We start from the raw sequence: 57,671 nt of genomic DNA on the forward strand, positions 1-57,671 counted from the left end.
AGCGTTCGGGGTCGAGCAGGATCAGGCGCGCGGTGCCCGGTTTCTGTTCGCGACGCGCGGCTGCGGCAAAGGCATCGCGGATCCAGGCGATCGTGCGGCGCACGGTGCGCAGGTCGACGTGCTCGCCCTCCAAGCGCAGATAGCGGTCCCAACTGGCGCGCTCGTCGACTCCCTGGGCAAGCGCCCGCATGAAGGCGAAGTGACCGCGGTGCAGCTTGCGCGGGGGGGGCGTCTTTTTCATGTGGAGGTCGGGGCGCCGGATGCCTGGCCGGCCTGCCAGAACTTCCACCAGCGCCGCGGCACGCTCACGGGTGGCGGCAACTGCTGCGCCCGGCTGATGCGAATGCGCTGGCGCAACTCGACTTCCAGCGCATGCGCCACGCCATAGGCCTGCTTCGCACCGCGCGAGGCGAGTGCGCGCCATTCCACAGCCAGGCGCTCGAGTTCTTCGTCGTCCAATCCGGCCAGTTCCTCGGAGTTCGGGACGGGGTGGCGGCTCATTGCGTCGGACCTTCTTCTTTGATGCCGGCCGGCGGGACGGTCGACGTCGATGCGGATCGCTTCGTCCGTGACCACACGGATCCCCACTTCCAGATCATCTTGTTCGCTGTTGCCTTCATTGCGGTACGTCCCCCTCGATGCTATCGGTCGGACAAGTGCAAGCATCCAGAAATCATCACGCTTCCCTCTTTTTTGATGCGCCGAGGGTGCGAGCTTGGCGCACACCCTTCGGCCACCGGATCGCATAATCATCAATTCTAATTCCAGATGCCGTGAGCGGTAAATTCTCGAAACTGGCATCGAGAAAAGCCTTAAGTCTTTGATTTGGTTCTGATTTCTCAAGCCTGATCAAAACACCGCCCAGCCAATAGCGACGGCCCGTGGAGCGAAGCTGAGTCATTGCTTTGGCTTCCGGCGGCAAGTGGGCGCTCCCATTCAGGATTTGGGCGTCAATCGACGGCCCGCCCGCAACAGCCACCATTAGGCCGCCTTCGCAGCGCTGGACGCGCCGCGCAAGATTTTCATGTCGCCAAGACGAGAGAGCACGTGTGCACCAGAGCCAACCAACGCATGGGACTTTCGAACACGCGCGGCCCCAAGTAAGAGCCAGCGCAGTTCGAGCGGCAGAACACCCCCCACTCTTCCTTGGACCCCATCTGGTCGGTCTTGCTGGGAAGGAGCGAGCGCCGGAGATGATTTCCCTGGAGTTTTGTGAGCACGGCTGCGCCGGAGCGCAGATGTTGCGGGACTACGCTATCCGTGTGGCACTCGCTTGCGCCAGGGGCTGGCATTCCAAACCCGAACGCGATCGGTACTTTGCTGCGTCCAGTCTGTGTACTTCAACACGGAGCAGGCCCCGGTTGAGGCAGCGGACTCAATTGCACGATCCAAGCGATGTGGGCGTATACATTGAAATGTGCAGAGGATTTTCTGCGCTCGCGGCGCCCCGCGAGCAGGCCCGGGATGGAAGGGAGCCCGAACCTGCCCGTGCCGGGCCAGCCGATCGACGCCAAGGCCACTGCGAGTGTGACTTGGGCATGGAGCAAACAGGCCGTGGCCGGAGTCAGGTTCGGGGCATGGAAACCTGGTCGCCAGTTGCCCTGCCCTACCCCAGCCGTTCCAGGAGCAATTCCCAATGGCACTCACATGACGTTGGGACCTGCCCGGGCTAGCCGAGCAGCTTGACCTTCTGCAGGGTCTCGGCCACGGACTTCAGCAGGACGTCCGCTGGAAGGTCCGACATGGGGCCCGGCAGCAAGGTCAGCGTGACGGTTCCGTCAGGTGCCCGCAGACACGAGCCCACCGTCTTGCCCTCGATCAGGAGGGCGAGCTTCTCCGGCTTTGCGGCCGCCTCCAGCCCCAGCAGGCGCGCCACCACAGCCGCCGGTGCGAGCTTCTGGCCACGCACCTTCTCGGCACGCTTCAGGACGCTGCGTCGATCCTTGTCGAGGGCCGCGTTCAGTTGCTCCGCATGCCGGTGCTGCACTTCCAGCGGGCTGCGGAAACACTCGAGCACGGCCGACGGCAACTGTGCCACCGTCAGCGCCTTGCGGATCCAGGTGTGACTCACACCGAGTTTTTCGGCCAGTTGGCGCTGGGTCGGAAACAGCTGCTCCTCGAGCGCGCGCTGGTACATCACGCCCTGCTCATACGGCGAGAGATCGGCCCGCTCGCGGTTTTCGCGGTCCATGGCCGCGAACAGTTCAGCGTCGCCGAGTTCGTCGAGCCAGATCGCCGCCAGAACCGGAATACCCAGCTCCAGGCAGGCCCGGTGGCGTCGATGACCGAAGACCAGTTCGTACTGTCCGGGCTCATCCGCCACCGGGCGCACCAGGATCGGTTGCACATTGCCGCCGGCCTGCTCGACGTCAGCCTTGAGCCCGGCAAACTCCGCGTTCTCGAACGAGGCCGGATGGCGGTTGGCCCAGCGGGAGGCCCGGATGGTCGCGGGGTCCAGCTTGCGCGTAGGCGTCGAGCCGTCGTGCTGATGAAGCCGCTCGCGCAGGGCTGTCAGTTCACCTTCCACGGCTTGCATCTGGCCACGGAACGCCAGCATCTGTCCGGGACCGGTGCGGGGGGCGAAGTGACTGGTCTGCGCCGGTGGAAACCTGGTTTCCACGGCGGCCGCAGCGCCGGGTAGCGTCGTCAGAACCGGCGCTGTCGAATTGGAAACTGGAGCCGCTGCGGGCGCGGGCTCCGGAATCGACAGGCCGGCCGTCAAAGCTTCGAGACGTTTACGGGTACTAGCCATTGGAACCTCCAGTGCGGTGGAAACCAGGTTTCCACACAGATGCTGCGCGGCGGGGAATCGGCGGGACGGGACCGAGGAAAGCACCTGCAGCCGGGTGCCCGGAAACCTGGTTTCCAGGCGGTGTGCCGCAGCCGGTGCGTGGAAACCAGGTTTCCACACAGGTGCTGCGCGGTGCGGAATCGGCCGAACGAGGGTAAAGGAAGCGCCCGCGGCCGGGTGTCTGGAAACCTGGTTTCCAGGCGGCATGCCGCAGCCGGTGCGTGGAAACCAGGTTTCCACGCAGGTGCTGCGCGGTGCGGAATCGGCCGGGCCGGGGCAAAGGAAGCGCCCGCGGCCGGGTGTCTGGAAACCTGGTTTCCAGGCGGTGTGCCGCAGCCGGTGCGTGGAAACCAGGTTTCCACGCAGGTGCTGCGCGGTGCGGAATCGGCCGGGCGAGGGCAAAGGAAGTGCCCGCGGCCGGGTGTCTGGAAACCTGGTTTACAGACGGTGTGCCGCAGCCGGTATGTGGAAACCAGGTTTCCACGCAGATGCTGCACGGTGCGCAATCGGTCGGGCGAGGGCAAAGGAAGTACTCGCAGCCAGATGTCTGGAAACCAGGTTTCCAGACAGCGTGCCCCGAGCCGGCGTGTGGAAACCTGGTTTCCACGCGGATCTCGTGGTGCGCGATCGGCGGGACGAGGTCGAGGGAAGCGCCCGCAGTCGCATCTCTGGAAACCTGGTTTCCAGACAGCAGACCCGGAGCCGGTGTGTGGAAACCTGGTTTCCACACACCCGAGCCTGCCAACCGTCGATGGCAGGCACAACGCTCGTCATCGGGGCGTTCGGCTTCGCACGGCCTGAACCTGCGTGCCGCGTTCGGTCTCGACTGGCATGCCAATGGATCGGTGGAAACCTGGTTTCCACACGGCGTCCGCGCCCTCTTCGATTCGTGCGTCAAAGCTCTCATTGCACCTGTGCCTTGTCCGACCAGCTGCTCACCACGGACTGCTCGACCAGATCCACGAAAGAGTCGTAGGCGTCGGCCGCACGCTTGTAGGTCTTGGCGGCGCCTTCGTACTTCTGCACGTCGTAGACGGTGGCGAACTCGGCCGCCTTGTTGCTGGTCACGCTGGTCTTCGGGATCTCCACCGGCAGCGTGTACTCGCCATAGGTGGCCTGGATCCATTGCCTGACCGCCGGCGTGGCCGGATCGCTCGGGTCGACCCGGCTGAGCAGCACGTGCAGGAAGTCGAATGCCTTGCCGGCCAGATCGCCGCCTTGTGCATCGAGGTTGCCGCCCAGGTCGGCCAGCAACGACCAGAACTGCGCGGACGATGCGAAGTCCAGGCCGGAGGGCGGCACCGGCACGATGATCCCGTTGGCCGCCCACAGCGCATTGATGGTCACGTAGGACAGCGACGGCGGGGTGTCGATGACGATCACGTCGTAGAGGTCGCGCACGCTCTCCAGTCCGGCATTGAGCACATCCCAGAAGCGCGCACCCGGCTCCTGCATCTGGCGCGCCGGCAGCGCGAACTCGGCCGAGAAGAGGAAGGGGGCCGCAGCCACCAGATCCAGTCCGTCCCAGTAGGTCGAGCGGATCGCATAGCGGATGTCGGACTGGCTGCCGTCGCACAGGGGAGCGATGGTCATGTCCTCGCTGATCTCCGCTTCGGGCAGCAGACCGTGCAAGGTCGTGAGCGAGCCCTGCGGATCGGTGTCGATGGCCAGCACCCGGTGGCCACGCAGACTCAACCCCTGCGCCAGCACCATGGCCGTCGTCGTCTTGGCGACGCCGCCCTTGAAGTTGCCCACGGCGATGGTGAACGCCTTTTTGCCGGCAGGGCGCATCTTGTCGGCGCGGTAGGTGCGCGTCCACGCGCGCAGTTCGCTCAGCTCGAAGTTGCGCTTGCCGCCAGCCGGCGTCAGCCGCCCGCTCGGCAGATCCTCCTTGGTGATGCGGTAGGCCACATGCGCCTTGTCGACGCCGCACAGAGCCGCCAGATGCGCGGTAGAGTAGATCGGTGAAACCTTGCGAGCTTCCGGCGCCAGCAGCCGGCTGCGGATCTGCTCGACCATGGAACCGGCACGCACGGCCAGGGCCGCGATGCGTGGCATGTCGATACGCGCACGGGAAGGGGAAGGAATGGAGGGGGAGAGCGTGGAAACCTGGTTTCCAGCGCTGGCGGGAGCGGGCAATGCCATGGAGAAGGGCCTTTATTCGACAGAATTTGGCCATTCTATGGGAATCCGTCGAATGAACAAGATACGCAAAGAGCCACGCCTGTTCGGGGGTGCGAACTGTGAGAAAGATTGGGGACCAAGGTGAGATCCATTGGGATTGCAGCCCTCCGCAGACGTCCAGGCAGCTGGGATTTCAGCCGATCTGGCGGAGCAGGGGTCTCAAAAGCCCTGTCGAAGCGGCGTTCAGCAAGGGGCTTCCGTCCAAAACGTCCAGGCAGTGCGCGGCAACCCTTGTCCACTCACATCAAATCCCAACCATGCACACGTCAAGCCGCCTCGAATCCCATCCAATCTCACATTCAATCCCAAAGACTCTCACGCCAAATCCCAGCCGCACTCACACAACCCGCTCCAAGTCCTTGTCAGGGTTCGAGAAATCCCATCCCCAAATCTTCAATCTCTCCAAGTGTTTCATTTTCAATGTCTCAAGGCACTCTCCGCCAATCTGTAAATTGACCGATTCACAAATCGTGGGCATGATGTGAAACCGTTGATCCCCTGAAAGAAGTCCATGGAAGAGGGCGAAGTTCCGCGACAGCCGCCCAAGCCCTTGCCAGCCCTGGACGAGCAGAGCGTCGCCAAGGCCAACGAGGCCATCGCGATCCGCCCCAAACGTGGACGCCTCACGCTGCTGTCGCGGCGCATCTACAACGCGTTGCTCTATCACTCGCAGCGTCAGGGTGTTGACGAGCCTGTCTACAAGCTGGCCCTCAGCGAGCTGATCGGCGACGCACGCTTCAACTCCAACAACACCGAACTGCTCAAGTCCCACCTGCGCGATATGCAGGCGACCACCATCGAATGGTCCACCAGCGGCACCGGTCTGAAGCGCTGGGTGTCGTCGCAGCTGCTCGGCACCGTCACCATCGAGGAGCAGGGCAGGGGGCGGCCCTGCACCATCACCTGGCGCTATCCCGAAGAAATCCGCGAACGGCTCGTCAAGCCGCATCAGTACACGCGCGTGTTGCTTGAGATCAGCGGCCAGATGCGCAGCTACCCGGCGGCCGTGCTCTACGAGATCGGCGCTCGCTATCTCACGTCGCCCAGCCGGCTGTCGATGCGCGAGGACGTCCTGTGGTGGGCGGCTGTCCTGACCGGGCGCAGCGACATCACAGAGGTCGACTATCGCTTCCTCAAGCGCGACGTGATCAGCAAGGCGCTGGCCGAGATAGAGGCGCTGTGCGAGGATTTCAGCCTCGAGCTCATCGAACACAAGCGCGGCCGGCGCATCGAGGAAATCCAGTTTCGGGTAGTGCCCAAGCTGCAGCAGCGCCTGGGTGTGCCCGACGACCCGAGTCGCAACGTCTTCGACCTGGAACTCGTCGGCAAGCTGATCGCGCTCGGCCTCAAGCAGGACGAGGCCCAGGACCTGTATGCAACGACTGACGAAGGACAGCTGCGCGGCACGCTCGAACATGTGGAACAGCGGCTTCGCAGCCAGACGCTGCCGGCGCTCAAGTCACCCGCAGCGTATTTCAAGGACGCCCTGAAAAAGGGCTATGCCGGCGTGAAAGGGGCGAGTGAACCACCCGCAACGACGGCCCTGCCTGCGCCGCCCCAAGGACGGCCCAAGGCCGCACTTGGGGGCGAGGACCGCATGCACCGCATCCGGGAGTTGTGGGAGAACGATCGCATGCAAAAGGCCAAAGCGCTCTATCTGGAAATGCCCGAAGCCATGCAGGCCGAGGTGCGCTCGCGCTTCGAGGCCGATCGGCTCGCGCAGATCGCCGCGCCCATCGCCCGGGCGTGGCGTCGCGACGGACCCGCCAGCCGCATTGCGGCCACGACCTTCCACCGCTGGCTGGCGCAGGTCACATGGCCGGAGGAGCCTTCCGATCGGGTGCTGCTTGACTTTGCTTTGGCTCAGGGCGTGGCCGGCATGTGATCGACTGACCTCATTCATGGACAGTGAGCACACACTGCCTGAACTGACGGATACGGAACATGCAACCGACGTGGCAGGACCGGCCGACCATCAGGCACGTCCAAACACCCTCGCCTGAGCCCTTCCTGAGCCGGCCTATTCCAAGGACTGATGGATCTGATATGGGATTTATCCCATAATACCCCATGTCCACGGGCTTCTTCTACCACCCGGACGCAGACGCGGAGTTCAATGCGATTCGACCGCTCGGCCCGTACTTCCGCAAATGCCTGGCGGTCTCGGCACGGCGCGGCAACTGGATCGCGGATGGGACAAGGCCGTTGCTGAGTTCCGAGTTGCTCAAGCGCGGGCGTTCACTGTCGACGCTGTACCTCGTCGACTACTGGGTGCTTGATATTCCACCCCGTCTTTTCGACTGGATCACGGTGGTGTACGACCAGGTAGGTGCAGACGTGATCGTCGTCGCGATCGACGCCTGTCGCGGCGGTGTTCGGATCCATCCGTTGCCAACCCTTCCCGATGCCTCGGACCGAGGCTATGCGCTCTCCCGCTGAGAGCATTTGAAAGGAGTCCAGATGAGAGAACTGACCAAATCGGAACGCGAACTGCTCGATGAGCCGGAAGTGCGCAAGGCATATGACGATGCGGCAGTCCATCTGTCGTTCGGGGCGGCGCTCAGGCAGATGCGTCTCGAAGCAGGAATGACACAGGTCGAACTTCATGCCGCCACCGGCGTGGATCAGGCTGACATCAGCCGATCCGAGCGTGAGGCAGTGCCGAGTCTGGCAATGCTGCAGAAGGTTGCCGAGGCCACGGGATTCGATGTCGTGGTCGAACTGCGCAAGCGCGGCGCCCCTGACGAGACGTACATCATTGCGGAGTTCGACCACACGGCCGAGCCGAGATGAACTGGACGTCGTTGGAGGTTTGGTCCGATATCGTGGGCTTCGCAAGTGCAATCTTGCTGCTGATACCCGCCTGGCATTCGGACTGGATTTCCGGGCTCGTCGATGATCTCGAGCACGCGGGCCAGGCCGACAAGAATGCGAGGGCAATCGCCAACGACATCGCGAAGGACGCCGCTCGCTGGCGGCGCATCGATCGCCGCTTGTTGCAGCTCGCGGTGCTCCTGCTGCTCGCCTCCTTTACGCTCAAATTGCTTCACCACCAGCTGCAAAACCGAGTACCGCAAACGACCAGTAAAGCTGCCGCCGCGGGGTGTCCGTGTCCTGGCGATGGTGTACGTTCACGCGCTCTGGGGCGGCATTGCTCGCGCGGCCAAGTCATCGCGTGAATGCATTCGATTGCGGCCCTTCCTTGATCCACTTTCCCACCGAGCGCGCCGACACGCTCCCGCGCACAGATGCGCAGGGCGCGATGGCGGCGCGCTCTGCGCGCGATACGAACGGGTCAAGCGACAGCGGAATACGGCCCACCCACATGCGGAAGTGCGCAGAAAAGCCGATCCCAACTCGACCGGTCTCTCGCGGCATTCCACCTCGCCAAGACCGGTGGTGAACCACATTCAAAGCGGCCCGCAATCATGCCTACCATCCACAGGATGGGCGTGCGGAAAGAGAAGAGGGCGGTGAGCAGGCGTTGACCGAATTTGCTCGGTTGCACGGGCCCTGCGCAATGCGCCCGCGCTACGCTATTGCGATCTTGCCGGAAGCCGCCTGCACTGGAATGTGAGCACGCTCTTGCTTGATGCGGTTGGCGCCATTCACGAACACAAGTTTGGGCTTGTAGCCGGCCACCTGGTCCTCCGGCACCAGGCCGAAGGCCGCGATGATGAGCAGGTCACCTACCGACGCTCGGCGTGCGGCCGATCCGTTGACCGAGATGATGCCGGTGCCCCGCTCGCCGCGGATCGCGTAGGTGACAAAACGCTCGCCGTTGTTGATGTTCCAGATGTGGACCTGCTCGTTCTCGGCCAGGTTAGCTGCATCGAGCAGGTCTTCGTCGATGGCGCAGGAGCCTTCGTAGTGCAGTTCGCAGTCGGTGACGGCAACGCGGTGGATCTTGGATTTAAGCAGGGTGCGGAACATGGGAGCGAACTCTTTCTCTCAGCGCAAGGGGAATCGGTCGGGTTTCCATCGATGAACAGCGTCAGGATGACGGGCGCCGTACGCGCGACGAGCGAAGGATAGACGAGTCGCCGATGGCGCCTTCGCCCCGCAAGCTTCGACCCCCTAGGCCGCGAGCATTACGAAAGACGGGGCTGGGGTTCCTCCACCGTACCGTCTTGAGCACTGTGGCCGCAGTTTCCTGACGGTGCAGCTCTGGGTGACGGTATCGATCAAGGCACCGCGTCGTCGGCTGAGCGACCGGCTGATCGCTCGTCTCGGACAGTGCCAGGCTGCATAAGTCCCGAAGACCTTGTCAGCCTCCCTGGCCGAGGCTCTGTGCAATGGTCATATCCCGGACCGATCCGAGGCGGCTCAGACCGCAAGTTCAGCAGGCGTCTTCCCGCTTTCCAGCGCCGCCTTGAACCAAGCCGGACGCGGTCCGCGCCCGCCCCAAACATTGCCATTGCCGTCCCTGTATTTGGGAATGGAGGCCGTGGAGCGGGTCTTGGCCTTGGAGATCTTTGCGCGGCCCCCGGGACCGGCTGCCTTGGTGCTCGCGTTGTGCCCGGCAACGCCCAGGTCCTCCGCTGTGAAGCCGTAGACCGCGATTGCCTCCTTGATGCGCGCGAGCACGCCGGCAGCTTCTTTCTTGCGCAGCGACTCGGCTTGTGCCTGCAATTGTGCAATCTGCTGCTGAACCTGAAGATAAGTCTTTGCCATTGTTGAATTGCCCCGGAAGAAGAGAAAGAAATCGGGATTGTGAGCCAATGCAGAGTTGCGCCTGTCCGAGACTCGCAGGTTCTCAACCGTAAGCAGATTGATCGACACTTCTGGCGTACTCGATGAGCCGCGTGAAAGGCTTTGTGGCAGAGCTACAGCGCAATAGAACGAGCGTGCGCCGACCACGATGTGCGATGTACAGGGGCAGAAGAAAAAGCTGGTCAGGTTGACGCCGGACCCCCGCAGTGCAGGGATTGCTGAGCACGGCAAGGAAAGCCGAAATCGCAGAGCCAGTGCTTTTTCGGAAATGAAGCCGCCACGCTTTTTTCTCTGTCCTGTCACGCGCAAATGTTCCGAAAGCCGGCGACTCGAGGGCCGACAGCCAGGATTCGGCCTGAGCCCATCTCATCACTCAACGCCTCTGAAGTGCTTGTAGATCGCGTGTCCAATGAGGCCGACGCCGATCAGAACCGCCGGGAGCCCGCCTGTCCAGGACTCATAGGAAGTTGGGAGGAGCATCTTGAATACGTCGTCGACCCAGCAGGTCGTGCGGCACATGCGTTGCCCAGTCCCTATCAGAGTCAATCCGATGAGAACCCCGGCGATGCCGATTCCGAGCTCGACCTTCAATTTCACTCCTTGGCGAATGGTGTGCCGTAAGCACCGAATCCTGCAATCGCTGTCCCTGTATGTGTCCACCAATCCTGGTAGATCTGACTTTGGATCAAAGCTGTGCAGGTTAAAGACAGGACCGGGCATTGTCTGGGTTCATCGGCAAGGCGGATGAAGCCGCCGCGGGCTGCCTGAAGTCGAGCGGTGAGGCCGAATAACGCTCACGGATTTCGGGAGCGCTATCAAAACGACGGCCTCGTAGTCTCACCACTTAACCCGAATGCCCAGCGAGCCGTTGATCGAGCTCTTGACCTTGGCGTCGCCGCCCGAGGCCCACAGCTTGCCGACTTCGCCGTAAAGGCTGGTCGTCTGGCCCAGGGCCAGCGTGAATCCGCCCGCCAGTTCGGTGCTCGTGCCGCCGGTCGGCGCGGAGATGTCGGTCGTGGTCGCCCCGTTCACGAAGCGCGCGATGTCCGCGCCGCTCGATGTCCTGTAGACGTTGAAGCGGCCGTACGGCTGAAGCGTGCCGATGCCCGTGTCGATCTGGCCCTTGACCCGCACGCCCGCACGGGCGATCCAGCCGCTGTCGGCCTGCGGCTGAGCGATGGCGCCAGCGATGGCGGAGTTGTTCAGGTCCATGTGCTGGTGGATTAGCTGCAGCTGCGGCTCTACGCTCCAGCCGCTGCCGCCCAACGCAAAGGCCTGCCCTACTTCGATGGAGCCCAGCAGGCTGTTGCCCTTGCCGCCCACGCCCGGGCTCACCAAGGGCTCGACCGTGTAGCGATGGCGGCCCGACTGCACCACCGCATCGGCGTAGAAGCCGCTGTCGCTGGTGTAGGTGCCGTACACGCCCACGTACTGGCTGCGCAGGTCATTGCGGCCCACGGCCAGGTTCTGGATGCCACTGGCGAAGCCTCTCACGCTGGCATCGCCGTCGAGCTGGCCGACGTAGATGCCTGCGCGCCAGTTCGGCATCGCCAGCAGGTCAGTGCCAGCCTGGAAGCCGGTGAGGCGGCCTTTGCTGGATGGCGATACCGCCCCGCCCTGCCGGATGTCGATGTCGGTGGAGAGCATGCGGGCCCAGGCGCGGCGATCGGAGCCGGCCGATGCTGCGCCGTCCACCCTGATGTCATCGTCGCCGATGCGCTGGTGCAGGTTGCCGATCATGATCAGATTCATCTGACGCAGTTGGCTGGGCAGAGCGGACAGCAGCGGGACTTCAGCGCGATAGGCGGGCACCTGTACGGCGCTTGTGCCTGTACTGCCCGTTGATCCGCCCGTGCCAGTTGGTGCCGTCACGGTGGTGGTCGATCGCAGATACCAGTTCTCGCCGGCACCGCTGGCGTCGGCGGCATACAAGCGGTACTCGTAGGCGCCCGCGTCGATGTGGCCGCCAGTTAGCGCGAAGGCGTTCCTGGTGGTCTGGGCCGTGGTGGTCGCGCCATTGAGCGCCGAGATCACTTCGATGCCGTTGCCCGTCGTCAGTGCGCCCAGTCCGCCAGCGTTGTTGATCTGCAGGTTGGTACTGCCGCTGACCGTGCCGCCATTGATGACGATCCGATCGGTTTGCGAGCCGGAATCTCCGAGCGACGTATTGAGCCGCACCGTGCCGCCCTGGCCGACCCAGTTGCCGTTGACGGTCAGGGTCTTGGGGACGAAGGCCGTGCCGGGGGCCTGGAAGTCGATGCGCCCGGCAAGCGTCAGGCCACTCAGCACGGAATCGCCGGTCATCGTCCACCGACTGGTGCCGTCGATGGCCAGGGTCACCGGATCGATGGCGCCGGTCAGGCTCGAGCTGTTCAGCAAGCTCATGCTGACGGCGCTGCCAGCGTCCGTCACGATGTCCCCGCTCAGCGTACTGCGATTGGCAGTCAGCGCAAACGTGCTGCCGTTCGAGACATTCAGCAGCTTGCTGCCCGAGACCGCGGAGGCCGTGCTGTTGGTCAGCGCAAGCGAGGAACTGCCGGTGGCCGCGTTGACCTGGACCAGATCGCCCGAGGTATTGCGGATGGCAAAGCCATCGAAGTTCGCTTTCTGATCTGCGCCGGCCAGAAAGCCAATGGCGACGCCAGCGGATGTGACCGTGCCGCCGCCCGTGGCCGCGATGGTGGAATTGCTGCCGGCCAGCAGCGCGCCGTAGCCGGTCGCGTGGGTGGCGTTGATCCGAAGGGGACCGGTCGACGTGATCGCGCCACCCAGGTCAGCCAACAGACCGGCTGCGTAGGACTCCAGATTGCCGCTCGGGAAGTTTGCTTGCGTGGCGCCGCCCACGTTGATGAGCATCGTGCCCGCCAGGCTCACCTGAGAGCCGGGATCTCTCGATGAGATGCCTTGTCCATTGACCCCGGTCACGTTGATCGTCGTGTTCGACGATGCATTCGCAGTCGCAACACCGCCAGTGACCGCCCGGATCCCGGATCCGTTGATGCTGCTGATGTTGAAGGTGGCCTGCCCGTTGTAGGTGATGCGGCCCGCTGTGGTGACTTTGAGCGCGGAAGCCTGTACGCCGCTGGTCGTGAGATCCAGCGCGCCATTCAATGTGACCGTGGCCGAATCGGCCGCCGCAACGGCATCTGATCTGTTGTCCCCCGCGGTATGGATGGTCACAGCGCCATTGGCGATCACGGCCGAACCGGTGAGGGCGCGGATCCCTGGGGCAAATGCGGTGCCGCTGCGCATCGTGATGTCGACGGGGCCATTCAGAGTAACGAGGGTGCCAGTGCCTTCCGTCAACACGCCATGGTTGCCCGACCCGTTGGGCAAATCGATCGACAGCTGCCCGTCGACGGTGATCGCGCCGCCATTCAATGCATGGAGCCCGCGGTTTCCAGTGCTCGTGCCAGTCCGGGTGATCGTGGCATCACCTTGCAGATTGATCTGCGAGCCCGCATCGGAGGCGTACGCGCCCGCCACGCCGGTCAGAGAAAGGGGCATCGTCACGGCGGCGGTGGCGTTGATCACGCCGCCCGTCAACGAAGTCAGGGCCCCTCTGCCCCCGGTCACGCCGGTGCCGGTGTAGCTGCCTGCAGCGGCGCAAGTCGACCCCGCGTTGGCCTGTAATCGCGCGCCTGCAGCGGCGGGGCAAGCCGCCAAGGCGGCCTCCGATGCGAGGCCGGCGGCGATGGCCAGGAGGACGCTGTGCCCATAGAGGCCGTAGGTTGCAACCGGGCCGATACTGCGCGTCGCACAGGGGGTCGAATCGCCGTGTGGCTTTGCTGTTCGCTGTGCGGAGTGGCGAGATTTCATCGAGTGTTCCTTCGGAAACCCCTGGCCGACTGGTCTGCGGCATGGGCTGAGTTTGTTAACTCGCCATGAGCGCGCGATTCGGCCAATCTACGCTTCCCCAAAGTCCTGCGGGGACGACCGTCTGTTGCTGCGAGCATTCAGCAGCAAGTATTAGTTAACTTTTGTTAACTTAGTAGCGCAATAGTTCTCGTATTTGGGGATTTTTGGTCTGTGCGTTCGAACCGCTCGTTGAGGAGCAGTCCCGCGATCGGGCACTCGACTCGCTTGAGCTGCCGCGACGGCTGTGGCTGCCTTTTCGAAAGGTGACCGAACATGCGACCAGTCTCTAGCAGGGTCTCGATGGTGCAGGCGTGTTCGATGGAGGTGTTGCGATTCACATGAAAAATCATGCGTCTGCGTGACTCCTTCGACCTATTTCGATCTGAGAATCACAGGCATGTTCTGTCCATCGGTTGGTGAAGTGCGCCGAGGACCTTCGCGTTGATGGAGCAAGCCGTTTTTCAGCAGGAAGGCATCGCGACGGCCATCCAGCGCGGCCGTGCAGCTCGAACGGCTGGCGCACGAGGTGCCGCGCTTGCATCGCGACGTCGGCGGCGCACCCCGAGCCCCTGACGGACGGGCCACGGTTGAGGCGATTGGCAGTCGGATGGACGGACCTGGCCATCCGACTGCCGACCGCCGCGCAACATGTCTTCCTTGTGGAATCGCCTCCAATCTTTGCACGATCCTGCACAAGTCATCGTCAAATCGCGACAGATCACCTGGATGGACCTAAGCTAACAATGATGCTCACGCCCACCTCGCACACCTCGAAGAACAACAGCCTGTCGGCTGAGGCGGTGCGCGTGACCGTGATGAGGGCAGAGCTCGCTGCGTGCATCGACCGACTTGCCGACGGCGAGGGGGCATTTACGACTGCGATCCCGCGTCTGATTGTCGGAAAAGTGTCGCGCATCCTGCATCCCGTGCATACGGTGTATGAGCCCGCCTTGTGCGTGATTGCTCAAGGCAGCAAACGGGTCTTGCTGGGCGATGAGGTCTACGTGTATGACCCGAGCCAGTACCTCGTTTTTGCGCAGAACCTTCCGGTTGCAGGTCAGGTCGTCGATGCTTCGCCGGAGTCCCCCCACCTGGCGATGCGGCTGAATCTCGACGTGAAGGAGATCACCGCGCTGGCGCTTGAATTCGGCTTCGCCGACAGGCCAGCGGAGCGTAGGGCCGAGCGCGGCATCTACACCGGGGAGCTCACGACGACGCTGCTCGAGCCGCTGCTGCGCCTCCTGGCTCTTCTAGAGATCCCGGAAGACGTGCCTGCACTGGCACCCCTTGTGATCCGCGAGATCGTGTACCGGTTGCTGAAGTCTCCGGACGGCTGGCGCTTGGCGCAACTGGCTGTGGTCGAAAGTCACAGCCAGCGTGTCACGCAGGTCATCGAATTGCTGCGCAAGCGGTACACGGAAACGCTACGCATGGAGGAGCTCGCGCGCCAGGTGCACTGGAGCGTGTCGGCCCTGCATCACCACTTCAAAGCCATCACGGCGATGAGCCCTTTGCAATACCAGAAGCAACTGCGCCTGCAGGAGGCGCGCCGCATGATGCTCGGTGAGAGCATCGATGCTGCGGCAGCAGGGCATCGTGTCGGATACGACAGCCAGTCGCAGTTCACCAGGGAGTACAGCCGCTTTTTTGGAGCTCCCCCGGCGCGTGACATCAAGCGATTGCGCGAGCAGCAGGCACGCGGCATGAGCGGCTAGCGAAAACGCCTGAACGTCTGCTGTCCGTGTACTGCAGGCGCCGTCTTTACACCGAGTCGAACCCCTAATGCCCTCTCGGCCACCAGAGGAAAGGCTCGTCCTTACGCCGAGGCGTGCACGCAAGGCGGACTTTTTGCAATGGAGCATTGATCATGGAAAAACGCAAACTTGGCAAGAACGGCTTGGAGGTCTCGGCGCTCGGCTACGGCTGCATGGGCATGAGCTTCGGCTACGGCCCGACGTCCTTGAGCCGAGCCGACCAGGTTGCCGTTATCCGCGCGGCGCACGATCGGGGTGTCACCCTTTTCGATACAGCCGAAGCCTATGGGCCCTACACCAACGAGGACCTTGTCGGTGAGGCGATCGCACCGTTTCGCAAGGACATTGTCTTGGCGACCAAGTTCGGCTTCGACATCCAGAACAACGAGATTGTCGGATTGAACAGTCGGCCGGAACAGATCCGCAAGGTTGCTGAAAACTCACTCAAGCGCTTGCGTACCGATGTCATCGATCTTTTCTACCAGCATCGCGTCGATCCGAGCGTGCCGATCGAGGATGTCGCCGGTGCGGTGAAGGACCTCGTGGCCGATGGCAAGGTCAGGCACTTCGGCTTGTCCGAGGCAGGGCCGGCAACGCTGCGCCGCGCGCACGCGGTGCAGCCGGTCAGTGTGCTGCAGACCGAATATTCATTGTGGAGCCGCGATCCCGAGACCAATGGTGTGCTGCAGGCCGTTGAGGAGTTGGGCATCGGCTTCGTGCCCTGGAGCCCTCTGGGTCAAGGCTATCTGACCGGAAAACTGGCAGACGACACCCAATTCGATCCGGCCGATCTGCGAAGCACTTTCCCGCGCTTCACACCGGATGGGCTTGCATCCAATCGCACTTTCCTGGCGCTGGTGACCAAGGTGGCCGACCGCAAACACGCCACCCTGGCGCAGATTGCGTTGGCATGGCTTCTAGCGAAGAAGCCATGGATTGTTCCCATCCCAGGTACGCGCAGCATCGCGCGCCTTGAAGAGAACCTGGCAGCCGCGGCGCTCCGATTGACAGCTGAAGACGTGCGCGAACTCGACGACGCGTTGGTCAAGGCACCTGTGAAGCAACCGCGCCTGTCCGAGGCGCACATGAGCTTCATCGATCGCTGATCAACGACGACAGCGCACACAGCTGAAAGGTGCCAGCCAATGACTAGGGTTCTGATTCTGGGCGCCAACGGGCAGATTGCCCGCGTGGCGACCGACCTCTTCCTTGCGCGAACTGATGTCCAGCTCACGCTCTTCGCTCGGCAGATCAGACGACTGCAACAGTTTTCAGGCAACCCGCGCGTACAGGTCGTCGGAGGCGATGTGCTCGACCTTAAAGGTCTCGAGGTCGTGATGCCAGGCCACGATGTCGTTTACGCCAATCTTGCCGGCCCGTTGGAGCAACTCGCCAGGGCGATCGTGAAGACCATGGTCAAGGCCCGCATCAAGCGACTTATCTTCATCAGCTCGATGGGAATCTACGACGAGGTGCCTGGTGAGCGGTACGGCAGTATTCTCGATCCCTATCGCAAAGCAGCGGCCGTCATCGAAGCCTCCGACTTGGACTACACGGTCCTGCGTCCTGCCTGGTTGAGCGATCGCGACGAGATCGCATACGGAACCACTCAAAAGGGTGAGCCCTTTCAGGCCGCTGGTGAATCAGTATCTCGCAAAAGCGTCGCCGACCTGGTGGCGCTGCTGGCCATTACTCCCAGCTTGGAAATTCGCCAGAGCCTGGGTGTTCACAGGGACGGGACTCATGTGCGCTGAGCAGGATCGAGAAGCCTCCTCTCATCGAGGCATCCTGGTAGCGATCGTCTTGGCCAGCTATTCGATGATCGTGATAGACAACTCGATCGTCATCACCGGCCTGCCGTCTATCCGGGACGGACTGGGGTTCTCGGCGACAGGGCTGTCGTGGGTGCAAAACGCCTACGCGTTGGCCTTCGGCGGGCTCATGCTGCTGGGCGCGCGCGCTGGCGATCTGTTGGGCCGCCGCTATGTATTGGTTGCTGGGCTTGCCATTTTCACGGTCGCATCGTTGGCCATCGGACTTGCGGGTACGCCGGCCTGGTTGATCGGTGCGCGCGCTGTCCAGGGAGTCGGCGCAGCGATTCTCGCGCCCTCGACGCTCGCCTTGCTCTCGACGAGTTTCTCCGAGGGACCTGAGCGCAACCGCGTGCTGGGGTGGTATGGCGCGGTCGGAGGGATTACCGCAAGCGTCGGTCTGGTCGTCGGAGGTGTCGTGGCCGATCTGATCTCCTGGCGAGCCGGCTTTTTCATCAACGTTCCTATCGGAATGCTGCTCATCTGGGGAACGATGCGCTACATCGTCGAAACGCCCCGGCGAGCCGGCCGCTTCGATGTGGCGGGCGCGGTGCTCTCGACGCTGGGCGTCGTCGCGGTGGTCTATGGCTTGATTCATGCCGCTGAGGAAAGCTGGCTACATCGGGGAACGGCCCTGCCACTGTGCACCGGTGTTGTGCTGCTTGCACTGTTTCTCAAGATCGAGAGTCGCGCCGCACAACCCATCCTGCCGCTGCGCCTGTTGGCAAGTCGGGAGCGCTCCGGCGCCAATGCTGCTCGAGTATTGTTTATCGGTGCAGCGATGGGCTTCTTCTTCTATGTCACGCAGTACCTGCAAGGGGTCCTAGGCATGCGCGCCATCTGGGCCGGCATCGCCTTCTTCCCATCAATGCTTGTCAACTTCTTGGGCGCGTTGGCGGCGCCACGGCTGGCCAGGCGCTTCGGCAACAACGCGGTGCTGGCTGTCGTCATGACGATTTCGCTCACAGGCATGGTCTGGCTCGGTCAGATACACGCCGGCTCACCGTTTCTTCTCGGGGTGGCATTGCCTATGATGCTGGTCGGCGCCGGGATGGGCGCTTCAATGGCCCTACTGACCATTTCAGGGGTTACCGGAGTTGCGCCCGAAGACGCCGGCTCTGCCTCGGGGCTCGTTGGGGTGGCGCACCAACTCGGAGGCGCGTTGGGTCTTGCGGTGCTGGTCGTGGTGTTTGCGACGGTGAGCGTTCCCCCTGATGCTGCGACGAATGTCGAGCTTGCTCACCGAATAGGCATGGCGATCTCTGCCGGCGCTGTTCTGCTGGCAATCGCGCTGCTTCTTGTGCTTGTGTTCGTGGTTCGAAGATCGGCCCTTGTTGAGGCGGGCAAAGGCTCGGCTGCTCGGCTCAAATGAAGGGGAAGGGGAGGGCCTCGAGACGACAACTTTGAACATCAAGGGCGATCGCGAGGAGGCTGTGTGGCTCGCGCTGTGCACCTTGCATTCCTTTGGCGAGGGAGATCATGGAAATTTTTGAGTGGATCATCCTGCTGCTGCTTGCGGCTGCGGCCTTTGCCGAATTGGCCCGAAGGATCGGGGTACCGTATCCCACGCTGCTGGCCGTTGGCGGTGTGTGCCTCGCGTTCTTGCCCGCCGGCCCCAGGTGGACGCTTGATCCGCAACTGGCCCTGGCCCTATTCGTCGCGCCAGTGCTGCTCGACGCGGCTTACGACACGTCGCTTCGAGACCTTCGCGCGAACTGGCGCCCCGTTACCAGCCTCGTCATTGCGGCCGTGGGCACCACGGTGATCGGTGTTGCCATTGTGTGCCGTTGGCTCGTACCCGACATGCCTTGGGCGGTCGCGGTGGCGCTCGGCGCGATCGTAGCGCCGCCGGATGCGGCAGCGGCGACAGCCGTCATGCGGCAGGTCGGATTGCCTCACAGGGTGCTAAGTATCCTTGAGGGTGAGAGTCTTTTGAATGACGCCAGCGCCCTGTTCGTCTACCGCCTGGCGTTGATGACGATGATCGTAGGGCCTCTGGGTTTCAACGACTATCTGCCTGTATTTCTTCTCACCGTTTTCGGCAGCATTGCCGCTGGAATCGGGCTGGCCTTTGTGCTGAAGCCGGTGATGAGCGCACCAAAGCATGTTCCCACGTCACTCATTCTTCAGTTCTCCTGCACTTTCGGCGTCTGGATACTGGCCGAGAAGGTCGGTCTGTCGGGCATTCTGACGATGGTGGCCTTTGCGATGACCATGGCCCGTGGCGGTGGTCCCAGCATACCCGCCCGTATGCGCGTGCCGATATTCGCAGTCTGGGAGACCGTCGTATTCGTCTTGAACGCTCTGGCGTTCGTTCTGATCGGCATGCAGTTGCGCCCCATCTGGGAGCGCCTGAGCGATGGAGCGGCTCGCGTCGATGCTGTCTTTGTTGCCACCGTGGTGCTTGGAGTCGTCATCGCGACCCGCTTCCTGTGGGTGATGGGCTACAGCGCGCTGGTGATGTATCAAGGTAGGAAGCTCGAGCATTCGCAACGGCCGAAGAGATCATTGGGCGGTGGTCTCGTTGTCTCCTGGGCCGGTATGCGCGGCATCGTCACCCTCGCAGCTGCATTCGCGGTCCCAGAGACGCTGCCCAATGGGTCTCCATTTCCATACCGTGACCTCATCCTCCTATGCGCGTTTGCCGTCGTTTTCGGAACACTTGTGCTCCAGGGGCTGACGATGAAGCCCCTCATCCGCCTGTTGAAACTGAAAGACGACGAAGACCCGGTCTCCGCAGAGATTCGAAGCGGTCGCACAGTGATCTATCAGGCGCTTCTTGAGTCGATCAAGGATGACGATTCTTTGCACGCGCTGTTGCTGAAGAAAGAGTATCAAGCGGCCGTCGAACTCAACGGAGATGATTCGGTGCCGCTAGGCGAAGTTCCAGGCGGCCCGCTGAGGCGACATGCCATTGCGGCCGCACGCCGGAAAGCCATCGAACTGCTCAATCAAGAGATCATCGGGGACCAGGCGTTCAGGACGTTGGTGCAAGAACTCGACTTGGCTGAACTCTCCGCCGGTGGCAGCGGACCGGTATAGGTCTGCTTCAAAGCTCAAATGGCCGATGCGCTGCGACATCTCGACACGTGGAAACGCCGGTTCGCGGACGTCGGCTGTCATGCTGCCAGCCTAACCTTCTCTTTCTTGGTAGTTCCGAAGACCCACCAGGTGCTGGTATCGAGCAGCCATCGGAACGCGGCTCTCGGAATGTGAACCACGCGTGTGGGACGCATGGTGACAGCGCGAAGTTCAGTCTTGATGACTGACCCCTCGCCAAGCCAGCCTCCGGTCGGCACCCCCGTGAACATGACAACCTTGCCGCTGCGGAACGCATTGGTGATCTTGAGCAGTCCGTCGGCCACGCCAATCCAAGAATGAACGGGGTCCCCAGCACGAACTACGAAGTCGTTCCTCTGATGAATCGAGTCGCACGCATCGCAAGCAATTCGCTCGCGAACCGACTCCGCAAGCATTCGCGTTCCCGGCATCTCGTCGAGCAATGCCCTCAGCGTCTTATCTGCTTTTCTCATGCCTCAAGTTGGCATTCAATGGGCTGAAAAAATAGGGACTCGCTTCAAACAGCGCTCGGGTTTGTGCCGCCTCACATTGTCTCGTTGCGTAAAAACTGCCAAGCGAAGCCGGCGAAGAATACGCGGCGGAGAGAGTCGCAGTCAAACAGGGGGCAAGTGCATGCGCAATAAAAAGACGTTTGTGTACCGAGCAACCGGCTTCACGATGGTCCTGCTTTCACTCACCGGATGCGGTGGTGGCAGCAACGGCGGTGGCGGGTTCATTCCAGTGCCCGTTGCACAGCCGGCTGGCGCTGCGCCGCCGGCGCCCGCACCGTCAGTGATGGCACAACAAGCTTGCGAAACCCTTCGGGGCAAGACTGTCGGCGGAGCCACCGTAGTGAGTGCGTCGGTGGTGCCGGCCAGCAGCGAGGTTCCTGTCTATTGCAAGGTCAGTGCACGCATTGATTCCAAGCTCAATTTCGAGTTAAGCCTCCCGGATGCTTGGAACAACAAGCCGCAATACGTCGGCGGCGGAGGCTGCAACGGATCGGTCGTCCCGTTGGTCACGGGAGACCTGTCGAGTCTGCTTGCCATCAAGGGCGGCTATGCCGTTGTCGCGAGCGACTCCGGACATCAGGCCTTCGTTCTCGATGCCTCGTGGGCACTGAACGACCCGACTGCCGCGCCTGGAGATTTGGTAGGCGTTGAGGGATTCGGTTACCTGATCAGGCCGAAGCATCGGCAGGGCGAGCAGATCATCGGCTGGTGTGGTGGCGAGCGCCTTGTCCTTTTCGGGCGTCAGCGCCGGCAAGCGGTGCCCGGACAATCGAGGCGATAACGATGCCGGAACCGCCACGCGCAATAGCGTTACCGAATTCCTCCGGCACGAGCGCGGTTCCGTACAGATCCACAAAGAGGATGATTGCAGGCGATGCCTGGCTGGGCGACACACCCGCAGCATGAATGACGCTGGAAACTTCGCCTATCGTCGCGGCGGCTTTCACGAGGGCATGGACCGACTCACGCGAGGACACGTCCACCGTCGCGGTCGCGACCTCGAACCCGGCTTCACTCAGGACCTTTGCGTCGGCGTTCGGCTGCCGCTGATCGTCAGCAGAACGTGTTTTCGTGCACTCACTCGCCGCGCGATGGCCTGACCGATCGATCCGGCGCCAATTACATCGGTCACGCTTGTCGTGCTTCATTCCTTCATCTGAACGTTTGCCGACCAGATGCATCACGCGCCCGACGAGAGCGCCAGCGCCTCCATGTATCAACGCCTTCAGCCCTCGGGCATCGTTGGATCTCGGCGCGGTTTATTGACGTGTCACGAGTACAGAATTTAAGGTTTATCGCAAGATGTGAATAGAGCACGAAGGCTTTCGCCAAAAAAACGGTGATTGCGAATCTTCGTCCAGAGGACGTCCCAGTCAAGTCGGTCTGTTTTTCAGGGTCCTTATTTGCATGGATGGAGCGCGCGGCAAATGCCTCGGGGGTGAGTGGCAAATGAGGCTTGTTAATCAAACAAGACGAAGGGGCCTAGTTTCATTCGCCTCTTCGACCTAGAGTCCCGCGGTCGCAGTGCTTCGGCACATCTTCCCAATCCGGCGCTTCGCCGATCCTGACACGCGCTTCCGCCTGGAAACGCGCTCAAGACATGCCCATTCGATCGCTCTTTCTGATGCCCTGTTCCGTCGGAGTTCTGTCATGCTGATGAGCGTCGTCCGTGTCGCACTACGGCGGCCATATACCTTCGCGGTGATGGCGCTGCTGCTGCTGATCGTCGGTCCGCTGGTCGCGCGGCGCACGGCCACCGACATTTTTCCGGAGATCCGCATACCGGTGATCGCCGTTGCCTGGCAATACACGGGGCTGCCGCCCGACCAGATGGCGGGCCGCGTCTCCACGGTGTTCCAGCGCATCCTGACCACGGCGGTCAACGATGTCGAACATCTTGAGGCGGGTACTTATCCCGGGGTCAGCGTCGTCAAGATCTTCTTCCAGCCCGGCGTCGACATCGCAACCGCCAATGCGCAGGTAACGGCGGCTTCGCAGGTGGCACTGCGTCAGATGCCGGCCGGCATGACGCCGCCGGTCATCCTGAACTACAACGCTGCGACGGTGCCGATCCTTCAACTCGCGTTGTCGGGGCAAGGCTTGTCGGAACAGGCCCTGTTCGATCTCGGCATGAACACGGTGCGTACGCCGATCGTCACGGTGCCGGGTGCCGCCAGCCCGTTGCCGTACGGTGGCAAGCAGCGCCAGGTGCAGATCGACCTCGACCCCGCGGCACTGCAGGCGCGCGGCCTGTCCGCACAGGACGTGGCCGCTGCGCTCGCCGCGCAGAATGTGCTGACCCCCATCGGCACGCAGAAGCTGGGCAGCATGGAGTACACGCTTCAGCTCAACAGCGCCCCGTCGGCTATCGATGCGATCGGTCGCTTGCCCGTCAAAGTGGTGGGTGGCAGCACGATCTACCTGGGCGATGTGGCGAACGTGCGCGACGGCAATGCACCCCAGACCAACATCGTCCATGTGGACGGTGGCCGCTCTGTGCTGATGACGGTGCTGAAGAACGGATCGGCCTCTACGCTGGCTATCGTCGATGGCGTGCGGCAGAAGCTGGCCGAGATGCAGGCTTCGTTGCCCGAGACGCTGAAGGTGCTGCCCATCAATGACCAGTCGGTGTTCGTGCGCGCCGCCATCACGGGCGTGGCGCTCGAAGGCGCTATTGCCGCGGTTCTGACCAGCCTGATGATCCTGTTGTTCCTTGGCAGTTGGCGTCCGACGGTGATCATCGCAGTGTCGATCCCGTTGTCGATTCTGGGTGCCATCATCGCGCTGGCGCTCACGGGGCAGACCCTCAATCTCATGACGCTCGGCGGTCTGGCGCTGGCGATCGGTATCCTGGTGGACGATGCCACAGTGACCATCGAAAACATCAATTCGCATCTGGAGCAGGGCAAGGATGTCGAGACCGCGATCCTCGACGGTGCGCAGCAGATCGTCGGCCCCGCCTTCGTGTCGCTCCTCTGCATTTGCATCGTGCTGGTGCCAATGTTCTTCCTTGACGGCATTTCGCGCTTCTTGTTCGTGCCGATGGCTTCGGCCGTGATGTTCGCGATGGCCTGTTCGTTCATCCTTTCACGCACACTGGTGCCGACGATGGCAAAGTACCTGCTGCGCCGCCATGCGAGTGGGAAGGGCGACGAGGATGAGTCTTCGTCGCTGCCATCACGAAATCCATTGGTGCACTTCCAGCGCAGCTTCGAGGTACGTTTCGAACGCGTGCGCACGGGCTACCGCAACGTGCTGCAACGCGCACTCGACCGTCGCAAGGTCTTCCTGCTTGGCTTTGGCGCGGCGGTAGTGCTGTCCTTCGCTTTGCTGCCCTTTGTCGGAAGCAACTTCTTCCCCGCCGTCGATTCTGGCCAGATCCTCATGCATGCACGGGTGCCTGTCGGCACGCGGATCGAGGAGACGGCAGCCCGGTTCGCGGGCATCGAGCAGGCGATACGCCGGGTCATTCCGGCCGAGGAGATCGAGACACTGGTCGACAACATCGGACTGCCGCCAAGCAACATCAACCTGACCTACAACAACACGGGTGTCTCGGGTTCGCACGACGGCGACTTCCAGATCGCGTTGCGCAAGGGTCACCGGCCGACGGCCGACTACATGCGTCGTCTGCGCGAGACGCTGCCGCGCGAGTTTCCAGATACCGGTTTCTGGTTTCCGCCGGCCGACATCGTGAGCCAGATCCTGAACTTCGGCGCACCGGCGCCTATCGATCTGCAGATCCGCGGGCGAGACATCGATGCGAATTTCACCTATGCCCAGCAACTGCTCAAGCGCATCCGCGGCGTGCCCGGTGTGGTCGACGCGCGCATCCAGCAGTCGAACAAGGCACCGGTCTTCAATGTGGACATCGATCGCACGCAGGCGCAGCAACTCGGCTTGACGACGCGGGACGTGACCAGCAGCCTTGTGGTCAATCTGGCCGGCAGCAGCCAGGTCGCACCCACTTATTGGTTGAATCCAGCCAACGGCGTGAGTTACCCCATCGTGATGCAGACCCCGCAGCAAGAGCTCGATTCGCTCGCGGCACTGGAAAATCTTCCTATTGGCAACGGTGCCACCACGAGCACCGCGACGCTCGGCAGCATCGCGCGTCTGGAGCGCAGTGCGGGCAGCGTGATGGTCAGTCAATACGACGTGCAGCCCATGGTGCAGATCCACGCCGCCACGCAAGACCGTGATCTTGGTGCCGTGGCTGCCGACATCCGACGCGTCTTGGCGGATGCCGTCACCGACCTGCCCAAGGGCTCCACCATCCACCTGCTCGGGCAGGTTCGCACGATGGACAGCGCTTTCACAAGCCTGTTTTACGGCCTGCTTGGGGCAATCGCACTGATCTACTTCCTGATCGTCGTGAACTTCCAGTCCTGGCGCGACCCGGCGGTGATCGTGTCGGCGCTGCCCGCTGCGCTGGCAGGCATCGTCTGGATGCTGTTCGCCACGGGCACGACGCTTTCCGTGCCGGCCCTGACGGGCGCCATCATGTGCATGGGAGTGGCTACGGCCAACAGCGTGCTGGTGGTCAGCTTTGCCCGCGAGCGGCTGACCGAACTGGGTGATGCGACTGTGGCCGCCCTGGAAGCTGGCGTGGCTCGCTTCCGTCCTGTGATCATGACAGCGCTGGCCATGGTCATCGGCATGCTGCCCATGGCCCTGGGTATGGGCGAAGGCGGCGAGCAGAACGCGCCCCTGGGCCGCGCGGTGATCGGCGGACTGATCACCGCGACCATCGCCACGCTGGTCTTCGTGCCCGTGGTTTTCAGCATGGCGCACGCGCGCGACGCCCGCCGCGCAGCCCAGCCACCCGTTTCTTCCAGCCTTGCAGATTCTTCCCATGCGTACTAAAAAAGACTCCTCTCCCTGGCGGCGGTACGCCGTGGCCGCAACTGTCGTGGCGATCGCCGTGGCCGTGCTCGCGGGCGGCTTGCTGAGCCGGCGCTCGCAGGCCGAGCAACTGCGTGACGATGTCGTGGCGCGCGCCGTGCCCACGGTCAAGCTGATTTCGCCTTCGGTCCTAGACGGCAACATGCTCGAGCTGCCCGGCCGACTGGAAGCCTGGTCACAGGCGCCAATCCATGCCCGCGTCAGCGGGTACCTGCGGCGCTGGACAGCCGACATCGGTGGTTTCGTCAAGAGCGGTCAGCTGCTGGCCGAGATCGATACGCCCGAACTCGACGAGCAGCTCGTGCAGGCCCGGGCAGAGCTGGCTACTGCGCGCAGCAATGCGGGGTTGGCTGAGAGTACCGCCCGACGCTGGCAATCGCTGCTGGCCTCGGACTCGGTCTCGCGTCAGGAAGCGGACGAGAAGGCCGCGGATCTGAGCGCCAAGCAATCGGTGGTCAACGCATTGCAGGCCAATGTCGAGCGCGTGCAAGCGTTGAAGAAGTACGCCCGCGTCGTCGCACCGTTCGATGGCGTCGTGACGGCGCGCAACACGGATGTCGGGGCGTTGATTGGTGCAGGGGGGGCCGCTGGCAACGAGCTCTTCGTGGTGTCGGATGTTCGGCGCCTGCGTGTGTACGTGAATGTGCCGCAGCGCCAGGTGGCGGCCATTCGCCAAGGCAGCCGGGCGCAACTGGCAGTCCCCGAGAGGCCTACGCGCTTGTTCAGTGCCACTGTGGAGTCCACGGCGCGCGCGATCCAGGCGGGATCGGGCGCGATGCTGGTGCAACTGTCAGTCGACAATTCCGCGGGAGAGCTGCTGCCGGGCGGTTTTGCCACTGTCCGCTTCGATGTGCCGGCGGGCGCTGGCGGCATGGGCCTGCCGCCGAGTGCGTTGATGTTCGGCAAGGATGGCGTTCGTGTCGCAACCGTGGACGGCGAGGGCCTTGTGCGCCTCAAGACAGTGAATGTGGTCCGTGACCTGGGCAGCGTCATTGAGTTGGCAGACGGCATTGAGCGCGGTGATCGTCTCGTCGAGAGCCCGCCGGACGGGTTGGCGAATGGCGACAGGGTGCGCATCGTGAGCACCCAGGCTGAGGCCGTGCGATGAAGTTCGGCCTGCTTGCCGTTGCTTCGCTGCTGTGCGCCGGTTGCGCGCAGGTCGCGCCCATGTCGCCGCCCGAAGCGAGCGTTGCGCCGGCGTTCAAAGAGGCACGCGGCCCTGGCCCTGGGTTGGCTGCGGCCGACATCGGCAACCAGCCGCTGATCGAGACTTGGTGGACCGCTTTCCGGGACCCGGAGCTTGACGGGCTGCAACAGCAGTTGATCGACAACAGCCCCGATCTGGCCAGCGCGCTGGCGCGCTACCAGCAAGCGCGTGCAGCCACGAATGTCTTGCGCGCGGCCCAATCGCCATCGCTGGGCGTTGGGCTGGACGTGGAGCGCAACCGCCAGTCTGAGCGCCGGCCCCTGCGCGTGCCTGGTGCGAACTCGCCGGATCACTACAACAGTGCGATGCTCGGCCTGGATCTCCAATACGACCTGGACCTTTGGGGTCGAGTGCGCCAACAGGTGGAGGCCGGCGTCGCGCAGGAGCAGGCTGCGGCGGCCGACCTTGCCGCCGCGCGACTGGTGCTGCAAACCCAACTGGCCGATACCTTTTTTGCGCTGCGCGGCCTGGACCGCGAGGCAGCGTTGCTGCGAGAGAGCAGTGCCAACTACGCGCGCGCTGCCGAGCTGATCGGCAATCGCCACCGCGACGGCATCGCTTCGGGCCTGGATCTGGCGCGCTCGCAGGCACTGCTGGACAGCACCCGCTCACAGGCGCATCAGTTGCAGGCGCAACGCGCGGTGCTGGAGCACGCGGTGGCGGCGCTCGTCGGCGCGAATGCATCGACCTTTGTGCTGGCGCCCTCGCTCGCCACGACGCCCCTGCCGGCGATGCCCATCGGGCTACCTTCCATGCTGTTGCAGCGTCGTGCCGACATCGCGGCGGCGCGGCGTCGCGTGACCGCGGCGAATGCCAGTGTTGGCGTGACCCGCGCGGCCTTCTTCCCGTCGCTGACCCTCGGCTTGGCTGGTGGCTTCCAGAGCGGCACCTTGAGTCGTTTTGTCGAGGCGCCCAACATTTTCTGGGCCATCGGTCCCGACCTGGCCGCGACCGTGTTCGATGGTGGGCGTCGCAAGGCAGAGCAAGCAAGGGCCGAGGCTGTACTTGACGAGGCGGGGCAACGCTATCGTGCGGTGGTGCTCGGCGCTTTCCAGCAGGTCGAAGACCAGCTCGCATTGCTGGCCGAATACAGCGAGGCCGCGGCCGCCGAGGAGCGAGCCGTGGCGGCCTCCCGGCGCGCAGTGGAGCTGGCGACTCACCGCTACAAGGAAGGGGCGGCGAGCTATCTCGAGGTTGTCACCGCGCAGACCGCGCATCTGCAGGCACGCCGCTCAGCGCTCGATATCGAGACCAGGCAGCGCCGCGCTACTGCACAACTGGCGCGCGCCCTGGGCGGGGGCTGGTCCGAGACGCTCTGATCCGATATCGAACCACATTGCAAAGGCCGCGCCGGCTTTCAGCGCCATCGCCCCTGTGCTGCGCGCGCGACTCGTGATGGTTCCTAGCGGTGCGAAAATAGCAGTGTGCCCTTGGCGAATCCCTGCGCCTTGAAAATCATGGAGCCGCGATCGCCGAGTTCGTCGCGCGCGACGATGACCATGTCGCGCGTACCGGGCAGGAAGGCCATGCTCGTGACCTTCAGGAAGTGATTGTTCTCGCGCCCAGGCAGCAGGATCTGGCCGATCGGCACGCCATTGGGATTGAAGACAAGCAGCCGCGCCTGGTGGTAGATGGACACGTAGACGTTGCCGTCGGCATCGGTGCGCATCGAGTCGGGCGCGCGGCCGACGAACTGGTAGGGGATGGTCGAGCCGAAGCGTGCGATGCCGCCTTGTGCGTCCAGGTCCACGCGGTGAAGTCGCCCGGCGCTGAACTCGGTGGCCCACAGCACCTTGCCGTCGGGGCTCAGCGCCACGCCATTGGCCATGGCCATGTTGGGCAGTAGCGGCGTGATCGTTCTGCCGTCGGGCGAGACATAGTGCACGCCGCCACTCGGACGGGTCGAAGAGCCCTTGAAGTCGGTGAAGTAGATGCCGCCCTTCTGGTCGAAGACCAGGTCGTCCGGCAGGTAGCCGGCGCCGTCCGGCACGATGGTCTGCGGGTTGCTGCCGTCCGGGGCGAGCGCGATGATCCGGCCCGCCGCAAAGTTGCCCAGTCCGCCTACGAAGATCCGCCCGTCCTGGTGGATGGCGATGCCGGCCGGGTGCAGCGTCTTGTCGGTGAAGATGGTCGTGAGCTTCAGGTCCGGCGTCAGCCGCAGTACACGGCCTTCGTACACGTCGACGAAGAAGAGATTGCCAGCGCGGTCGAAGGAGGGCGCTTCCATCGCGAACGGCTTGTCGGACACCTTGAAGTATGGCTCGGCCATTGCTGTCGGCAGATGGCGCTCGGATGGGGGAATCGGCGCAAGCCCGCGCGTTTCGCTGGTGTAGTCCAGTGTGTGGCCGGTGCTGGCGGCGCCCATCGGATGGCCAGCGCAGGCCGTCAGGAGTGCAGCGCAGGCTCCCAGTGCAAGAACACCTGGCAGGCGTTGGCGTGCAGGGCGGTGCGACTGCGTCGAAACATGTGTCATCTGTCTTGTCTCTTGTTTGTGTTTGTTGTGTACGGATCTACTGCGGCTCGAGCCCGGCCTGCTTGACCCAGCGTTCCCATGAGGCGATCTGTTCCTTGTTGAACGTTGTCAGCCCTTCCGGCGTGGAGGAGCGCGCGATCATCCCCATGCGGCGGAAGAACGCTTGGCCCTCCGCGCTGTCGATGGCTTTCACGAACGCGCCGTTGAGCGTGTCGATGATCGATCGGGGCGTTCCGCGCGGCACGTAGTAGCCCAGGAAGGACACATAGTCGTAGTTCGGCACGCCGGCCTCCACCATCGTCGGCAGTTCGCCCATCGTCGGCAGACGCACGGACGAGGTGACGGCCAGCGCCCGGACCTTGCCCTGTTTGATGAACGGGTCGGCCACCATCGGGTCGGTGAACATGAAGTCGAGCCGGCCCGCCACCAGTTCCAGAATGGCCTGCGATGCGCCGTTGAACGAGATGTCCTGCGCCTCCATGCCCGCGCCGGACTTGAGCAACTGCGCCGCAACGCGCCCGCCCGAATTGCCGATGCCGTAGTTCATCTGCCCCGGCTTGGCCTTGGCCCGGGCCACGAGGTCGGCGACCGATTTGATCGGCAGGTCGGCGCGCACGACCAGCACCAGCGGGTTGATGGTCACCAGCGTCACCGGTTCGAAGTCCTTCAATGGGTCATACGCGAGGTTCTTCACCAGGTACAGGTTTGCTGCCATCGTGGTGTTGCCGCCCAGAAAGATGGTATGGCCATCCGGCGCGGCGCGGCGTACGAACTCGGCGCCGATGGTGCCCGCCGCGCTGGCTTTGCTGACAACGACGAGCGGTTGCCCGAGAGCCTTGGTCACCTCCGTGCCAAGGAAACGGGTGATCGCATCCGAGGCCGAGCCCGGCGTGCTGGTGATGATCACCTGAATGGGTTTGGAGGGGAATCGGTCGCCCTGTGCGACGACCAGTTGCGAAGTCGCCAGCAGGGCGGCCGTCAGGAATGGTCGGAATGTCTTGATCATGATGTCACCTGTCGTGCTGGATGTCGTGCCGCTCAGCTGCGGTGCTGCCGGGTCACAGCCGCATCGCAGGTCGACTCCAATTCCGGCAGTCCGTAGGTTCGGCAAGTCGTCCGGTAGAAAAGCGCTTGGCGCTCCTGCGGCGAGAAGGCGCCGGTCGCGAGCTTGAAAGCGTTCCAGAGCTGGACGTAGCTGCATGACTGCTTGTCGACCGGGAAATTGCTTTCCAGCATGCATCGCTGTGGCCCGAACGCCTCGATGCATATCTCCATCAACGGCTGCCAGGCCCGCACCAGCGCTTGTGTTTCGGCCGGTTTTTCGCCCGCTTCGAAACCGAACCCGAAGATCGGCATGCCCATGCCACCCACCTTGATGCGGACGTTGGGCCTTTGGGCCAGTGCGCGCAAATCCTTCACCCAATCTTTCCGAACGGCAGTTTGCTTCGGCTCGAAGTCCAGCACGCCGACCGGGATGCCCGCATGGTTCAACACGATGGGAGTGTGCGGAAACGCGTCAGCAAGCGCCGCCAGTTCGCTGAGCTGGGTGTGATAGACCAAGGCATCGAAGCTGAGGCCGAATCGCTCCAGCATCGCGAAACCGCGCCGGAAGCTGCTGTCGGCCATGATGTTGCGCGGCGCGTTCGGGATGAACTTGGCGAGGCTGCCGTCGTGGTAGGTCGCGTAGTAGCGCACCCCGCGCAATCGTTCGCTGCCCGCGGCGACATGCGCCTCCAGCAATTCGCCAACGCCGTCTCCCAGGGACAGGTCCACGTCAGAGACGATGCCTGCCGCCAGCTGGCAGGTGCCGTGCGGGGTGGACAGCGGTGCCGCGCTCAATTGCACGATTCTTTCGACCTCCCCCACCGAGCGCAAGGCCGGCGGGCCGCTGGTGCGCCAGCCTGCGCCGTAGGCCGCGACGTAGACGGTGCCGAGCACCCGGTGCCCCGAGGCGAGGTCCTGCTGGAGGTCTTCGCGGCGGTAGTACAGCCGATCCGCCGCGGTGCCGAACAGGTGATGGTGCGCATCGACGATGGGAAGCTCGGGCTCTCGTGCCGGCTCTGGCGGAAGTCGGCTGTGCCAGTCCAGCAGATCTCGCGTGGGCCGGTGCTGGTTGCCGCGGTAGGCGCCCCCGTTCGCGTCGGGGCTCGCTGCATCCGACGAGGAGTTGCCCCAAGCGGCTTCGCCGAAGGCGAGCGCCGCTGTGGAGAGGAACAGGCGCCGATCGGGGCGCGGCGGAAACTGGCTCATGTGATCTGCTTTCCTTGTCTCCTGTCGCACGCCGAGCCATGGCGGCCATGGCGTTGTCGGAATGGGGTGCAGTCTAGGAATCGGTCCGCCCGGGCGTCCATGGCGTTATTCGCGACGTCGTGTGCGTGTTTTGCGAACACGACCCTCTCTCTGTCAACGGCTTTTGTGCATGCGGCCTGCGCGAAAGCCGCATTGACATGCCAGGAGGGCGAATCTACAGTTCGTCATCGCAAATACGATCATAAGTTCGCATATATGAACAATCAAGAGGCGCCAGACACCGGCATCACCAAAGAGCTGGCCCTGGGCAAGTTCACCGACAAGATGCTCGCCGACATGCGCGCGCTGATCGGCACCGAATTGCGCACTGAGTCATGCCTGAACAACGAATACGCCACGCGCCTGGCGGTCATGCGGTTCTGCGAGGGCATCGGCGACGACAACCCGCTGTGGACGAATGCGGACTACGCGAAGGATGGCCCGCATGGCACGCTGGTCGCGCCGCCCAGCTTCATCTTTGCCTGTCTGGGATCGGTGCAGGTCGGCTGGCCCGGCCTGGGCGGCTTCCACGCTGAGACCAAGATGACTTTCAACGAGCCGATCCGCGTGGGCGAAAAGATCACGGCGACAGTGACGTTTGACGGCTTTGACGGTCCGATCGCCGACAGCAACTTCGGCGGCCGGCGCATCAAGGACTACTTGCGTCAGGAATACCGCAACGAAGAGGGAGAACTCAAGGCCACCTTCATCTGCTCGCGCATGCGTTTCGAGCGCGGCGAGATGCAGAAGCGCCGCGAGAGCCGCACGATCGAGGTGCCCCATCCCTGGAAGGACGAGGAAATCGCCGCGATCGAGGAACAGATCCTTGCGGAGCAGCCGCGGGGTGCGACCCCGCGCTACTGGGATGACGTGCAGGTCGGTGACGAGATCGATGTCATCACAAAGGGGCCGTTGGGCCTGACCGACTTCATCGCGTTCATTGCCGCTGGCGCGGCGCCGATTCCGCGCGTGGCTGCACACGCAGTTTCACTCAAGCGCTACCACAAGCACCCCAAGTGGGCTTTCCGCGATCCCCGAACGCATGCACTGGAGCCGGTCTACTCCGTGCACTACAACGACTACGCCGCGCAGTTGCAGGGTGCGCAGATCGCCTACGACGTGGGCATCCAGCGCACCTGCTGGCAGATCCATTCGCTCACCAACTGGATGGGAGACGCAGGGCAACTGAAGGCGCTGACGGGGCAGTACCGCGCCCATGTCTATCTGGGCGATGTGGTGCGCCTGGGTGGTCGCATCGACGCAAAGGAAATCGACGCCGACGGCCGGCACGTGGTGAAGCTCACGACCTGGGCCACGAATCAACGCGGCCAGCAGGTGATGCCCGGAACGGCGGTGGTGGCGTTACCGAAGCGCCCGACTGCCTCTGAGTGAACGAGCCCCTCCACGAACGAAGCAAGAACCGAGATGACCATGACCACATCCAGCGAGACCTTGTTCGCGAGTGCGCAAGGCGAAGGGCGCCATTCGGCGGCGTCCGCCGAACCGGCATGCGATGAGGGTGTTCGGGCACCGGACGACGCGTCGCTGCCGCTCCGCGGGGTGCGCGTTCTCGACCTGACACGCTACCTTTCCGGTCCCTACGCAACGCTTTTGCTCGCCGAAATGGGCGCGGAGGTCATCAAGGTCGAAGTGCCCGAGGCCGGCGACGATACGCGTCACATTGCGCCGCTCCAGGGCGATGTGAGCTTCTATCACTCCACCATCAACCGGAGCAAAGCGTCGGTGGAGCTTGACCTGAAGTCCGAGGAGGGCAGAAGGCTCGTTCACGCGATGGTGGCGGATTGCGACGTCTTCATCCAGAACTTCCGTACCGGCGTCGCCGAACGCCTTGGCTTCGGGTACGACGTTGTCTCCAAGCTCAATCCGAAGCTGGTCTATTGCTCGATCTCCGGTTTCGGGGGAACGGGCCCCGAGAGCCGGCGGGCCGCCTTCGACTTGATCGTGCAGGCGGAATCCGGCGTGATGAGCCTGAACGGTGAGGGCGACAGTCCGCCGAGCAAGCTGGGCCTTCCGGTGGCCGACCTGTCGTCCGGGATGTTCGCGGCGCACGGCATCCTTGCCGCACTTGTGCGGCGATCGCGCACCGGCAAGGGCGGGCTCGTCGAAGTCAGCATGATGAGTTCGTTGCTCTCGCTCTCCGTCTACAACGCCACCCGCTATTTCGTGACCGGCGAGACGCCCAAGCGGATGGGGTCGCGCCATCCGGGCGTGGTGCCCTATGGCCAGTACGCGGCGTCCGACGGCAACGTGCTGCTTTCCACCTTCAGCGACGGCTCATGGAAGAAGATCGTCGACGCCATGGACCGCTCCGACCTTGCGAAAGACGCGCGATTCGCGACTGCGGCTTCCCGCGTCGTTCACCGTGACGTGTGTGACGCAGTGCTCAGCGAGGTGTTCGCCGGATTCACCTCCGAGGAAGTCGTGAACCGGCTGGACAAGGCCGGCATTCCCTGCGGCGTGGTTCGCAGCCTGGGCGAAGCGCTGGAAATGGAGGCCGCGAGCGGTTCGGGCTCGATCACCGATGTGAAGTATCCGGGCAAGGTCGGTTCGATCCGCAGTGTGCGGATACCCATCAAGTTCGATGGCGAGTGGTGCCCCGCCCAACCTGCGCCGGCACTCGGCCAGAACAACGCGATCCTGGATCGCTACAAGAAATCCTGAACATGCAGCGAGAGGGCGTGCGCATGAGGGAGCCAGGTCCTGGCTGCCGGCATAGAGCACAGAGCGTGCGCGCCCGTCGCACCCACACGGAGACATCGATGTCATCGACAACAACAACGCCATGGGGCAAGGAAATCGCGACCGAATTAATCGGCGGGGTTCCGTTTCGGATGTACACGGATCGCCCGCGCCGGGTCGAGCAGTTGCTCGACTTCGCCGGCCGCTGGGGCGCACGGACTCACCTCATCCAGGGCGAGCGCATCCTCACGTTCGAGGACCTGCACCGGGGCGCGGTGGCCAAGGCCCGTCAACTCGCCGACTTGGGCATTCGCCGGGGCGACCGCATCTTCATCCTCGGCTGGAACAGCCCGGAGTGGGTCGTCAACTTCTGGGCCTGCGTTCTGGTTGGCGCTGCGCCGGTGCTCGCGAATGCCTGGTGGAGCGAGGTGGAGATCGGCAACGGCCTGGCGGCCCTGCAGCCTGCAATGACGCTGGCCGACGACCGTTGCGCGGCACGCGTGCCTGAGGGTTCGCGCCGCGGCCCCTGGGGCATCCACAGCGTGGGCGAGCACGGGAGCGATGCCGCCACCGATGTGGACGGTGAGCGCAGCGAAGAAGAGACCGCGCTCATCATCTTCACTTCGGGTACATCGGGCCGACCCAAGGCGGTGGTGCTGTCGCACCGTGCGCTGCTGGCGCGCCTGCAGATGACCTTGCATGTCACGCGCAAGTTGCCGCAGCAGATCGACGAGACGGCCCGCGACGTGACCCTGATCACGGGGCCGCTGTTCCATGTGGGAGGCATGCAGACCCTCATGCGGGCGGTCGTCGTTGGCGACACGCTGGTTCTGTCGGAAGGCCGGTATGACCCCGCCGAAGTGCTCGCGTCCATTGAGCGGAACAAGATCAAGCGCTGGAATGCCGTGCCGACGATGGTCTTGCGGCTGCTGGACCATCCCGACGTGTCGCGCAGGGAACTGGGCAGCCTGAAGTCCATCAGCATCGGTGGCGCGCCGGTGCATGCCGAACTGATGCAGCGCATCCGTACCCAGTTGCCCAGCGTGAGCCCGAGGATTCCAACGGGCTACGGCCTGACGGAGAACGGCGGGCAGGCCACCGCCGCGGCGGGTTCAGAGGCCCTCGAAGAACTGGGCTCCGCCGGCAAGCCGCTGCCTTGCGTCGAGGTCCGCTTTCTTTCCCATCCCGACCTGCCCGACGGGGAGATCCTGCTGCGTTCTCCCACGCAGATGTCCGGTTTCTTCGGACTCGACGAATCGCCGATAGATGCAGAGGGTTGGCTTCACACGGGCGATCTTGGCCGATTCGACGAAAAGGGCAATCTCTGGATCACAGGCCGTTGCAAGGACATGATCATCCGTGGCGGTGAAAACATCGCGCCGGCGGCGATCGAGCGGGCGCTCATGGCCATTCCCGGCGTCGCCGAGACAGTCGTGTTCGGCGTGCCGCATCGCGACCTGGGCGAAGAAGTCATGGCGGTCGTCGTGACGGAGGCCGAGCTCACGCAGCAGCAGTTGCAGGAGCAATTGCGCGGCCAGATCGCCTCGTTCGCAGTGCCCAGCCGCTGGCGGATCCAGCGCGAGCCGCTGGCGACGAACCACACCGGCAAGGTGGACAAGGCGACCATCAGTGCTCAGGTCCGCACTGAACTGCACAACGAGGCCTGACCGACATGACCATGCAGAACTTTCAACACGTCACACCGCCGCTGCGGCTGTTCCATGGGCCTGACAGCCTGACGCACCTGGGTCGCGAACTCGATCGCGTCCGTAGCCAGCGTGCCGTGGTCGTCTGTGGTGACTGGCTGGCCAAGGGGCCGCTGTTCGAGCGCATCCGCGCGGCGCTGGGCCCACGTTGCGCCGGCGTCTACGACGAAGTGCTCGGGCACAGTCCGGTCGCCTCGGTGGAAGACGCAGCCGGGCTGCTGCGTCACCTGGAAGCCGATGCCGTCATCGCCGTGGGAGGCGGCTCGGCCATCGTGACCGCGCGTGCGGCCGGCATCCTGGCGGCCGAGGGCAAACCGGTGTCCGAGCTGTGCACCGTGACCGAACCCGACGGCAGCCTGCGCAGTCCGAAGCTGTCTGCGCCCAAGCTGCCGCAGTTCGTCCTGCCGACCACGCCGACCACGGCCACGGTCAAGGCCGGCAGCGCCGTGTTTGATCCGGCCAGCGGACAGCGGCTGGCGATGTTCGATCCCAAGACGCGCGCGCAATCGGTGTTCGTCGACCCCGAGATGATCCTGTCGGCGCCGCGGAGCCTGGTCGCAACGGCCAGCATCAACACCTTGTCGATGGCGATCGAAGGCTTGACCTCGCGCTCGCAGGACGCTCTGGCACATGGTGCGCTGATGCACGCACTGCGGCTGCTGGGGCAGCACCTGCCGCGCGCCGCGCGCGAAGACGACGCGGCCGTGCGCGGCCAACTGGTGCTGGCCGCCATCCTGTGCGGCCAGGGTACCGACCACACGGCTGCCGGTATCACCACGGTGCTGGGCCATGCGATCGGCGCGCGCCACGACATCGAGAACGGCACCGTGAATGCCATCGTCCTGCCGCACGTGCTGCGCTTCAACGCCGACGCTGCGGCGGCCGGCATGGTGGACGTGGCGGCGGCGCTCGATCTGCAGCGCCCCGGGGCGCAGGCCGATTCGCAGCGGGTCATCGAGAAGGTCTCCTCGCTCTTCTCCGGCCTCGGAGTGCCGCGGCGTTTGCGCGATGTGAACGTTCCTCGCGAGGCACTGCCCGGCATTGCCGCGCATGCGATGGGCGATTGGTTCCTGCGAGGCAATCCCCGGCCGGTGCGCAGCGCCACCGAACTGCAACAGATCCTGGAAGAGGCATGGTGAAGAAATGATCGAACGCAACAAGATCTATATCGACGGTGAGTGGGTGTCCTCTTCGGGCTGCGAAGTGCTGACTGTCATCAATCCGGCGACGGAAGAGCCGGTGGCCACGGTGCCCCGCGGAACTGCACAGGACGTCGATCGTGCGGTGCAAGCCGCGGTTCGTGCATTTCCGGACTGGTCCAGGACCTCGGTGGCCGAACGCATCGCGATCTTCAGCAAACTCGCGCGCTTGACGGAGGCGCGTTCCGACGAAATCACGCAGACGCTGGTGAGTGAACTGGGCTACCCCATCACGGCGCTGCGCAGATCGCAGACGTTGGGCGCAGTGGAGGAGCTCGACATCATCGCCGAGTCCCTGGCTGAGATTGATTGGGTGGAAAGCGTGGGCAACACCAATGTGCGGCGCGAGCCTTCTGGTGTGGTCGGAGCCATCACGGCGTGGAACGCACCGCTGCGCTCCGTGATCTCGAAGGCGGGTGCCGCCATCGCCGCAGGGTGCACTGTCGTGCTCAAGCCGTCCGAAGTCGCACCATTGACCGCCTTCATGTTTGCGGAGCTGTGCGACCAAGCTGGCTTGCCGCGCGGCGTGTTCAACCTGGTGTGCGGTATCGGTCCGGAGGTGGGTGAGGCGATCGCAGCGCATCCGTCGGTCGACATGGTGTCGGTGACGGGCTCGGTGCGTTCCGGGCGCCGCGTGATGGAAGTGGCATCCGAGTCGATCAAGCGCGTGCACCTCGAACTCGGCGGGAAATCGCCCAACATCATCCTCGCGGACTCCGACTTCGAGCGCGCGGTGGCTGACGGCATCGAGGATGCCTTGCGCAATACTGGCCAGGTGTGCGGTGGTCTGACGCGCATGCTGGTGCCACGCGAACGCCTGCAGGAAGCCGAGGAACTGGCTGTGCGCAAAGCGCAAAGCTACGTGCTGGGCGACCCATTGGACGAGTCGACCACGCTGGGGCCGGTCTCCTCTTCGGCAGCGCGCGATCGCGTGCGCGAATACATCCGGTCGGCCCAGGAAGAGGGTGTGCGGATGTTGACGGGCGGCGCCGAGGCACCGCAGGGGCTTGCGCGCGGCTGGTATGTGCGCCCGACCATCTTTTCGGGTGACAACAACAGCCGCATTGCCCGCGAGGAGATCTTCGGCCCCGTGGTGGTGATCATTCCTTTCGACGACGAAGAGGATGCGATCCGCATCGCCAACGACTCCCAGTACGGACTGGCGGGCGGTGTCTGGTGCAGTGACGCGGAGCGCGCGCGAGGCATCGCGGCCAGGTTGCGTGTCGGCCGTGTGCGCATCAATGGTGCTCCCCTGGACAAACGCGGCACCCACGGAGGCTTCAAGCTCTCAGGCGTCGGCCGTGAGTGGGGGCGATTCGGCATCGAGGAATTCATGGAATACAAGTCCGTCATCGGGTGAAGCGAGACGGCGATCCGGAAAAGAGCAAGGAGACAAAAAATGAATAAGCGGAGCTTCGTCAAGGCGCTCGGTGTGGCTCTCGCGCTTCCCGAAAGCATGGCCTGGTCCCAGTCCGCGAATGGCCGCCCGGTGCGCGTTGTGGTGCCGCTGCCGGCGGGTAGCTCTAACGACTATGCGACGCGCGTGCTGCTGAACCTGGTTGGCGCAGTCAACGGGCAGAACTATTTCGTCGATAACAAGCCTGGGGGCAATGGCGGTATCGGGACGATGGATGTGGTGCGTTCCGTACCGGACGGCTTCACGCTTCTTTGCGGCTCGAATTCACCGCTGGCGGCCAACGTGGCATTCGTCAAGAATATGGGCTATGACCCGCGCAAGGACCTGACGCCCATTGCCGGCGTGAGCCTGACGAACCACGTACTGATGGTCAAGTCGGATTCGCAGATCCGCACGCTCGCGGAGTTCATCGCTTATGCCAAGACTCGCCCTGGCAAGGTCAGTGTCGGCTATTCGACCACGGCGGTGCAAACACAGATCGCGACGATGAATCATCTGGCCGGCCTGCAACTGCTGCCGATCCCTTATAGGGGGAGCCCAGCCACCATCACCGATGTGATCGGCGGCAGTCTGGATGCCACATTGACCGACCCCGGCAATGCCCAGGCCCAGGTCAAGGCCGGGCAGCTGCGGGCGCTGGCCGTCACGTCCCTCAAGCGCAATCCGACCACGCCGGATTGGCCGGCGATCTCGGAGACGCTCCCCGGGTTCGACTTTCCTTCATGGAATGCAATCGTCGGGCCGGCCGGCATGTCGAGTGAGCTGGTTGCACGCGTCAGCGATGCGGTCATGAAGGTGCAAAAGCAGAAAGAGCTGATCGAAAAATTCGCCAATCACGGAACGACACCGCTGGTAATGGGCCCTGGAGATCTCAAGTCGTTCATCGAGTCCGAGACCACGCGATGGGTGCGGTTGGCGCGTGACGCCAAGATCCTGCCTGAGTGATGCGCAGCTACCAAGCAAACCGATCGTTCACGGGGAGCTCGCAGTGATCCTCTCGAAGGCACGGTGCGCCTGCGGTCCCGACCAGTCCTTCGTTCGAACCACGATCGAGCGGCGTACACCCGGGCTGCGGGATGTGTTGATCGACATCGCCTATGCCGGCATCTGCCATTCGGACGTCGAGCATGCACGCAGCCTGCGCGGAAAGACCATTTATCCGATCGTGCCGGGCCATGAAATGGCCGGCACCGTCGCGGCCGTGGGCGCTGAAGTCACGCGAGTGCGGGTCGGTGATCGCGTCGGGGTCGGGAACATGGTCGACGCCTGCGGCGAGTGCGAGAACTGTCGGGCAGGCCTGGAACAGTATTGCAGCGGGGGGCGCACCCTGGCCTACAACGCGATTGGCCGTGATGGCCAGCCGACCTATGGCGGCTACAGTCAGAACGTGGTGGTCGACGAGCGCTTCGTCGTCCGGATTCCGGAATCCATCGCGTTGCAGAAGGCCGCGCCTCTGCTGTGCGCGGGGATCACTATGTATTCGCCTCTTCGGCACTGGCGGGCTGGGTCCGGAAAGAACGTCGCGATCATCGGATTCGGTGGCCTGGGGCACGTCGGTGTGCAGATGGCCCGGGCGCTGGGCGCGCGAACCACGGTGCTGGACTTGTCGGCGGCGAAGTGCGAAGACGCATTGCGCCTCGGCGCGGACGAATATCGGCTGAGCACCGATCCACACACCTTCACTGCACTCGACAGCGTATTCGACCTCATCATCTCGACCGTGCCCATTCACGACCAGTTGGACCGCTATCTGGGCTTGCTGGCGCGCGATGGCGTCTATGTCAACCTTGCCGTGCCCGCGAAGCCCTTGAATGTTTCCGCTGCGGCCTTGCTGACCAACCGCCGGTCCATCGCCGGCACGCGCAGTGGCGGCATCGCCGAGACGCAAGAGATGCTGGACTTCTGCGCAATGCATGGCATCGGAGCCGAGGTGGAAGTCATCCATGCGGACGGCATCGACGACGCCTACCAGCGGCTACTCGCGGGCGACGTCCGTTTCCGTTTCGTGATCGACAACAGCACACTTTGAGAAACACCATGTCCGAATTCCTGATCTATGAGCAAGAGGGGCACGTTGTCACGTTGACGATGAACCAACCCGAGCAACGCAACCCGCTGACCGGCAACACGGCCATACCTGAGTTCCTCGCGGCGATTGACCGCATTCATGACGATCGCGGTGTCCGCTGCGTTGTCCTCACGGCGAACGGTCCCTCGTTCAGCTCGGGCGGGGACGTTCGCCAGATGAAGCGGCAGGCGTCTGCCGAAGTCAGCGAGATGGACATCCGTCAGGAGTACCGTCGCGGAGTCCAACGACTGACGCTGGCGCTGTTCAACCTCGAGGTGCCGGTGATCGCAGCGGTCAATGGGCATGCGATCGGCGCCGGACTCGATCTAGCGTGCATGTGCGATATCCGCATCGCCTCGGAGAAGGCGAAATTCGCCGAGAGCTTCATCAAGCTGGGGATCATTCCGGGCGACGGCGGCGCGTGGCTCCTGCCCCGCATCGTCGGCATGTCGCGCGCCGCCGAGCTCGCTTTCACCGGCGACATGATCGATGCACGGCAGGCGCTGGAATGGAACCTGGTGTCGCGGGTGGTCGAGGCCGATCAGCTGCTGCCGGCGGCACGCGAGATGGCGGGCCGAATCGCGCAGAACGCCGCCCATGGCGTGCGGCTGACCAAGCGCTTGATGCGCGAGGCCATCCATTCGCGGCTGGATACGGTGCTCGAGCTCTCGGCGGTGTTCCAGGCGGTTTGCCACAAGACACCGGACCACACCGAAGCCGTGGATGCATTCCTCGAGAAACGAGCCCCAAGATTCAGCTGAGATACAGCGGCCAAACCATGAACGATCAGCATCCGACTCGCGAAGAAGAGCTGCATTTCCGGCGCGTCGACATGCGCGCCTGGCGACGCAGCGACGGGCTGTTCGAGCTTGAGGGGCGGGTGACGGATCGCAAGCCTCATGATTTCGAACCCTGGCGCGGCGGCGAGCGTGTGCCCGCCGGCGAGCCGATCCACGACATGGGCGTGCGACTCGTGTATGACGCGGACCTGCAGATCCATGCGGTGGAGACATTCACCGAAGCTGCGCCTTACGGCGAGTGCCACAACGGCGGTCAGGCGCTGCAATCGCTCAAAGGCCTGCGCATGGCCAGCGGCTGGAGCAAGGAGGTGCGCAGCCGGCTGGCCGGTTCGCGCAGTTGCACGCACTTGATGGAGTTGTTGATTCTGATGGCGACCACTGCATTCCAGTCCCTGAGTCAGGTCAACCGTGGGCGCGCCGAACGGGTAGACGCCGCAGGCAGGCCACTGAAGATCGACAGTTGCTATGCGTACGGTGAGGAGCGGGAGCTGGTGCGTGTGCATTGGCCGCAGTTCTATCGGCCGCATTCGAAGGAACCCCGATAGACATCGCGGGTTCCTTGGGGAAAATGGGTTGATGATGATCGACCTTGTGCAGCTACGCACCTTTGTCGCCGTGGCGGAGGAACAGCATCTCACCCGTGCGGCCGAACGGCTGCATGTCAGCCAGTCGGCTGCAAGCGCCCATGTGCGTGCGATCGAAGACAACCTCGGCATGCAGCTGTTCGTGCGGACCAACCGCAGCCTGGAGCTCACACGTGCCGGACAGATGCTGTTGCGCCAGGCCAAGGTGCTGCTCAATGGCGCGGCGGAGTTCACTTCGTTCGCGCGCGACATCCGAGGAAAGATCGAGGGCAACCTGATCGTTGGTGCCAGCAGCGATCCGTTGTCCAGCCGTATCGGCCTGGTGGTGGCGGGGCTAAGAGAAAAGCACCCCTTGATCACGGTGGACGTGTGCGCTCGCGCGTCTGCGGGCACGCGTCAGGCGCTCAAAACCAGCGAGTTCGATATCGGTATGCTGCTCGGGCGCCCTGTGGACGCGGGCTTCACCTACTACCAGCTCGCCACGATCAATTTCCTCGTGGCAGGCCCTGTGGCTTGGAAGGACAAGATCGAGAACGCCGACCTCGCGGCTCTGGCGGATCTTCCCTGGATCACGCCGAGCGATACCAACCTGGCGTACTCGTTCATGCTGGAGCGATTGTTCGGGGAAAAAGGCCTTGAGCTCAACAGCGTGGTCCGCTTCGACAACGCTGCGCTCGGTCGTGCGCTGGTGCAAGCAGGCGTCGGCATGTTGCTCATGCGTGAGGAATATGCGCTGGAGGGCGTGCGCGAGGGCCATCTCGCCCTGTCTCCAATCGCCCGCACGGAGTACCCGCAGTTCATCGCGCATCTGACCAGTCGGGGCAACGATCCTTTGATACGCGCGTTCATCGAAGCCGCGGGCGGCGCGTGGCCCGACATGAAGCGCATGGCCTCGCTCGCCCGCAGCTGATTCTTTCGGTCGACATGGGCGCCTATCGCCAGCGGACGGGCGCACACGTTCGTGTCAGAAAGCGTGGCGTATGCCGAAGTCGTAGCCGGTTGCGTTTCTGGCCACACCGATATAGCCCGGCGCACCACCGGTGGTCACGCCAGCTATCGCCGCATTGTTCTGACCGTTACGGATGTTCAGGCGCGCAACCGTTGCGTACAAAGCTGTGCGCTTGGAGAGATTATGGACATAGCCCAATGCGATCTTGTTGACTTCGGCCTCGTGAACGTCGTTGAAGGCAGCCGTTGTCGGGAGATTGCTTTTTGATTTGACGTGCGAGTAGGAAACGCGAATCAGCCCCGGCCCGATCGGTACGGTCGTGCCGACCAGATAGCCGTTGTACGTGTCGGTGGCTTCAAGAAAACCCGACGCAGGCACAAGGGTGGCGTTCCGGTCTTTCACTTGTGAGATCTCACCGAACAGCTTCGCGACTCCGAAGTCATAGGACGCGCCGAAGCTCAGGCTCTGTATTTTCCGTCGATTCGTCACGATGTCGGCCGTGATGCTTTCGCCATATGCCAGCGCGACATCGAGCGGCCCGTTCAGATAGCCAAAGCGGCTGCCTGTATATCGGCCTTTGGCGGATCGGCTATCGGCGACGCCATCGACTTTTGTATTTTCCGGCAGCGAGTACTGCACTTGACCATAAAAGCCGTTGAGGCTTGCGGGAAGGAAATAGCCAACGCTGTTGCTGGCACGTGCATACGTATCCGTGAGAGAGTTGCTGAGCCTTCCGTTCACGCTTGCGATGACGTTTTGGCCGACACCCACGATGCCCAAGGGATCGAAGGCTGCGTCGTTCCAGAAGGTCGGTGTGTAGTCGCGTCCCAGTCGGATCTCGCCGAATGATCCCGATAGGCTGACGGTTGATCGGCGCTGGAATGCGCTGATCCCTTGGCTTCCGTCGTCGTTCTTGATCGACGCTTCCAGCCAGAAACTCGCCGCAAGACCTCCACCAAGGTCTTCTGTCCCGCGAAAGCCAAGGCGACTTGAGTTGTAGGCGGAATTGGCAAGCACCGTCTGACTCTGTTTACTGGGCACGCCTGATACAGGGTTTCGGCTATTCGCGGCGTAGTAGCTGACAGATGCATCAACAACACCGAACAGCGTCACTGAAGATTGCGCAAAGGTTACGCCTGCTACGGCGAACAGGGCCAAGGCGGTAGGGATTCTTTTCATGATGTCTCCAGGGTTCTATTTCTTCTTGCCGGATCTGGCGGACGGCCGTCTCGGCGCTTTTTGTCAACTTGGTTTGCATGTCACATCGTGTGCGGCCCTTTCGTAGAGGGTTGGGTCGTGGCGTATCTGCCCAGATTTGGCAGCTCGGCCAATCGTGGGCATGCACTTGCCGGGCCGGCGAGATCGCCCGTGCCGCTTGTCTGATGGCCGTCGCGATGCGGAATGTCCCTGCAACTCGTGCACACTTTTTGGCGATGAAGAAATACGGGCGTCCGTTGGTCTACATGGCGGCTCTCGCGTGGACCGACACGCCGGTGCGCGGTGGCTATCGAGTTCGTTGTCTTCGCATGGCGACGCCCGAGAGGTGCTATGGCGTCGATCGTTGTGATCGTCCATGGCGGGACCTTTGCGCGCGTCCGCGAGAGTCGGTCACTCGAGAAGGGGGCAGCTCAGCCCGTCAGCGCGTCAAGTTCATGCAGTTTTCGGCGCATGACCTTGCCGGAGGATGTCTTTGGAAGATCCGGAACGAATTGCACGGCGCGAGGCACCTTGTAGGCGGCGAGTTGTGCGCGACAATGGGAGAGGATGTCGTCCGCAGTGGTGTCAGCTCCCTGCTTGGCCACGACATATGCCTTGGCGAGTTCACCCTTGATCTCGTCCTTCACCGAGCCCACAGCGACCATTGCTACGCCGGGATGTGCCGCGATCACGCGCTCCAATTCGGCAGGGTAGATGTTGTAGCCGCTCGTGATGATCATGTCCTTCTTGCGATCGATCACGAAGACGTAGCCATCTGAATCGATCTTGGCGAGGTCTCCGGTGTGCAGCCAGCCGTCTTCGTCGATGGCTTCCTTCGTCGCCTGCGTATCGCCGAAATAGCCAGTCATGACTGCGGGCCCTTTGATCACCAGTTCTCCTACGTTTCCTTCTTTCAGTTCCAAACTTGCATCCATCGCGTCAACAATCCTTGCGCGAAGATAGGGAAGCGCGACACCGATCGATCCGGGTTTTCGCGGTCCGTTCCAGGCGAAAGTCGTGCCCAATCCGGCCAGCTCCGTCATGCCCCAGAGTTCGACCAGCGGGCAGCCCAACGCAGCTTCAACTTCCTGCATCTTTGCGGTCGGCATGGTCTGACCGCCGACGGTGCAGAGTCGCAGAGACGAGAAGTCCGTTTGTGCTGTCGATGGATGGCCGAGCAAATACAGGTACATGGTCGGAACGCCTTCAAGCATGGTGGCCCGGTAGCCTTGTATCGCATCGAGTACGGCCTGTTCCTTGAACAAGGGGAGAAGTACGAGAGTTGCGCCAACCTGGAGCGTGCTGTTCATCACCACGTTGCCATAGACGTGGGGGCATGGCAAAGCTGTGACCACCACATCTTTCGCAGTACGTCCGTGCATGAGGGCGGTCATGGCCATATTCATCAGAACCGCGCGGTGGGAAAGCATCGCCCCTTTGGGCGTACCGGTCGTCCCAGATGTGTAGCAGATGGTGGAAAGCGCATCGGTCGTTATCGTGGGCGGCTGGAAGCGGTCAGAGGACGCCTCCAGCAGCGCATCGAAACTCGTCACGCTCGAAGGCAGCTCGGCTCCATACAGAATCAACTGCGGAAGCTCGCCGTGCTGCTCGTCCCCTAGCAGTGGCAGCCCCTTTTCACGCGATGCGATCAACGCCTTGGCGCCGCAATCACGGACGACGTATCGCACCTCTTCAGGCGTCAGCATGACATTGATCGGATTCACAACAGCGCCTGTTTTCAGGATGCCGTAGTAGCTGATCACCCATTGCCAGGAGTTGGCGCCATAGATGGTGACACGATCGCCGGGCTCCACCCCCAGTGAGGTCAAGCCGTTGGCGACGCGGCTGGCCAGTGCGTCCAATTCCTCGAATGTGAAGTCCCTCTCGCCGGTGACGAGGGCTCGTTTCCCTCCGTACCTCTTGGCCGCGTCCGTCAACACATCTGCGAGAGAGTTGGGCATCGTGCAATCGACGTATGTCATAGATCATCCTCTCGTTGATACGCTATAACAGGCCGTGTCGAGCCAGGAAATCGAGCGCGCAGGAGTTGAATTCCTCGGGCTGATCGCGTGCCACCGCGTGGCCCGCATTCGGCATTACCACCGATTCCGCATGTGGCATGTGCCGCTGGAGAGTCATGAAGATTTCGCGCCACAGAGGTTCTGTGCGTTCGCCGGAGATCAGCAGGGTCGGCACGGCGATGCTTGCCAGCGCCCGCGGATCAATAGGAGGAAACTGACGCTTGGAAGATGTCAGGACCCTCATAGCGCGTACATTGCGCATCCGGCCCTGCATCCGAGCATCGATGAAACTGTCGGAGGCGGGCGATCCTGCAATTCCTCCTGCGAGTGTCTTCATGGCCTTGGCGTCGTCCCCCGCGGCAAAGGCAAGTCGCGCAGGTGCTTGAATCTTCGTCTCGAATGCGTCGCGCAGCTTCATGCCATCGGTCGTCTCGCCGGCCAGAGGAAGCAGAGGTGGCTCGATCAGCACCAGTGCTCGCACTCTGTCGGGCGTCGATGTGGCAAGAGCCAGTGCCGTGTAGGCACCGTAGGACGCTCCCACGAGAATGGCCGGGCGCGCATGCCAGCAGTCGTCGATCAGGTCCCTCAGGTCGCTTGCTTCGGCCTCTGCAGAGTGGTGGTCTACCGCCGGTTCCGGATTCTTGTTGGGCTGGCTGAATCGACGGCTGTAGGATACGGTGCGATATCGGCCCGAAAACGCGGTCCATTGAGGACTCCACGTGGTGTAGTCGCCTGCGCCTCCGTGGACAAATACCAAGGGCAGTCCTTCACCTGCTTGCACGTAGTGGAATTCCAAACCGCTTGCTACGCGGGCGCAGCGTAGCGGCAGATTGTCGAACGCTTCTGTCATCTCGAATCACTCCGCCTTGAAGATAAAGCCGGCTTCACGTATGTGCGCTTCCTGATTGCTGATATAGGCAGCGAATTCGTCGCCCAGCATGGCCGGTGTCACCAGGTCGCCTCGCTTGCGCACCTCTTCCTGGTACGCAGGGTCCTTGAAGATATCCGGCAGCGCCCCCTGTATCGCGGAGCTGGCTTGAGCGGGCATCCTTGCAGGCCCGACCAGCCCGCCCCAAACATCCACGTGCACTCCCTTCAGATGGCGGGACTCACCAGCTGCCATGATCTCTGGCGCCACATCGAGTCGCTTGTCCGCGAGCACACCGACGGCCTTGATCTTGCCCGTCCCGATTTGGGGCAGGGCGGCCGGAGCCGAAGTCACCACCATGTCGATGACGCCGCCCGCAAGATCCATCAAAGCCTGTGCTCCCCCTTTGTAGGGGACTGCACGGAGCTTGATGCCTGCGCTGCGTTCGATCATGGTGACTGCAATGGCGGCGATCGAAGTGTTGCCCGCGACGCCAACAGTCAATTTCCCCGGCGAAGCACGCGCCAGATCCACCAGGTCGTCGAGATTGCGCACCTCCAAGCTCGAGCGGGCAACGAGGACGAGCGGCGTCAACGCGAGGCGGGCCAGCGGCACAACGTTCTTGAGCGAATACCCGGCGGTGGGATTCGCGATCAAGGTGGTGACGAGATCATTGTTGGCCAACAGCAGGGTGTGGCCGTCAGGAGGAGCCCGGAGCACCTTCTGCAACGCAATAAGTCCCCCGGCGCCGGGTACGTTATCGACGATCACGGTCTGCTTGAGATGCTTCGACAGATGCTGCGCGATGGAGCGCCCGATCAGGTCGGCAGCGCCTCCGGCGACGTTGGGCACCACGATGGTGATGGGTTTGTCGGTGAACGTCTGTGCCCTCGCGACGTGGGGGAACAACGCCAGTGTGGCGGCTGCGTGAATCAGAAAGTCTCTGCGCCCGGTGCGCGTCGCGGCATATCTCATTCCATGTCTCCTTTTTTTATCGAAGCAGAAGCCATGGGCAACTGTTCAGGGATCAAGCATCGCGAGCAAATGGCATAAAATCCAATGAAATAATCGATTCAGCTATAAGAAACTTCTATCGATCTCATGTCGCTTCTGAACGCCTCGACGTTGCGAAATCGGCTGCAGGCCAAGGGGCGTTTTCGCCACATGCAGGCCTTCGTGGAAACAGCAGACCTTGGTTCGCTGAACAAGGCTGCACAGACGTTGGGTCTCACGCAGCCGGCGGTCACACATCAGATTCGCGAGTTCGAAGGGATGCTTGGAGTCGACCTCTTCGTCCGGCATGCCAAAGGGATGCGGCTCAGCGAGGCCGGGGAGCGGCTGCTGCCGGTCAGCCGCCGTATCTTGCGGTCTCTGGATGATTCCGCATGGCAAGCCGCTGCGCACATCGAGCGCATCCGCGGATATGTCAGAGTCGGCGCAGTAGGCAATGCGCTGCACGCCGTTTTGTGCGAGTGCATCGCGGCATTCTGTGACGTGAATCCCCAGATCGTCGTGGAGATCGAAGAGGCTCCTCCCGCCTTGCTGGGAGGAAAGTTGCTTCATGGCGAAGTCGACTTGGGCCTTTGCCGTTCCACGCAGGCGCTGCCCGATGGCTGGAAGTTCGAACCGCTCATGCCTGACCGTTTTTGTGCGGTGACCGGACCTCGTCACCCGCTAGTGGGACGCAAGCGGGTGAGTTGGTCGGAATTGAGTCAGAGCACATGGCTGGTACCACCTCTGGATACGACCGCGCGCGCGGGCTTCGAGGAGTTGTTTCTGCGGGATGGCAAACTGCCGCCCATGTACAACATCAGCACACGCGCGCCAGTTCTGATGTGGCGATTGCTCGATCAGCGCAATTTGCTTTCGTTCATGCCAAAGTCGGTCGCTGACCCGTTCTTGAGGTCCGGGCTCTTGGCAGAGGTTCGCCTGCCCCAAACTGCGTCCATGCCGGGCATCGGGCTGGTCGTGAAAGCCGAGGTGTCAGACAGCGCATCCGCGGCGTTGGCGGGCTTCCTGCGCAAGCGCTTCGCTGGTGATCGTCGAGGTTCACGCGCGTAGTCGGATGCCTAAAGCATCTCGGTGCTGACGCGTTCAACTGCAGCGCCCGCGCCGAGCATGGCCGCCGCCATTGCCTGCGCCTGAGGCATCAGCGTTTCCGCATAGAAGAAAGCCGTGGCGATTTTCGCGGCCTGGAAGCCCGCATCCCCGGATTTGCAGGTCAGCGCCGCCAGCATGGTGCGGGCCATCTGCCAGCCGCACAGAACGATGCCGGCCAGCCGCAGGTAATGCACCGCACCCGCGTACACCACAGCGGGGTTCGTGCCTCCGTGGTCCACCACGAATTTGATCGCCGATTCGAAGGCCAGTCGACCCGCTCGCAGGGCTTGTCGCATGGCACGGCAATCCTCGTGCGATTGCTCCGCCAGTTCGCGTTCGGTGGCCGCGATGCGCGCGCACACGGTTCTTGCCATGGCACCTCCATCGCGCAAGGTCTTGCGCCCCACGAAGTCGTTGGCCTGAATTGCCGTCGTGCCTTCATAGATCGGAAGGATGCGCGCATCGCGATAGTGTTGGGCCGCACCGGTCTCCTCGATGAACCCCATGCCCCCGTGGATCTGCACGCCGAGGCTTGCGACCTCGACCGATATTTCCGTGCAATGGCCTTTCACCACCGGGACCAGGAATTCGTACAGTGTCTGGCTGTTGCGTCGCTCGGTCTCGTTGGCCGTGTGATGGGCGACGTCGCTGGCCGCAGCGGCGACGTAGGCCAGGGCGCGGCCCCCTTCGATCAGCGCCTTCATGGTCAACAGCATGCGCTTGACGTCGGGATGCTGCGCGATGGCCACAGGCTCGCCCTTGCCAGAAAGATCACGGCCCTGCACGCGCTCGCGCGCAAAGGCCAGAGCCTGCTGGTAGGCGCGCTCGGCCACGCCGATGCCTTGTAGACCGACAGCAAAACGTGCCGCGTTCATCATGATGAACATGTACTTCAGGCCCTGGTGCGGTTCGCCCACGAGTTCGCCCCTTGCACCTCCCTCGATGCCGAACTGCAGCACAGCGGTGGGGCTGGCTTTGATGCCCAGCTTGTGCTCGATGCTGATGCAGTGGATATCGTTGCGCTCGCCGAGACTACCGTCCTCCCGCACGAGGAACTTGGGCGCCACGAACAGGCTGATTCCCTTGACCCCGGGTGGTGCGTGGGGCAGGCGGGCGAGCACCAGATGGACGATGTTGTCCGTCATGTCGTGCTCGCCCCAGGTGATGAAGATCTTCGTTCCGAAGATGCGGTAGCTGCCATCCGGATGCGGCTCGGCACGCGTGCGCACCGCGGCCAGATCGGAGCCAGCTTGCGGCTCGGTCAGGTTCATGGTGCCTGTCCATTCGCCTGTGATCAGTTTCGGCACGTACTTGTCGCGTAGCGCTGGAGTGGCTGCGGTGATCAGCGCCTCGATGGCACCGTCGGTCAGCATGGGACACAGCCCGAAGGAGACATTCGCCGCCTGCAGCATCTCCGCGCACGCGGCTGCGACCAGCTTGGGTAGCCCCTGGCCTCCGCAGGAAGACGGATGCCCCAGGCCTTGCCAACCGCCTTGGGCAAACAATTCGAACGCCTGCCTGAACCCCGGCGTGGCACTCACGTCGCCGTTGCTCCATCGCGCCGGCTCGCGGTCGCCGATCCCGTTCAAGGGCGCAATGACTTGTTCGCACAGCTTTGCGGATTCGTCCAGAATCGCTTCGATTATTTCCAGGTTGGCATCTTCGAAGTTCGGCAGCGCCGAAATGTGGCCAAGGTCCACGAGATGCCGCATGACGAAGAGCATGTCCTTGACGGGCGCACGATAGCTCATCGTTGCTCTCCACGATTGACTGGTTGTTCATCGCAGCCGCACGTCTGGAGCAAGGGCAGACTGGAGCGAACTGACTTCTGATGTGGATGCATAGGACTTCGAGACAGTGGAGACGGCCTCCACGTTTTCATGAAGGCGTGTGCTTGTGCACTGGCTCCGAGTATCGAAAACAGACATGCCGTGCGTCCATGGCTTTTTCATGTACGCCGCATCCTTGTTTTCAAAACGACGGGCGAAGGCGTTGCGACGCCGCGGTCAGCTCGGCGTCAAACCGGATTCCCTGGCCCATCGACCCCAGAGTTTGATCTGGTCTCGGACATACGCATGGAGCTCCCTCGGGTGTCGAAGCAAGCGGGATGATCCTTGCGGATTTCGCGAATTTCTGTATGGCCGTATCGGCCATCACTCTGGCAAAGATTTGATGGAGCTTGCGAGCGATGTCCGGAGGCAGTCCTGCCGGCGCAAACATTGCAGACCAGGAGGCATAGTCGTAGTCGGGCAACCTCTGCTCGGCCAGAGGCGCGACGTCTGGGAGCATGGAGAGTCTCTGCTTCGACGTGACACCGAGAACGCGAAGTTGCCCGCTCTTGATGAAAGGCGCAGAAACGACAGGGTCGTTCATGGTGAAGTTGATGCGTCCGGCAAGCAGGTCGGTTGTGGCCGGAGCAGCCCCCGGAGTAGTTGACCGCCAGCGCATCGATCCCGGTCTGCGTCTTCAGCAATTGCGCAGCGACTAGCATTCCCGAGTTGCCGGTTGCGTAATTCATCCTTCCAGGGTGCTCTTTCGCGTACTCGATGAACTCCTGTACTGTGTGCACCGGAAGTTCGGAGTTCACCACCAGCAACAGGGGATTGATGCTCAATTGGGTGATGGACGTGAAGTCCTTGATGGGGTCGTAGCCCGCGTTCTTGAGCGTGTGCACATTGGCTGCGTGCGAAGAGTTGCCGCCCATCATCAGCGTATGGCCGTCATTGGGCGCTTTGGCAACGATCCGTGCTGCACCCGCCGTGAAGGGCGGCAACCATCCTGATGGAGCGCTGGGGGTAGTTCTCCTGCGCCAGGGTCTTTCTCCAAGGAGCAAGCGAAGCCGAGGTGATGAGAAGGGATCTGCGAGAGATGTTCATGGAGGTGCTTCATTGGACGAGATGACCCCGCTGATTCATCGCCGTCTACTGTCCAAGTGAAACTATCCATCCATCCACGCAGGGAGCGACCCCCGTGCCTGTCGGCTAGAAGTGGTGACGGATCCCCAGGTCGAAGCCGGTGGAGGAACGGTTCGGCGCTGTCGTGACCCCGCTGAACGCGTAGGTCCCGCCGCCGCTGTTGCGGATCACTGCGAGCGTGGAATACACAGCCGTGCGTTTGGAGAGGTTGTAGACGACACCGAGTGCCAGTTTCTTGCCCTCCGGATCGCCCGCCTGGTTTGTGCGAATCCCGGAATAGGACCCCTTGAATTGGGTGACGCCGATCGGGACGGTCAAGGCCACCATCCAGCCGCTCTGCTTGAGAGTTCCTTGCTGATCCTTGTTTGCGTTGAACGAGAACCTCGCCGGACCGAAGTCATAAGCACCCGCCAAGCTCCGGTAGATGGCGCTTCCGGCGGCATACTTGGTCCGCATGAAAGTCGCTGCAGCAGCGAATGGGCCGTTGTCGTACATCAGTCGCCCCCCGCCACCGGTTCCGTCGCCGGACGTCGCAGTGCCGCTGGCGTTTTCGCCGCGCCAATGCTGCGCGTTGACGCTGAAGCCTCCGAAAACCTTTGGGGAGATGTAGGCGATGGCGTTGGACGCCCGCACCTGGTTCGGATTGATGCCGCCTGCGTAGTTCAGCCCTAGACCCACCCCCAGCGCAAAGGGGTCGAACTTGCCGGTGTAGGTTTCATAGCTGGGCGACCAGTCCCGACCCAGATGGATTTCGCCCCAGGACCCACCGATGCCGACGATCGATCGGCGGTTGAAGCTCATGCCGTTTGCCGGCGTCGCGCCGCTGGGCTGGTTGTTCGTGTTGGACGCTTGGAAGGTCCCGTTGTCCGCGTTGAAGCCGGACTCGAGCCAATACATTGCATACATGCCTCCACCAAGGTCTTCGATGCCGCGGAAGACCAGCTTGCTGGTGGCATTGCCGCCGCTCATCAGTTGCGTCAGGCTCGTTCGGGAGCCCTTGACATAGTTCACTCCGATGTCGACGGTCCCTTGCAAGGTGACAGACGACTGCGCATGGGCGGCCACTGCCGCTCCCACGATGGGAAGCAGCAGAATTATTTTCTTCATGGATCCTTGTCTCCGTTTTTCTAAGCTGGAATCAACAGCGCTCGAGGCGGCGCTACAGTCGAGATCACCTCTTCGGCGATCTCCGCGTCTTCTTCAGCTGCCGGCTTCGTTGGCCGGCGTACCCAGAGCGGTTGGAGTTCCGATCGAACCGATTCACTCGGGGCATTGGCATGAGGTCGGTGCCTTCATGCGTGAGACCCAGTTTAGAAATGAGGCAATAAGCAGTCCATCGGCTTTTTCTGAAGACGAGCTGCTGCTTTTGCGGACGATCAAGAGTCTCGGCAGCACACCGGATCAGCAGGTGAGCGAGAGAGCAAACTTGGTCGCGGCGCTCGTTCGTCGCGGAGGTTTGGCCTTCTCGGCTCAGGTCAGGCGGCAGTCCAGACGGCGCGACGTCTTCGCACGCTCATGCGCCTCATGCAACCGTTGCCTTTGATCATCACCGCCCATATTGTGTTGCTGACCTTTTGTGCGCACACCGGGCTCGAAGGTCACGATGCCGCCCCCCAAACGGATCCGGGCCGGTGAAGTTCTCTCCCGTGCCGGCACTGGAAGGCTGAGCACCCACACGGGTGACCTTGATGGGGTCCGGCTCCGTAGCGGAAGCGATAGCCACAGGCAATTTCGTGTTCATTCTTCCAGCGGTTTCTTCAGGCTGCAGTTCATCAGCTATCCGGTCCTCTTGCCGCCAGGCATCCAGCATCGATCATGCGTCTGCGGCGGTGCAGCCATTGCATGGCCCAGTAGGTGATGAAAGTGCACAGGCCGGCGACAGCCATGCAATGGCCAAAGAATCCTGCAACCGATTCCTCGAAGTTCCACCAGTCCAGCGACGTTTGAAAGAGGAGCCTGGCCTGGAGGTTCAATGCGAGTGCACTGCGAACGCCCTGCAACGCGATGCCGGCTGCAATCAATCGAAGCACTACGGTGCGGGCTACGTTCGTTCCTTCGATCCCCAGCAATCTGCGGGCGACAGCCGTCAGCAGAGGCCAGCGCAAGCCGAGGTGGACGGCGACCACGAGCAGCAACCAGTAGGCGACACCGGCATGAATCTGCCGAGCTGAAACATCGCCATCCAGACGAAGGCCGGCAAACAGCGTCTCGGAGATCGTCAGGCTCGTGATCAGCAGCACCAACATGCCGGCCAGGAGAACAAAGGCCACGGCGATGTTGAACTTCCCGCGTCTTTCGCGTTGTTTCCTTGAAAGCGCGGCGAACCATCGGCGATGCAGTAGGTTGTGAACGACGACCAGCAAGAAGATGCCCACGCCAGCCAGCTCATGTGCAGCGTTGCCTTGCCAGAAGTAGGCGAAGGCGAAGAGCAGCAACCCGGCGGCGACGCAGTCGAGCACCATCTTCAACAGGAGAACGGGATTCAACGGACGGTACCTCTGGGTGATGGCTATTCGACGGGCGTGCCGCGAAACTCCGACAGGCGCCTTGCTGTGAACAGGTAGTCCCGCTCTTTCTGTGCTGCATGGCAGGACATGCAGCGTGCTGTGTTCTCCTTTAGGTTGATCTGGCGATCAGGCTGGAACCATTGGAACTGCCAATCACCGGTGCGTCGGCGCTCTTCGAAGTCAGCGCCCCAGCCAGCACCTTTCTCCATGACGAAGTACCGGTAGATCTTCTCGTCGCGATAGTCGGCCAGAACGAAATGCGTGCCGTTCGGCACCGGCAGCCCTTTCTGGATCGCCTCGAGGGCTGAGCGTGTGGTCGAAATGTGCTCGGTTACGTTGCCGCGCCTGACCGTTGTGTAATGGACCAACTCGTCGAGCTTGGGAAACGTGACGCGGGTGGGCTCGGCATGTGCCTGGCAAGCGGGCACGAGGGCCACGCAGGCGACCAATGTGACCACAGCGCTCATCGGTGCGATTGTTCTCATGGACTGACTCATGGTGCCTTGTTGATTTCCTTTTCCCAGAACCGAACGGCCTGGCCGACCCAACCTTGTGCACTGGTGCCTTGACCCGTGCCGAATCCGTGACCGATCCCCGAATACTTGTGGTACTCGACCGGCGTTCCCATTCCTCGGAGCGCGGCGACCCGCGTCTCCATCAGGGCGGGCGGGGAAATGCCGTCGATGTCGCCCACGACGACAAAGGTGGGTGGCTCGGACGCTGTAACTTCGGTGTGCCCGGTGTAGGCCATCACAACGGCAGAAGGCCTGGACTGCGGCAGACCGCCAAAGCGGGCGGTGCCGTGCGAGCCGATCGCCGCAGCCATGCGAGCGCCAGCGGAACTGCCCCATAGCGAGTAGTGCGTCGTGCCCACCTGTAGCGTGTGTGCGTCGCGGATGATGTACGAAATCGCCGCGGCCAGGTCCTCGGTGGCCACCCTGCCGCCTTGCCCTGAGCGATACTTCAGGACGAAGACGTTGAATCCTTGTTGGCTGATTTCCGCAGCGTAAGGAAATCCCTCGTGCACCGATCCCACATAGGAAAACCCGCCGCCGGGCGCAACGACGGCGAAAGGTGCGCCGGGCCTTCCGCGAAAGAAGAACAGTCCCGTATTCTTCAGCGTCGGGTTCGCCTGCTTCTGGGCATCCGTGTAGAAGTCGTAGAAAACGGCGTGCCCCGCATTGGCATCATCGACCATGCGATTCAGCGACGCGACAACGAGGTCGGGATCAACATGGCTGTGATACGGCAGGAGTTCGCCGATGTTCCGCAAAGGCATTGCCTCGTCGTAGGCTCGGTCATCCCAGGGCAGCATCCGACGGCTGAAACCCCGAAAAGCGGGATGGCCCAGCAGGTCGGCAAGGTGGTCATCCGTACGCAAGTGCATATGCCCGCCTTTGGCGGAATCTTCCCGGGTGGCACGAGTCGTGATTTTCTCGGTCACAGTTGGCGCAATTTCTCCGGCGTCGGTGCATGGAGATGCGAGGGCTATGGGCAGCATCCCTCCAGCCAACTTCCGAGCGTGGAAGCGCCAAGTTGCCTTCTTCATGATGTCGTCCCCGGGTGGCGCCGAAAAACGCAGCGAGAACGCCTATGAGCCTGCGTGATCGAGCGAGAGCTCATCGACCGGTCATCTTCAGTGCAGCCTCGGGCAGGCGTTCGCCCTGGACTTGGATCTTCGACACTTCTTCGTTGATTCGATCGAGATCGTCCGCGCTCAGATCGAGGTCCACGCCGCCCAGGTTCTCCTCCACGCGATGGAGCTTTGTCGTGCCAGGAATAGGCACGATCCAGGGCGCCTGGGCCAGGAGCCAGGCAAGTGCCACCTGTGCAGGCGTGGCGCTCTTGCGCTCGGCAAGGGCTTTGACGACATCGACCAGGGCGAGGTTGGCCTTGCGTGCCTCGGGCGAGAAGCGCGGCACGTTGTTGCGAAAGTCCGTCGGATCGAACCGGGTGTTCTCGTCGATCTTGCCGGTCAGGAAGCCGGCGCCGAGCGGGCTGAATGGCACGAAGCCGATACCGAGTTCGCCCAGGACCGGTAGCAGTTCCAGCTCGGGCCCTCGCCAGAACAGCGAATACTCGCTCTGCACCGCCGTCAGCGGCTGCACGGCATGTGCGCGTCGGATGGTCTGCACGCCCGCCTCGGAAAGGCCAAAGTGCTTGACCTTGCCCTCGGCGATCAGATCCTTGACCGCCCCGGCCACATCTTCGATCGGAACTTCGGGATCGACGCGGTGCTGATAGAGCAGATCGATGCGATCGGTGCGCAGGCGCTTGAGACACGCTTCTGTAGCGGCCTTGATGTGCGCAGGCCGGCTATTGGTGCCGCCAAGCCGTTCACCGGTCGCCAGGTCAATGTCGAAGCCAAACTTGGTGGCAATGACAACCTGGTCGCGGATCGGCGCCAACGCTTCGCCGACAAGCTCCTCGTTGACGAACGGCCCGTACGACTCGGCCGTATCGAACAGGGTGACGCCGCGTTCGTGCGCCGCACGGATGAGCTTGATCATTTCTTGCCTGTCGGCCGGCGGCCCATACAGGGCACTCATGCTCATGCAGCCCAAGCCAAGGGCCGAGACTTCCAATTGATTTGCGAGCTTGCGATGCTTCATGATTCCTTGCTCCTTTGGTGATGCCTGCGCCGGAGCGCTACTTGCCTTGCGTGATCGTGACCCCGTCCAGCCAGCCGGTGACGCGATCCATCGTGCGGCGCTCCTGATCCGCCTCCATGACGAATCCGTCGCACAATCGCGCCTTCGGCGCGTGGCTGGCAAGAACGGATGGGCTGTTGCCGAGCCCGTAGCCACCGTGGGTGACAAACGGGATCAAGACCTTGTTGGACAGGCTGTGCGCAGACAGGAAGGACCGGATCACCGGTGGCGTTGTTTCGCCCCAGATCGGGAACCCGAGGAAGACGGTGTCGTAGTCCGCCATTCGGGTGACCCTGGCCTCCAGGGCGGGTTCATGGCCGCCGTCGCGTTCGATGCGAGCTTGCTCGACTGTCTCCAGATAGTCTTCGGGATAGGGGTGTGCGGGCCTGATCTCGAACAGGTCGGTGCGGCGCGCGCGATGGATCAGGCCGG

48 protein-coding genes and 3 pseudogenes (2 of these 51 only partly in view) are annotated in these 57,671 nt (G+C 62.9%); 24 read left to right on the forward strand and 27 right to left on the reverse strand.

The window, feature by feature from the left end:
- The 5 genes from AC07O3_RS25970 to AC07O3_RS25990 form a co-directional block, all read right to left on the reverse strand.
- Positions 1-241, reverse strand: the beginning of a protein-coding gene (locus tag AC07O3_RS25970) for a site-specific integrase (protein ID WP_093179064.1). 1,655 nt of this gene lie to the left of the window's left edge; 241 of the gene's 1,896 nt are visible here — the first part of the coding sequence; it begins with the start codon at positions 239-241; its stop codon lies off the left edge, out of view.
- Entirely contained in the window at positions 238-501 is a 264-nt protein-coding gene (locus AC07O3_RS25975) for a hypothetical protein (RefSeq protein WP_093179065.1), read from the reverse strand. Before AC07O3_RS25975 ends, AC07O3_RS25970 begins: the two co-directional genes overlap by 4 nt.
- A gap of 175 nt (positions 502-676) precedes the next feature.
- Positions 677-922, reverse strand: a complete 246-nt coding sequence (locus AC07O3_RS25980) for a hypothetical protein (protein ID WP_495340685.1) — start codon at positions 920-922, stop codon at positions 677-679.
- A 747-nt stretch (positions 923-1,669) separates the two neighbouring features.
- Positions 1,670-2,752 carry a ParB/RepB/Spo0J family partition protein gene (locus AC07O3_RS25985; RefSeq protein ID WP_093179067.1) on the reverse strand — a complete coding sequence of 361 codons (1,083 nt, stop codon included), beginning with the start codon at positions 2,750-2,752 and terminating at the stop codon, positions 1,670-1,672.
- A 942-nt stretch (positions 2,753-3,694) separates the two neighbouring features.
- Positions 3,695-4,936: an AAA family ATPase gene (locus AC07O3_RS25990; RefSeq protein WP_093179069.1), complete on the reverse strand. Its 1,242-nt coding sequence runs from the start codon at positions 4,934-4,936 to the stop codon at positions 3,695-3,697.
- A 550-nt stretch (positions 4,937-5,486) separates the two neighbouring features.
- Here AC07O3_RS25990 and AC07O3_RS25995 point away from each other — a divergent pair.
- The 4 genes from AC07O3_RS25995 (at position 5,487) to AC07O3_RS26010 (ending at position 8,154) form a co-directional block, all read left to right on the forward strand.
- The gene (locus AC07O3_RS25995; protein ID WP_093179070.1) at positions 5,487-6,860 is read left to right on the forward strand and encodes a replication initiation protein; all 1,374 of its coding nucleotides are present in this window, start codon (positions 5,487-5,489) and stop codon (positions 6,858-6,860) included.
- A 185-nt stretch (positions 6,861-7,045) separates the two neighbouring features.
- Positions 7,046-7,414, forward strand: coding sequence for a hypothetical protein (locus AC07O3_RS26000; RefSeq protein ID WP_093179072.1), 369 nt, complete (start codon positions 7,046-7,048; stop codon positions 7,412-7,414).
- A 21-nt stretch (positions 7,415-7,435) separates the two neighbouring features.
- Positions 7,436-7,768, forward strand: coding sequence for a helix-turn-helix domain-containing protein (locus tag AC07O3_RS26005; RefSeq protein ID WP_093179073.1), 333 nt, complete (start codon positions 7,436-7,438; stop codon positions 7,766-7,768).
- Positions 7,765-8,154, forward strand: coding sequence for a hypothetical protein (locus AC07O3_RS26010; RefSeq protein ID WP_093179075.1), 390 nt, complete (start codon positions 7,765-7,767; stop codon positions 8,152-8,154). The genes AC07O3_RS26005 and AC07O3_RS26010 overlap by 4 nt, the downstream gene beginning before the upstream one ends.
- 352 nt (positions 8,155-8,506) lie before the next feature.
- Here the strand turns inward: AC07O3_RS26010 and panD are convergent, their stop codons facing one another.
- The 4 genes from panD to AC07O3_RS26030 all read right to left on the reverse strand — a co-directional run bounded on the left by panD (position 8,507) and on the right by AC07O3_RS26030 (position 13,507).
- Positions 8,507-8,908, reverse strand: a complete 402-nt coding sequence (panD, locus tag AC07O3_RS26015; RefSeq protein ID WP_093179076.1) for an aspartate 1-decarboxylase — start codon at positions 8,906-8,908, stop codon at positions 8,507-8,509.
- 393 nt (positions 8,909-9,301) lie between these two features.
- The gene (locus AC07O3_RS26020; RefSeq protein WP_256330991.1) at positions 9,302-9,991 is read right to left on the reverse strand and encodes an H-NS histone family protein; all 690 of its coding nucleotides are present in this window, start codon (positions 9,989-9,991) and stop codon (positions 9,302-9,304) included.
- 66 nt (positions 9,992-10,057) lie between these two features.
- Positions 10,058-10,279 carry a hypothetical protein gene (locus AC07O3_RS26025; RefSeq protein WP_093179079.1) on the reverse strand — a complete coding sequence of 74 codons (222 nt, stop codon included), beginning with the start codon at positions 10,277-10,279 and terminating at the stop codon, positions 10,058-10,060.
- 246 nt (positions 10,280-10,525) lie between these two features.
- The gene (locus AC07O3_RS26030; RefSeq protein WP_495340686.1) at positions 10,526-13,507 is read right to left on the reverse strand and encodes an autotransporter family protein; all 2,982 of its coding nucleotides are present in this window, start codon (positions 13,505-13,507) and stop codon (positions 10,526-10,528) included.
- Positions 13,508-14,292: 785 nt separating this feature from the next.
- On the opposite strand from AC07O3_RS26030, the gene AC07O3_RS26035 reads away from it, so the two are divergent.
- The 5 genes from AC07O3_RS26035 (at position 14,293) to AC07O3_RS26055 (ending at position 20,153) form a co-directional block, all read left to right on the forward strand.
- Positions 14,293-15,261 (forward strand): AraC family transcriptional regulator, encoded by a 969-nt coding sequence (locus tag AC07O3_RS26035; protein ID WP_093179164.1) that lies wholly within the window; start codon positions 14,293-14,295, stop codon positions 15,259-15,261.
- A 152-nt stretch (positions 15,262-15,413) separates the two neighbouring features.
- Positions 15,414-16,406 (forward strand): aldo/keto reductase, encoded by a 993-nt coding sequence (locus tag AC07O3_RS26040; RefSeq protein WP_093179083.1) that lies wholly within the window; start codon positions 15,414-15,416, stop codon positions 16,404-16,406.
- Between the two features lie 39 nt (positions 16,407-16,445).
- Positions 16,446-17,054 (forward strand): NAD(P)H-binding protein, encoded by a 609-nt coding sequence (locus AC07O3_RS26045; RefSeq protein WP_093179085.1) that lies wholly within the window; start codon positions 16,446-16,448, stop codon positions 17,052-17,054.
- Positions 17,055-17,103: 49 nt separating this feature from the next.
- On the forward strand, positions 17,104-18,483 hold the full coding sequence (locus AC07O3_RS26050; protein ID WP_495340687.1) for an MFS transporter: 1,380 nt from the start codon (positions 17,104-17,106) through the stop codon (positions 18,481-18,483).
- A 107-nt stretch (positions 18,484-18,590) separates the two neighbouring features.
- The gene (locus AC07O3_RS26055) at positions 18,591-20,153 is read left to right on the forward strand and encodes a cation:proton antiporter (RefSeq protein WP_093179165.1); all 1,563 of its coding nucleotides are present in this window, start codon (positions 18,591-18,593) and stop codon (positions 20,151-20,153) included.
- Between the two features lie 77 nt (positions 20,154-20,230).
- On the opposite strand, the gene AC07O3_RS26060 is transcribed toward AC07O3_RS26055, so the two are convergent.
- Entirely contained in the window at positions 20,231-20,644 is a 414-nt protein-coding gene (locus AC07O3_RS26060; RefSeq protein WP_495340688.1) for a cyclic nucleotide-binding domain-containing protein, read from the reverse strand.
- Positions 20,645-20,966: 322 nt separating this feature from the next.
- Here AC07O3_RS26060 and AC07O3_RS26065 point away from each other — a divergent pair.
- Positions 20,967-21,287 (forward strand): annotated as a pseudogene (locus AC07O3_RS26065) (tannase/feruloyl esterase family alpha/beta hydrolase); the annotation flags it as partial.
- A 15-nt stretch (positions 21,288-21,302) separates the two neighbouring features.
- On the opposite strand, the pseudogene AC07O3_RS26070 reads toward AC07O3_RS26065, so the two are convergent.
- Positions 21,303-21,815: pseudogene (locus AC07O3_RS26070) on the reverse strand (SDR family oxidoreductase); the annotation flags it as partial.
- A 521-nt stretch (positions 21,816-22,336) separates the two neighbouring features.
- On the opposite strand from AC07O3_RS26070, the gene AC07O3_RS26075 reads away from it, so the two are divergent.
- The 3 genes from AC07O3_RS26075 to AC07O3_RS26085 are packed head-to-tail and all read left to right on the forward strand — an operon-like array spanning position 22,337 to position 28,114.
- Positions 22,337-25,549, forward strand: coding sequence for an efflux RND transporter permease subunit (locus tag AC07O3_RS26075; protein WP_495340752.1), 3,213 nt, complete (start codon positions 22,337-22,339; stop codon positions 25,547-25,549).
- Entirely contained in the window at positions 25,524-26,696 is a 1,173-nt protein-coding gene (locus AC07O3_RS26080; protein WP_495340689.1) for an efflux RND transporter periplasmic adaptor subunit, read from the forward strand. The genes AC07O3_RS26075 and AC07O3_RS26080 overlap by 26 nt, the downstream gene beginning before the upstream one ends.
- Positions 26,693-28,114, forward strand: coding sequence for an efflux transporter outer membrane subunit (locus AC07O3_RS26085; RefSeq protein ID WP_093179091.1), 1,422 nt, complete (start codon positions 26,693-26,695; stop codon positions 28,112-28,114). The genes AC07O3_RS26080 and AC07O3_RS26085 overlap by 4 nt, the downstream gene beginning before the upstream one ends.
- A gap of 83 nt (positions 28,115-28,197) precedes the next feature.
- On the opposite strand, the gene AC07O3_RS26090 is transcribed toward AC07O3_RS26085, so the two are convergent.
- The 3 genes from AC07O3_RS26090 to AC07O3_RS26100 are packed head-to-tail and all read right to left on the reverse strand — an operon-like array spanning position 28,198 to position 31,518.
- The gene (locus tag AC07O3_RS26090; RefSeq protein WP_256330992.1) at positions 28,198-29,268 is read right to left on the reverse strand and encodes an SMP-30/gluconolactonase/LRE family protein; all 1,071 of its coding nucleotides are present in this window, start codon (positions 29,266-29,268) and stop codon (positions 28,198-28,200) included.
- 37 nt (positions 29,269-29,305) lie between these two features.
- Complete coding sequence (locus AC07O3_RS26095; protein ID WP_177142454.1) at positions 29,306-30,274, reverse strand: Bug family tripartite tricarboxylate transporter substrate binding protein; 969 nt, start codon at positions 30,272-30,274, stop codon at positions 29,306-29,308.
- 32 nt (positions 30,275-30,306) lie between these two features.
- Positions 30,307-31,518, reverse strand: a complete 1,212-nt coding sequence (locus AC07O3_RS26100; protein WP_093179095.1) for an amidohydrolase family protein — start codon at positions 31,516-31,518, stop codon at positions 30,307-30,309.
- Positions 31,519-31,617: 99 nt separating this feature from the next.
- Between AC07O3_RS26100 and AC07O3_RS26105 the strand changes: the two genes are divergently transcribed.
- The 10 genes from AC07O3_RS26105 to AC07O3_RS26150 all read left to right on the forward strand — a co-directional run bounded on the left by AC07O3_RS26105 (position 31,618) and on the right by AC07O3_RS26150 (position 42,941).
- Positions 31,618-32,949, forward strand: a complete 1,332-nt coding sequence (locus tag AC07O3_RS26105) for an FAS1-like dehydratase domain-containing protein (RefSeq protein WP_256330993.1) — start codon at positions 31,618-31,620, stop codon at positions 32,947-32,949.
- Between the two features lie 39 nt (positions 32,950-32,988).
- Positions 32,989-34,239 (forward strand): CaiB/BaiF CoA transferase family protein, encoded by a 1,251-nt coding sequence (locus tag AC07O3_RS26110; RefSeq protein ID WP_177142455.1) that lies wholly within the window; start codon positions 32,989-32,991, stop codon positions 34,237-34,239.
- Positions 34,240-34,337: 98 nt separating this feature from the next.
- The gene (locus AC07O3_RS26115; RefSeq protein WP_093179100.1) at positions 34,338-35,924 is read left to right on the forward strand and encodes a class I adenylate-forming enzyme family protein; all 1,587 of its coding nucleotides are present in this window, start codon (positions 34,338-34,340) and stop codon (positions 35,922-35,924) included.
- A 5-nt stretch (positions 35,925-35,929) separates the two neighbouring features.
- Positions 35,930-37,102: an iron-containing alcohol dehydrogenase family protein gene (locus AC07O3_RS26120; protein WP_093179102.1), complete on the forward strand. Its 1,173-nt coding sequence runs from the start codon at positions 35,930-35,932 to the stop codon at positions 37,100-37,102.
- 4 nt (positions 37,103-37,106) lie between these two features.
- Positions 37,107-38,522, forward strand: coding sequence for an aldehyde dehydrogenase family protein (locus AC07O3_RS26125; RefSeq protein WP_495340690.1), 1,416 nt, complete (start codon positions 37,107-37,109; stop codon positions 38,520-38,522).
- 39 nt (positions 38,523-38,561) lie between these two features.
- Positions 38,562-39,524, forward strand: a complete 963-nt coding sequence (locus AC07O3_RS26130) for a Bug family tripartite tricarboxylate transporter substrate binding protein (protein WP_093179105.1) — start codon at positions 38,562-38,564, stop codon at positions 39,522-39,524.
- Positions 39,525-39,567: 43 nt separating this feature from the next.
- Complete coding sequence (locus AC07O3_RS26135; protein ID WP_093179106.1) at positions 39,568-40,608, forward strand: NAD(P)-dependent alcohol dehydrogenase; 1,041 nt, start codon at positions 39,568-39,570, stop codon at positions 40,606-40,608.
- 8 nt (positions 40,609-40,616) lie between these two features.
- Positions 40,617-41,408, forward strand: coding sequence for a crotonase/enoyl-CoA hydratase family protein (locus tag AC07O3_RS26140; protein WP_093179108.1), 792 nt, complete (start codon positions 40,617-40,619; stop codon positions 41,406-41,408).
- A gap of 17 nt (positions 41,409-41,425) precedes the next feature.
- Positions 41,426-41,992, forward strand: a complete 567-nt coding sequence (locus AC07O3_RS26145; RefSeq protein ID WP_495340691.1) for a DUF2889 domain-containing protein — start codon at positions 41,426-41,428, stop codon at positions 41,990-41,992.
- Positions 41,993-42,023: 31 nt separating this feature from the next.
- Positions 42,024-42,941 carry a LysR family transcriptional regulator gene (locus AC07O3_RS26150; RefSeq protein WP_093179111.1) on the forward strand — a complete coding sequence of 306 codons (918 nt, stop codon included), beginning with the start codon at positions 42,024-42,026 and terminating at the stop codon, positions 42,939-42,941.
- A gap of 54 nt (positions 42,942-42,995) precedes the next feature.
- Here AC07O3_RS26150 and AC07O3_RS26155 read toward each other — a convergent pair whose 3' ends face one another.
- The 4 genes from AC07O3_RS26155 to AC07O3_RS26170 all read right to left on the reverse strand — a co-directional run bounded on the left by AC07O3_RS26155 (position 42,996) and on the right by AC07O3_RS26170 (position 48,041).
- Positions 42,996-44,159, reverse strand: a complete 1,164-nt coding sequence (locus AC07O3_RS26155) for a porin (protein ID WP_093179112.1) — start codon at positions 44,157-44,159, stop codon at positions 42,996-42,998.
- 449 nt (positions 44,160-44,608) lie between these two features.
- A complete protein-coding gene (locus AC07O3_RS26160; protein ID WP_256330995.1) occupies positions 44,609-46,159 on the reverse strand; it encodes a class I adenylate-forming enzyme family protein in 1,551 nt (516 codons plus the stop codon).
- Positions 46,160-46,181: 22 nt separating this feature from the next.
- Positions 46,182-47,048, reverse strand: a complete 867-nt coding sequence (locus AC07O3_RS26165; RefSeq protein ID WP_093179114.1) for an alpha/beta fold hydrolase — start codon at positions 47,046-47,048, stop codon at positions 46,182-46,184.
- A 6-nt stretch (positions 47,049-47,054) separates the two neighbouring features.
- Positions 47,055-48,041 carry a Bug family tripartite tricarboxylate transporter substrate binding protein gene (locus tag AC07O3_RS26170; RefSeq protein ID WP_093179115.1) on the reverse strand — a complete coding sequence of 329 codons (987 nt, stop codon included), beginning with the start codon at positions 48,039-48,041 and terminating at the stop codon, positions 47,055-47,057.
- 126 nt (positions 48,042-48,167) lie between these two features.
- Between AC07O3_RS26170 and AC07O3_RS26175 the strand changes: the two genes are divergently transcribed.
- On the forward strand, positions 48,168-49,127 hold the full coding sequence (locus AC07O3_RS26175; RefSeq protein WP_093179117.1) for a LysR family transcriptional regulator: 960 nt from the start codon (positions 48,168-48,170) through the stop codon (positions 49,125-49,127).
- Between the two features lie 8 nt (positions 49,128-49,135).
- Here the strand turns inward: AC07O3_RS26175 and AC07O3_RS26180 are convergent, their stop codons facing one another.
- From AC07O3_RS26180 to AC07O3_RS26220, 9 genes and pseudogenes are all read right to left on the reverse strand, one after another.
- Positions 49,136-50,917: an acyl-CoA dehydrogenase gene (locus AC07O3_RS26180; protein WP_093179118.1), complete on the reverse strand. Its 1,782-nt coding sequence runs from the start codon at positions 50,915-50,917 to the stop codon at positions 49,136-49,138.
- A gap of 220 nt (positions 50,918-51,137) precedes the next feature.
- The gene (locus AC07O3_RS26185) at positions 51,138-51,614 is read right to left on the reverse strand and encodes a tripartite tricarboxylate transporter substrate-binding protein (protein WP_093179119.1); all 477 of its coding nucleotides are present in this window, start codon (positions 51,612-51,614) and stop codon (positions 51,138-51,140) included.
- Positions 51,589-51,999 (reverse strand): annotated as a pseudogene (locus AC07O3_RS26190) (Bug family tripartite tricarboxylate transporter substrate binding protein); the annotation flags it as partial. The pseudogene AC07O3_RS26190 and the gene AC07O3_RS26185, both read right to left, overlap by 26 nt.
- Positions 52,000-52,147: 148 nt before the next feature.
- The gene (locus tag AC07O3_RS26195; RefSeq protein WP_093179121.1) at positions 52,148-53,188 is read right to left on the reverse strand and encodes a porin; all 1,041 of its coding nucleotides are present in this window, start codon (positions 53,186-53,188) and stop codon (positions 52,148-52,150) included.
- A 665-nt stretch (positions 53,189-53,853) separates the two neighbouring features.
- Entirely contained in the window at positions 53,854-54,567 is a 714-nt protein-coding gene (locus tag AC07O3_RS26200) for a DUF4405 domain-containing protein (protein WP_093179122.1), read from the reverse strand.
- A 23-nt stretch (positions 54,568-54,590) separates the two neighbouring features.
- Positions 54,591-55,073, reverse strand: a complete 483-nt coding sequence (locus AC07O3_RS26205; RefSeq protein WP_093179170.1) for a cytochrome P460 family protein — start codon at positions 55,071-55,073, stop codon at positions 54,591-54,593.
- Positions 55,074-55,081: 8 nt separating this feature from the next.
- Positions 55,082-56,137 (reverse strand): alpha/beta hydrolase, encoded by a 1,056-nt coding sequence (locus tag AC07O3_RS26210; protein ID WP_093179123.1) that lies wholly within the window; start codon positions 56,135-56,137, stop codon positions 55,082-55,084.
- A gap of 70 nt (positions 56,138-56,207) precedes the next feature.
- On the reverse strand, positions 56,208-57,200 hold the full coding sequence (locus AC07O3_RS26215) for an aldo/keto reductase (protein WP_093179125.1): 993 nt from the start codon (positions 57,198-57,200) through the stop codon (positions 56,208-56,210).
- Positions 57,201-57,237: 37 nt separating this feature from the next.
- Positions 57,238-57,671, reverse strand: partial view of a flavodoxin gene (locus AC07O3_RS26220; RefSeq protein WP_093179126.1) — the 3' portion only. 166 nt of this gene lie beyond the right edge of the window; the window shows 434 of its 600 coding nt (coding positions 167-600); its start codon lies beyond the right edge, outside the window — the gene reads right to left on this strand; the stop codon is at positions 57,238-57,240.

The sequence above is a fragment of the Variovorax sp. GW821-FHT09D05 genome (assembly GCF_059416325.1).

Excerpts from the sequence above, each read along its gene's own strand:
- AC07O3_RS25975 (WP_093179065.1), bottom strand. The coding sequence starts at position 501 with ATGAGCCGCCACCCCGTCCCGAACTCCGAGGAACTGGCCGGATTGGAC.
- AC07O3_RS25985 (WP_093179067.1), bottom strand. The coding sequence starts at position 2,752 with ATGGCTAGTACCCGTAAACGTCTCGAAGCTTTGACGGCCGGCCTGTCG.
- AC07O3_RS25990 (WP_093179069.1), bottom strand. The coding sequence starts at position 4,936 with ATGGCATTGCCCGCTCCCGCCAGCGCTGGAAACCAGGTTTCCACGCTC.
- AC07O3_RS25995 (WP_093179070.1), top strand. The coding sequence starts at position 5,487 with ATGGAAGAGGGCGAAGTTCCGCGACAGCCGCCCAAGCCCTTGCCAGCC.
- AC07O3_RS26000 (WP_093179072.1), top strand. The coding sequence starts at position 7,046 with ATGTCCACGGGCTTCTTCTACCACCCGGACGCAGACGCGGAGTTCAAT.
- AC07O3_RS26005 (WP_093179073.1), top strand. The coding sequence starts at position 7,436 with ATGAGAGAACTGACCAAATCGGAACGCGAACTGCTCGATGAGCCGGAA.
- AC07O3_RS26010 (WP_093179075.1), top strand. The coding sequence starts at position 7,765 with ATGAACTGGACGTCGTTGGAGGTTTGGTCCGATATCGTGGGCTTCGCA.
- panD (WP_093179076.1), bottom strand. The coding sequence starts at position 8,908 with ATGTTCCGCACCCTGCTTAAATCCAAGATCCACCGCGTTGCCGTCACC.
- AC07O3_RS26030 (WP_495340686.1), bottom strand. The coding sequence starts at position 13,507 with ATGAAATCTCGCCACTCCGCACAGCGAACAGCAAAGCCACACGGCGAT.
- AC07O3_RS26035 (WP_093179164.1), top strand. The coding sequence starts at position 14,293 with ATGCTCACGCCCACCTCGCACACCTCGAAGAACAACAGCCTGTCGGCT.
- AC07O3_RS26040 (WP_093179083.1), top strand. The coding sequence starts at position 15,414 with ATGGAAAAACGCAAACTTGGCAAGAACGGCTTGGAGGTCTCGGCGCTC.
- AC07O3_RS26045 (WP_093179085.1), top strand. The coding sequence starts at position 16,446 with ATGACTAGGGTTCTGATTCTGGGCGCCAACGGGCAGATTGCCCGCGTG.
- AC07O3_RS26055 (WP_093179165.1), top strand. The coding sequence starts at position 18,591 with ATGGAAATTTTTGAGTGGATCATCCTGCTGCTGCTTGCGGCTGCGGCC.
- AC07O3_RS26060 (WP_495340688.1), bottom strand. The coding sequence starts at position 20,644 with ATGAGAAAAGCAGATAAGACGCTGAGGGCATTGCTCGACGAGATGCCG.
- AC07O3_RS26085 (WP_093179091.1), top strand. The coding sequence starts at position 26,693 with ATGAAGTTCGGCCTGCTTGCCGTTGCTTCGCTGCTGTGCGCCGGTTGC.
- AC07O3_RS26090 (WP_256330992.1), bottom strand. The coding sequence starts at position 29,268 with ATGACACATGTTTCGACGCAGTCGCACCGCCCTGCACGCCAACGCCTG.
- AC07O3_RS26095 (WP_177142454.1), bottom strand. The coding sequence starts at position 30,274 with ATGATCAAGACATTCCGACCATTCCTGACGGCCGCCCTGCTGGCGACT.
- AC07O3_RS26100 (WP_093179095.1), bottom strand. The coding sequence starts at position 31,518 with ATGAGCCAGTTTCCGCCGCGCCCCGATCGGCGCCTGTTCCTCTCCACA.
- AC07O3_RS26105 (WP_256330993.1), top strand. The coding sequence starts at position 31,618 with ATGGCGTTATTCGCGACGTCGTGTGCGTGTTTTGCGAACACGACCCTC.
- AC07O3_RS26110 (WP_177142455.1), top strand. The coding sequence starts at position 32,989 with ATGACCACATCCAGCGAGACCTTGTTCGCGAGTGCGCAAGGCGAAGGG.
- AC07O3_RS26115 (WP_093179100.1), top strand. The coding sequence starts at position 34,338 with ATGTCATCGACAACAACAACGCCATGGGGCAAGGAAATCGCGACCGAA.
- AC07O3_RS26120 (WP_093179102.1), top strand. The coding sequence starts at position 35,930 with ATGACCATGCAGAACTTTCAACACGTCACACCGCCGCTGCGGCTGTTC.
- AC07O3_RS26125 (WP_495340690.1), top strand. The coding sequence starts at position 37,107 with ATGATCGAACGCAACAAGATCTATATCGACGGTGAGTGGGTGTCCTCT.
- AC07O3_RS26130 (WP_093179105.1), top strand. The coding sequence starts at position 38,562 with ATGAATAAGCGGAGCTTCGTCAAGGCGCTCGGTGTGGCTCTCGCGCTT.
- AC07O3_RS26140 (WP_093179108.1), top strand. The coding sequence starts at position 40,617 with ATGTCCGAATTCCTGATCTATGAGCAAGAGGGGCACGTTGTCACGTTG.
- AC07O3_RS26145 (WP_495340691.1), top strand. The coding sequence starts at position 41,426 with ATGAACGATCAGCATCCGACTCGCGAAGAAGAGCTGCATTTCCGGCGC.
- AC07O3_RS26150 (WP_093179111.1), top strand. The coding sequence starts at position 42,024 with ATGATGATCGACCTTGTGCAGCTACGCACCTTTGTCGCCGTGGCGGAG.
- AC07O3_RS26155 (WP_093179112.1), bottom strand. The coding sequence starts at position 44,159 with ATGAAAAGAATCCCTACCGCCTTGGCCCTGTTCGCCGTAGCAGGCGTA.
- AC07O3_RS26160 (WP_256330995.1), bottom strand. The coding sequence starts at position 46,159 with ATGACATACGTCGATTGCACGATGCCCAACTCTCTCGCAGATGTGTTG.
- AC07O3_RS26165 (WP_093179114.1), bottom strand. The coding sequence starts at position 47,048 with ATGACAGAAGCGTTCGACAATCTGCCGCTACGCTGCGCCCGCGTAGCA.
- AC07O3_RS26170 (WP_093179115.1), bottom strand. The coding sequence starts at position 48,041 with ATGAGATATGCCGCGACGCGCACCGGGCGCAGAGACTTTCTGATTCAC.
- AC07O3_RS26175 (WP_093179117.1), top strand. The coding sequence starts at position 48,168 with ATGTCGCTTCTGAACGCCTCGACGTTGCGAAATCGGCTGCAGGCCAAG.
- AC07O3_RS26180 (WP_093179118.1), bottom strand. The coding sequence starts at position 50,917 with ATGAGCTATCGTGCGCCCGTCAAGGACATGCTCTTCGTCATGCGGCAT.
- AC07O3_RS26185 (WP_093179119.1), bottom strand. The coding sequence starts at position 51,614 with ATGCGCTGGCGGTCAACTACTCCGGGGGCTGCTCCGGCCACAACCGAC.
- AC07O3_RS26195 (WP_093179121.1), bottom strand. The coding sequence starts at position 53,188 with ATGAAGAAAATAATTCTGCTGCTTCCCATCGTGGGAGCGGCAGTGGCC.
- AC07O3_RS26205 (WP_093179170.1), bottom strand. The coding sequence starts at position 55,073 with ATGAGAACAATCGCACCGATGAGCGCTGTGGTCACATTGGTCGCCTGC.
- AC07O3_RS26210 (WP_093179123.1), bottom strand. The coding sequence starts at position 56,137 with ATGAAGAAGGCAACTTGGCGCTTCCACGCTCGGAAGTTGGCTGGAGGG.
- AC07O3_RS26215 (WP_093179125.1), bottom strand. The coding sequence starts at position 57,200 with ATGAAGCATCGCAAGCTCGCAAATCAATTGGAAGTCTCGGCCCTTGGC.